Below are 57,671 nucleotides of genomic sequence, written 5' to 3'. Positions count from 1 at the left end.
AGAATTGATTCGCCAGGTAATTGCGCATAAAGATGAAAACCGTATTAAGAGCTACAATACTGTTTCTTTTAGGCAATATGAAAAAATGCTGTTCTCATTGAGTAATGTGTCAGATAAGTTTAAGCATAAAAAAATCTTCAGAAATTACCAGTTTCTGTTTCAGGAGCAGGATTCGACATTGATCGGTGGAAAAAATCTTCTTCCGATTTATATTCAGGAGCAACTGGCCGATAATTACCTGAGCAAAAATCCGGAAAAGAACAAAACCATCATAATAGGAGAAAAACAGGTTCAGTTTGATAGCCGTTATATCGATAATAAGGGAATGAAAACTTATTTCGATAGAATGTACCAGGATATCGATATTTACAAAAACAATATCTCCGTTGTCAGTAATGAATTTTTGAGTCCGATTGCAGATGGTGCCCCCGCTTTTTATAAGTTTTTTATTACCGATACCATCAAAACACAGAAGCCTGAAATTATAGAGCTGTCTTTTACTCCGCGTAATACAAACGATATGTTGTTTGAAGGGAAGATTTATGTCACTAATGATAGCCATTATGCTGTTACCGGAGCTTCTTTTGGGGTGAACAAAAATATCAACCTCAACTTTGTGCGCGCACTAAAAATCGATCTGAATTTTGAGCCGAATGATAAAGGCAAATACAGTTTGAGCAAAAGCAATTTACTGGCCGATTTTGGTATCGGTAAAACCAAAGGCATTGGCTTTACAGGTGAGCGTAGCGTTACTTTTAAAAATTACCAGTTTGATACGGTACTGCCCGATACTATTTTTCAAGGGAAAAGTACCGTTGTACTGGCCGATGCAGCAAAAAAGGATAACAAATTTTGGGAGAAAAATAGGTTAGATACCATTTCCAGCAACCAGCTGAAAATTTACGGTAATATCGATACCCTGCAAAATCTGCCATCTTTTAAGCGGACAATGAAAATTGTTACCCTTTTGTTTGCTGGATATCAAAACCTTGGCCCTTACGAAATTGGTCCGGTAAATACCTTTTACAGCTTTAATAATGTAGAGGGGTTAAGGCTACGGTTTGGCGGACGAACAACCCCAGAGCTTAGCAAACGCTACTATTTTGAAAATTATTTAGCCTACGGTATAAAAGACGAGAAATGGAAGTTTTTCCTTTCCGGAACTTATTCATTAAACAATAAATCGATCTATGAATTTCCTCAAAACTATATTAGGGCTAGTTTTCAGCGTGATACCAAAATACCTGGACAAGAACTGCAGTTTGTTCAGGAAGATAATTTTCTGCTCTCGTTTAAACGTGGGGTAAATGATATGTTGTTATACAACGATTTTTATCGTCTAGATTATGTAAAGGAGTTCGAAAATCACTTTTCATATAACCTGGGTTTTAAAAAGTGGAGTCAGACACCAGCCGGCGGATTAAGTTACCTGAATGAAAATAATCAACTGGTAAACCGCTTAACCACCAGCGAGGTATCACTGCAGCTTAGATACGCCCCAAATGAAAAGTTTTACCAGGGCAAAATTTATCGTGTTCCCATTGCCGATCGATATCCGGTATCTAATTTGCGTTATACCGCAGGTTTAAGAGGGGTGCTTGGAGGCGAATACAATTACCACAACCTATTGGGCAGTATTGATAAACGTTTTTATCTGTCACAGTTAGGTTATAGCGATGTCACAGTAGAAGGCAGTTATATTGCCGGAAAAGTGCCATTTCCTTTATTGGATATCCACCGCGCCAACCAAACTTATGCTTATCAGCTCAACTCCTACAACCTGATGAACTTCCTTGAGTTTGTTAGTGATCATTACGTGAGCATCAATATCGACCATAATTTTAACGGTTTCTTTTTTAACAAAGTGCCACTGCTTAAACGTTTGAAATTAAGGGAAGTGGTATCCTTTAAAGCCTTGTATGGCGGTTTAAGGAATGAAAATAATCCAAATTTACAAACGGGTTTATATCAGTTGCCGATTTACGAAAACGGGGCACAGCGTACTTATGCACTTGGCAACGATCCTTATATGGAAGGTAGTGTTGGCGTGGGTAATATCTTTAAACTGTTAAGGGTCGATCTAGTCAAGCGTTTTAACTATCTTAACAATCCGGAAGTTTCAGAATGGGGAATAAGGGCAAGGGTAAAATTTGATTTTTAAAAAATAAATCATGGAAAAAAAGCTAAGGGACAGCCTGCAACAGGGCATTTATAAGGTAATCAATCCTTTTGTGAAGGGCTTGATCAAAATCGGTTTAACACCTAATGCGGTAACCACTATTGGGCTGATCCTGAATATTGGCGTAGCCATCATTTTTGTGCTCGGTGCCGAAAAATCTAATCGCGGCGACATGTCTTACATCGGTTGGGGAGGAGCGTTGGTACTTTTTGCTGGTTTGTTCGATATGTTGGATGGTCAGGTGGCGCGATTGGGCAATATGAGTTCGAAGTTTGGCGCTTTATACGATTCGGTACTCGATCGCTATAGCGAAATGATTATGTTTTTAGGTATCTGTTATTACTTAGTGGCACATCACTATTTTTTGAGTTCGCTTTTTGCTTTCGTTGCGCTAATTGGTTCGATGATGGTGAGTTATACCCGTGCAAGGGCCGAGGGATTAGGAGTGGAGTGTAAAGGTGGTTTAATGCAGCGGCCGGAACGGGTGGTAACGATTGGTGTTTTTGCCATTGCTTGTGGTATTGCCGGTCATTTTATTGGTGGCAATTACAAGTTGTATGTGCCAGGAATTTCTTTTCATGTATTCGAAACCATGTCGATTTTTACCATGCCAATCACAATCATGGCCGTATTGACAAATATTACAGCAATTAAACGTTTGCAAGAGGCTAAAAAAGGTCTGGAAGCAAAAGAATTTAGCGAGCGAAAAGGAAACAATAAAGCGGCCTTAATTGCGGGTTTGGTATTTACGGGAAGTTTGATCGGAGTATTTTCTTTTAGTGCCAATGCGCAAGGATCAGACCCTTCTCCGATTACATTTCCAACGCCGAAAGACATTAGCAATCAATTGTTTTATTTACAGCGAGATCCGAATACCAACACCATTATTTGCCAGTTAAATGTAGATAAACATGGTGAAGTGAATAAAGACCAACCCGTAAATGTGTTTTGGATTCGTTACGGAGATAAGGGTGAAAAGAAAGAACTGAATTATATTCAGCGAAAATTTGCTTATGGCATAATCAGCAAAGATTTAGGGAACGGTCAGTTTGAATTGCGGTTTACCTCTCATAAAAAACTGCCGATGTATTTGAATAAATCTGGTACTGATAAGAAATACCATGTTTTCGCTACTATTAACAATAAAAAAATGCAGTTGGAAAGAATATTCCTGCGGATTGAGGGCGGGACGTTTTGGTTTCCGAACGTGAAATATGTAGAAATAAAAGGTTTTGATGCTTCGGAACCTTCGAAGGTTTTGGTGGAAAGGATTAAGGTGTAGCGGAGGGCGATTGGTGCCGGGCGTTTTGAGAGAGGCGTTCCCACCAAGCCTGTCATTGCGAGAAGGCTTTTTCAGCCGACAAAGCAATCTCTCTCGAATTGTCATTTCGAACGGGGTCGGTAAATCTAACGAGATAGATCTCTCCCCGCCTGTACGGGCAGGCTTCCGATGAAGAATCGGTGAGCTCCAGTCGAGATGAAGACCGGATTAATGTTAATTGTCATTCTGATTACAACGAAGAATCTTTAACAAAGAGCCTGTATTTAAAATAATAAGTTGTTAGGGAGATCCTGAAACACCCGTCCGACTGACGGGGCGGAAATTCAGGATGACGATTAAATGAGCGGAGCGAAGAACAGTTTAAATAAATTATCATGAAAAAGAATTTTGTTTCCAATTCAACCGCATCCATCAGGATGTTTAAAAACGACTTTATGGAAAGCCTCTCAAAAGTTCGTTTTTATGTGCCGTTGATTGTATATGTTCCAGTTATTGGCTTTCTTTTTTGGAAAGCGCTATGGGAAATTGAAATGCCGGTTTTAAGCTTTATTGGCTGGTTTTTGTTTGGTCTGGGTATCTGGACCATTACCGAATACATCTTACATCGTTATGTTTTTCATTTCGAACCCGAAGCCGAATGGGGCAAAAAAATACATTTTATCTTTCATGGGGTACATCACGATTACCCTAATGATGCCAAAAGGTTGGTAATGCCACCCTCTGCCAGCATTCCAATGGCTTTAGGCTTTTACTTTCTTTTCGATTGGTTATTGCCCGATAACGTTGTTTATCCGTTTTTTTCAGGATTTATGATCGGTTATTTATTTTACGATATGGTGCATTATGCACTTCACCATGCTAATTTTAAAAACGGTTTCTGGAAAAAGCTAAAGCAACATCATATGCTTCACCACTATTCCGACTCGACAAAAGGTTATGGGGTAAGCTGGACTTTTTGGGACCATATTTTTAGGTCTAATTTTGATAAGAAATAATATGCAGCAAGAAGCATTGCTTAAAAACGAATTTTACCATATCCGTAATATTTATCTAACAGTTGCTATATCTGTTGGATACCTATTGTTATCAGTACTATTGGTTGACTTTAAAACCGATCAGTTGGTGCTGATTTTTCTTTTTAACGCTTTGTTTTACCTATCCAGTGGAACCAGAAAGTTTATCCTCGGCTTTTCAATCTTTATTGTCTATTGGATACTTTTTGATTACATGAAGGCTTTTCCAAACTATCTTTTTAATACGGTGCATATCGAAGATTTGTACAACTTGGAAAAAAATACCTTTGGCATGAATTACCATGGCTTAATACTTACACCTAACGAATATTGGAAAATAAACAGTACTTCATTTTTAGACGTATTGACAGGTTTTTTCTACCTGATGTGGGTGCCTGTACCTTTAGCATTTGCCACTTATCTTTTCTTTAAAAATAAAAAACAGTTTGTTTGGTTCTCACTCACCTTTGTTTGGGTAAATTTATTGGGTTTTGTGGTTTATTACGCTTTTCCCGCTGCGCCACCATGGTATGTACAAGAACATGGCTTCGAGTTTATAGCCAAAACAGCTGGTAATACCGCTGGCTTGGCCCGTTTTGACCATTATTTTGGCATCACACTTTTTCACGGGATATATAGCAAAGGTTCTAATGTATTTGCGGCCATGCCATCTCTGCATTCATCCTATCCAGTTATTGTTGTTTATTATGGATTAAAAAACCGCTTAGGGAAAATTAATATTTTCTTTTTTACCGTAATGCTTGGCATATGGTTTTCGGCAGTTTATACCAGTCATCATTACACACTTGATGTATTGGCCGGGGTAATCTGCGCGCTTTTGGGCATTATTTCTTTTGATTATTTAATGCGCTACACCAAATTGAAACAACTTGTTGCTAAAATGATAGTCACCATTGATAGATAGCATCTTCAATTTATTAAGCAGAAACAGGAAATGAGGATTGACCTCGGTGTGCTTTTAAACCTATCTCATTGTGTTTTGCCCTAACCAACAGATAGAACTCTACGCTTGCAACAAGAATAAGGGTATAACCGAAAAGTTCAAGAGACTCCTCGGACACATTTTTTACGTCGCGGGTGTATTGCGTTTCCATAACGGCCATCCAGAAAACTTTTCTTCCATATAGGCGTGCAAAAATATAGGTGGTTACAATACCCGATAATAAAATCCCAAAAGAGAACTGGTGTACAAAATCATTTAAGTTAGAGAAAAACAGCGTTTTATTTTTGTAAATAAGCAAGGTGGCCAATATAAGAAGACCAAATGCTCCGGTTTGCCAGGCACCATCATATATATGCTCGTCCAAAAAAGCATCCTGTTCTCTGATAAAAGAAGCCATCATAAAAGCAAATAAGGCGAAAGAAAGTGGGAATATGGATTTATATTTAAAAGATATATAAAGAAAAATAGTTGAACTTAAAAGGAGCAAAAGGCTTTGAACATATTCTACCGCAGAATCTTCACTAAACTTATTGCTTACTTCTTCATGTTTTACATTCCATTTGAGAAATTCGGAAAGCAAGTAAATGAGTGCGCCGTAAATAAGAAGCCTTAGAAAGGCAGTCTTTAAACCTTTCGGGTTTGATGTGTTGGTATAATTAGCCACTTGAATGAATTTGGGATAGTAATCAGTTGAATCAAATTAGCTATGATTCCGCTTTTCTTAAATTTAGACTACAAATTTCGATTACTAGCCACCTTCAAAAAAGGTCTAAAACTCCTATAAATTGGTTTAAAAGTACGAATATGATTTGACGATGATTCCAGTGTAGCCAGTGGGGCTTGATCATTTGGGCAAATGTTACCCTGAAAGATACTTATTGCACAAAATCAATATGGTTCATAGATAAATTTTATTAAGCATCCGTTGAGAGATCGTCATTCCCAACTTGATCCGATTGCTATCGGATGGGAACCACGAAGTGCTGATGAATGCCGCTATATAAAAGCAAAGCCTTATGAATAATCTTAATGCTAGCGTCTTAAGATTAGCGTCTCTGAGCACTTCGTGGTTCCTGCGCGAGATCCGATTGCTATCGGATGACGATTGAGTTAGTGGATTCTGTTAGTTTTGCTCCCGAAGTTTCGAGGCAAGTACCATCATATAATGCTTTAAAGGCGTTTCGATATTCCGTTAAGCTTCGTGAAGGATTAAAAAATATGAGGTAAATATTCGTTTTCAACTGAACCATCATCGTACATTTTAAGTATTGCGTATCCGGGCGCCGTTTCCTGATAATAACCAGGCCCAGCCGATTCAGCATCACCTTTGCCCCACCAAAAACCACTCATGGCTCCATTACAGCAATATAGAACACCATTGTAAACAGTTTTATCTAAAAGATGATTATGTCCGCTTAAGCAAATTTTAACCTTATCGCGGTGTTTGTAGAAAAGGTCTTTCAGTTTTTTAAAATCCGAATGTCCGCCACCAACCAATGCCTGGGTGGTGCCCAGGATTGGATAGTGCGACATGACTAGGGTGGGCGTGCCGGCAGGTAGATTTTTTAATTCCTGTTCCAGCCAGTTATACTGTTCCTCATCAAGAGAAATTTTGCCATTGTTCCCATCAAGGATAATAAAATGCCAGTTTTTTTTAGCGAAACTATAATAACGGTTAGGGATTTTAAGCCGTTTGACCACATAGTTCTTCCCATACATTTCATCGTCTTTTGAAGGTGCTTTCCACCAGGTATCATGGTTGCCGATACAACTGTATATCTTGTATCTATCAATTGTTTTGATGCAATCATCCCAAATACTCCATTGTTCGATTACCTGCTCGCGAACAACATGATCATAAGAAGCATCGTTAATGGCATCTCCTCCGTTTAAGAAGAAATCAACTTTATGTTTGCTGATAATCTGGCTTAAACATGCTTTAAATCGATCAGGGGCATTTTCTCCTGAACGGATATGAACATCGGTAATATGAGGCACGGTAAGCACCAGTTTTCTGCCTTTTGGTTTATCCGGATGCGTTTCCGAAGCCAGACTGGGTAATGTGCCAAAAACTGCTGTTCCTGCGGATAGTCCTATTGCCTTGATTACAGACCTTCTCTTTATTTCTGCCATCATTACCAGCCAAAAATTTGTTTTAGTTTAGGGTTCAGGATTACTTGTTGTTGCGGAATAGGACGGTAATAGAATTTTGGTTCTTCGAAAGTTCTAACCATATTTTCTGTTACGATATTACCTCCATTGTTGCCGTTCTTCAAATAAACCGTTGCATCTGTTCCAATTAATCCTGCGCGGTAATAAATAAGTTTTACCCCAAGAGAATTTTTTTCTTTCTGGTCTTCACCAGGGATCGTTGCCGCTCTGTCAATCAGAACAATATCATCAATCCCATCACCGGTAAGGTCGTATTTGCCTAATCCGCCAAAGTACATGCCTTCCGGGCTTTTGGTAAGCAGTTTGCCTACCTTCCAACGCATTAAATCATCAAAACGCATGTTTTCAAAAGCGTATTCTACCCTTCGTTCCCTTCTTATTTCCAATATGACACCTGCATTAGCCGTAACATTTGGATATTGCAATTGTAATGCAGGATCGGGATTGGCGTTGGCAGTTGACAGATTCAGATCAGGCAAACCCGCTCTTTTTCGAAGAAGGTTTACTGATTGGTCAAGCTGGGCCTGTGTTAAGGTACCCAATTCTGCAAGTGCTTCGGCATAAGTTAACAACACTTCTGCATAACGGTACACCGGAAAATCTACACCGTTTAAAATTGCATTATCGGTGCTGTTTACATAGCCTTTCAACTGGTGGTAACCTGTAAAATTTTTATTTAAACGTTGGATATATGGTGTAGGATCGGGAACTCTTATCCATCCCGGATAAACCATCGTTTGCGAAAGGCGGGGATCACGGTTTTTAAATTCTGCAACAAAACCGAGCTTCGAATAATTTGCTACATCAGTAAACCTACTACCATCTCTCATTAGGTAGGTTTGCAACAGGTCTTTGGCTGGTGCCTGCTCATAATCGCCAAACACAGTAGAATTTACATTCTGGCTTTTACTTTTACTCAGGTCGAAAATATTAACCAAAATTACTTCATTATTGGCCGTTAAATCCTGACTGGAGAAAAGCGTTGCATAGTCCTGTTCTGGTTTTCCGGTATTATAAATGGTGAATTTTTTAGCAGCTATCATTTCTCCTGAAACCTTTGCAGCAGTTTCTAAAAAAGTATTTGCTGAAGCTGATAAATTTAATTCGTTATGGTATTTACGGTAAGTTCCTTCGTAAAGCGCTGCACGGGCATATAAAGTGGCTACCGCCCATTTACCAGGGGTACCTGCTGGAACGCTTTCTCTTACATTTTTATAGGCAAAATCCAGGTCGGCCATGATACTGTCTGCAACCAATGTCCGCGGATCACGAGGTCTGTAAAGTTCTTCATCACCTGGTTCCAATGTGCCTGAATACCAGGGTACATCAGAGAAACGTTTTACTTTGTCAAAATAGAATTCAGCGCGGTAATACCTGGCTAAACCCACATAATGATTTTTAACGGCAGCAGCAACCTGTGCTTTTCCGCAATTCTCAAGAAAATAGTTAATGTTTCTTAACCTGCCCCAGCTCCAGCCCGTGGTGATGTTCTGTGCATTAGCATTACCAGCCATGATGTTTTTAACCTCTACCGCTGCTGTGGTGGCTACATTATCTGTACTCTGATCATTAAGAAAGGTATTACGGTCTGGTTGAGAGAGCAGACCGTTAACATATAATGAAAGGTCACTTTCCGTATTAAAAAAGAGGTTAGGGGAAATGGCGGTTTGAGGGAAACGGTCCAGCCCATTTTTTTTGCAGGCCGCAAGTATGCACATGGCTGCAATAAATATGAAATATATATACTTTTTCATTTCAAATGATTTAAATGTAATAGATCCAAAGGTTAAAAATCGAGGTTAAGACCAAAGGCATATCGTCGTTGATAAGGATATGCCCAGGCACTTGGACCCTGGTTAACTGCTTCCGGATCGATAAATTTCTTTATTGAAGAAAACTCATAGAGGTTTTCGCCCGTAACAAATACACGAAGGCGGTTAACATGAAACTTTTTGGTCCATTGTACTGGTAGTGTATAACCAAGCGATACATTTTTGATTCTTAGGTAGGCGCCATTTAGTAGATATTTAGTTTGAGGTATATCCAAACCCGAACCATAATTGGCATCAGCAAGCCACGATTGTAATATTGGATATTGAGAATCGGTATTAACATCAGCAAGCCCGGCGGCAATATATGAAGCTGAGTGTTTGGCTCTCTGCTCAGGTGAATCGGCTGCTCCACGGTAAAAATCAAGGTTCCAGGGATAAACGTTGGCATAAGGCTGTTGATAAGGCCCCCAGAAAAGATAATGGTGGGGGTAAAAGTCTCTTTTAAGTACGCCTTGCAAAAACACAGAAAGATCAAAACCACTCCAATCCATATTCAGGTTGGCACCAATCGTATAACGGTCAGCGCTGTTACCGATAATTTTTAAATCTTTCGGATCGTTTGCACTTAAACCTCTTTCAATTTTTTTATTCCCATCAAGGTCAACATATTTAGGCCATCCTTCAACAATTGATAATGCACCCCATGGAATAATTGCAGATTCATCCAAAGCGGCAATCTCTGCTTTACTGCGAAAAACGCCATCATTCTGTAATCCCCATATCTCTCCCAGTGTTTGTCCTTCTCGATAGTTTGAAAATAGGTTCTGGTCATTTTTAAACCTGGTAATTTTGGCTTTAGAATCGGCTAAGAATATTTTAGCATCAAAGCCGAAAGGTTTTGAACCCAGTTCAAACCTGTCTCGGTAAGTTACTGAAAGTTCCCATCCTTTGGTACGAAGATCGGCCGAATTCTGGCGCGGTACAGCAGTTCCTAACACACCCGGTAGCTCTTGTCCTGCAGTAAGCATTCCTTTAGTATCGCGGATATAATAATCAAAAGTAAAAGAAAGTTTATCGCCCAATAATCCAATATCTGTACCCATATTTAAAGTTGATACCCTTTCCCATGTGTAAGTGCGTGGGTCTACGTTTAATCCTGGCGCACCAGTAATGATCTGGTTCTGACCATTTCCACCGATCAAATAACCAGAAGTGCCCGTAGCAAGCGATTGGATGTACCCGAAGTCTCCAACATTCTGATTGCCGAGATCACCATATGATGCACGGAATTTAAATGTAGATACTGTGGATGAAACTGCTTTAAAAAAATCTTCGCTACTTGCTATCCATGCGACAGATGCAGATGGAAAAAATCCCCAGCGTCTGTCTATCGGGAAACGCGATGAACCATCATATCGTCCGGTAGCTTCCAGGATATACCTATTTTTGTATGTGTAATTTAATCTCGAAAATGCACTGTTAGTAGCATATGCAGAATAACCCGCACTAGCAGTAGCCGTGCCACTGGTAAGCGATAAATAAGGTAGCGAAGAAGAAATGAGAATGTCTTTACTTGCATTTATGGTAGAATAGCTATAATCTTCACTATTAAAACCCACCATTGCACTGAAAAAATGATCGCCGAACGTTCTTTTGTAAGTGCTGTATATATTAAAGGCATTATTATACAGGTAACCATTATTTTCTGTTACCGAACCGGTTCCACCTTCTTCACGAATATCGCTTGGTCCGTAACCGATTTTATATTTTTTGCTGTCGTTATGTGTTTTCCAGAGTTCACGTTTAAAAGAGGCGTCGGCATTTACCTGAAGATTACCTTTTAGAAACAAAGCTGTGGCGCTGGTAATGTTCTGGAAACCGAACATGTTTTGCAGGTTATTCCCGCCATCAACAAGTTTTGCGGCCAGTCTGCCGGCAGCAGTATTTGCCCAGGTACCATCGGGGTTTGTAGCCACATCAGTAGGCATGAGGTAGTACAGGTCGGTAATGTTTCCATTGGGAAGTGCCCGTTTGGTTTGATAAATGTTCAGGTTGTTATCGATCTTGAGCCAGGAAATCGGCGAAAAACCCATTTTTGATCTTAAGCCATATCGGTCCCAATAATCGGCAGTGAGTTTGTTTAAGCCATTATCTCTGGTGTAATCCGCAGAAAGATAATAGGTTAAGGGTTTTTCGTTTACTGCAGCCCCTCCAGAAAAAGTTAAGGTATGGCTTTTGGATAGGCTAGAGTGATTAAAAAAGTAATTATACCAATCATTGCTACCCATATAGGCCCATTTGGTAGGGTCGGTCGGATTTAATCTCGTATCGGCTATGGAAGGGTTATCCGACCTTTCTTTCGCCCAGCGGTAATACTCATCAGAATAATTTACATAATCCCAGGGGGTATTATCAGTAGCAGTTTCTAAAACTCTCGAGAAAATGTATGGGTCTGTTACTGGCTTTGGCAATAACGTTGGCTTTGCCCATGATTGGAAGGTATTGTAACTGATGGTATTATTACCAGCAACACCTTGTTTAGTGGTAATCAAAATTACACCAAATGCGGCCCGTGCGCCGTAAATGGCTGCAGATGCTGCATCGCGCAATATGGTAAATGAAGTAATGTCAGTAGGCGTTAAGCGTAACATATCATCGTTGCTGGTAGCAGGAATACCATCAATAACGATTAATGGCGAACCACCATTAATTGAAGTATATCCCCTGATGTTGATATTGGGTACACTGCCCGGTGCGCCGCCTGCGTAAGTAATATTAAGTCCGGGGCTAATACCCTGCAAGCCCTGCAATACGTTGGTTACAGGTCTTGATTCGAGTTGCTTGCCCGAAATCTGATCAATTGCACCAGCAACATTGATTTTTTTCTTTGTTCCGAAGCCAACTACCATGACCTCGTCCAGGTTGGCAAAGTCAGGAGATAAGGAAACATCGATTTTCGTTCTGCCACCAACTGCAATTTCCTGTTGTTTATATCCGATATAAGAAAAAATCAGGGTTGCATCTGGTTTTACACCATTAATCATGTAAGCACCATTACTGTTTGTAGCGATGTGCAGATTTGTTCCCCTCACCGCAATATTTACCGCTGGCAGTGTCTCTCCCGTCCTTGCATCGTAGACGGTCCCTTTAATGGCGATCCCTTGAGCAAATGTGCTAACAGATAGGATCAACAGGGTGAACATCCATAGTAGCTTTTTTTTCATTTTACTTAGTATTTTTTGTTTGTTTTGGAATGATAGGTGCCTTTCAGCTGCGCTAAATTGAAGATATCATATTAAGGATAGGTTAAGATTTAATTAATATATTAATTGAACGTTCATTCAATATATTTGGTAAAATAAATTTGCAGAATCCAGCTGCTTTTAATTAGTTTGCCCAATTAAATTAGCTGCACAATGGGAAGAAAAAGTTTAAAGGAGACCAGACGACTGGAAATCATAAAAGTATTTTATCAGGTAGCCAAAAAAGAAGGTTATGAAAATACCTCTATTGCCAAGATTGCCAAAGTGATGGATATAAACCCAAGCCTTATTATCCATTATTTTGAAACCAAGGAAGGACTCACTTATGAACTGATCGACCACATACTTGACCGGTATTTATTGATTTATACCGTGAAGAATAAAGAAAAAGCAACCTTAAGCGATTTACAAAGCACGATCGAAATGCTGTTTTCTAAAAAATGGAACCTACTTTTTGATGACGGTTTATTTTATACTTTTTATGCTTTGGCATTTAGGGAGAAAAAAATCAAGCAAAAATACAAATTCATTCTAGATGCGTTACGCAATGGACTTGCGCTGCTTATCGAACAGTGTAATATGCAGTGTATTACAAATGTAGATGACCCAAAGGTTGCAGCCGATTTTATTTTTGTAATGGTTGATGGCGCTTATTTTTACCTTTCGATGGAAAATGATAAGAAAGCTTATTCGGAGCGATTAGCCTATTATAAGCAAAAAGCCTATGAGCTGATTGGCATACCTCCAACTAAGGCGCTTTCTGATCCCGTTTGCTAAAGTGACGGCCCAAAGCAAATAAGCCAATAGACATCCAGAGTACATTGGCAGCGGCATTAGGTAGATCGTGAGTATCTAACGCGGTTATGGCTAAACACAATCCACCCAATATGTTGAGGGCCTGAAAGGAGAACGAGTCTGAGCGGATTAATTTCATACTTAAAAAAAGGTATGCCAGTGTACAAAACACTACTCCAGACCATCCGATAATTGACATTGCTACGCTCATATTATTAACCGGGTTTATTTTCAATTTCTTTAGGAGCTACAATATAAAGTCCTTGTTTAGAAAGTATTCCAGGTACTGGTGGCCTGCACCTGGAATAGCCTTTTCATTTTATCGCACCAAATGCTGCAAAATAAGAGTTTTTGTGTAGAATTTCGGTAACACTGAAACCAACTTTCTGCAACAATGCCAGTTGATAATTTAACGAGCGTGGGGTATCTTCATATTCAATATAGTCAAATACTTTTTGCTTGTAATCCGCACTACCAAGTGTTTCCAGATAGGTACCGTATTGGTTTTTAAAGAGATGATCGATCAATGCTGAATCATGTGCAATCAGGTCTGAAATCCAGATACTGCCCCCGGGTTTTAGCGCCCGATAAACTTTGGTAAAAACAAGTTCCCAGTCGGCATCGGTACGCAAATGATGAAATGTAGCGGCGGCCAGAACAATATCGAAATGACTGTCAGGCAAATTTAAATTACGCATATCGTCCTGTATTAGCGTTGTTTTCCCGGTAGTTTGTGCTGATACCCGGTCTTTTGCACGTGTCAACATGGGTAAGCTTAAATCGTTTAGCGTACAGTTTAGGTTTGAAATTTTGCTGAGCATCTTTAACGTATAATTACCGGCACCACAGCCTATATCCAACAGTTCCGTGGCGTTCGGATTAATGTGTTTTGCGGCTTCTGTGCAAAGCTCCATAGTTAGTGGTGCATCAATAGTGGTTTGCTGACCGCTTTCCAAATTAGAGAAACGTTCTACATCGCTGTCAAATCTCGTTTTTATCTCTTCGTTTGTTGCCTTATGCGAATAATTTTTATCCATGCTTTTAATTTTTTGTAAAGTTATCTTTGTTGATCATATTTGTAAAATATCAATTTTGGCATAAGTTAATACCTGATAAGTATCGTTGTTATGGAACTAAGACATCTGACGTATTTTAAAACTGTTGCAGAAGAAACTGCATTTTACCAAGGCCGCAGCAAAACTCTTTATCTCGCAGCCGCCGTTAAGCAGGCAGATTAAAGAATTGGAAGAAGAACTTAGCGTGAAGTTGTTTGTTCGGAATAATAAACAGGTTGCCTTAACAAACGCCGGGAAATATTTCAAAACCGAAGTAGATAGCTTGTTTGCCAGGCTGGAAGAAAGTAAAGATGTAGTGCGTAAAATCCATGAAGGTGTTAGCGGCGAATTTAAGGTTGGTTATATCAGTTCGGTTTACCAATCGCAGCTGGCCGAAATTTTAAAGTTGATGCATGAGAAATTTCCCTACATGAAAACGAGTTTGTTTGAAGTGCCTACGCTCGCCCAGATTAAAGCGCTGGAACATGGTGATTTAGATGTTGGGATTTTAAGAGCCCCTGTTTTATCTGAAAAATTGAAAGTGGAATCGTTGTTTTTTGATCCTTTTGTAGTGGTTACCCCTTCAAGAACACATAAGATAGATGATCAGTATGAGCTCACCGATTTTTTAAGAAAGAGTCCGTTTATTTTCTTTAATAAAGATTATGCTCCACAGTATAACCAGAAATTGATAGAAATTTGCCAGAGAATGGGTTTTAGTCCAGATATTACCCACGAAGCTAACAATGTACACTCCATATTACAATTGGTAGAGGCGGGTTTGGGGGTATCTATTTTGCCGTTGTCGTTAAAAAAACAATATGCGCAGTTGAAAGTGTCTTTTATTGAGCTTAGTGACATCCCGATTAACACAGAGGTGGTGTTGGCTTATAAAGAATCGAATAAAAACGAGGTGTTGAATTGGTTTATTAAACATTATATGAGGCTGAAAATTGATGAGTTCAGGTCATAATTACGCGCGAACACGTAGATTGCCTGGTTTCATTTACTGCAAATATTTTTCGCGTATAGCCCTCAACCCTGATCAGAGAGGTATCGGATTTATTTCAGTGTCTATCCAGCAGGAAAAATACTTAACATCGGATCAGTGCGACAATCTCATTTTTACAGGCTTAAAATTATTTGGTTACGAATAAATAGTATAAGTAATCAATTAACAAAAATGCCTCTTGGCTCATCACCAGAGGCGTTGTGAGATGAGAAAGCTGTTGTACCTTACTGTGTTTGATCTACAGTATTTATGAATATTAAAGATCATTCAGGTTTTTTAAGACAAAATCTGCTCTCCTTAGTACTTCCGACCTCAAGTCGGGGTCCATTTTATCCCAGATCCGGTAAACCATCGAGAGCCTATGGTTTTTGCCTAGTTTAGTTCTGTTTCTATCATGAAAGTCCCAATACAGGCTATTAAATGGGCAGGAATCTTCTCCAGTTTTTTCAGTCCGCTCGTACTTACAGCTATCGCAATAATTACTCATCTTATGGATATAGTTTGCGGTAGCAGTATATGGTTTGGAGCCTATAATTCCGCCATCTGCATATTGACTCATTCCTCGTGTATTGGTAATTTCTACCCACTGTATCGCATCAATGTAGATACCCAGATACCAAAAATCTACCTCATCTGGATTGATGCCGGCAAGCAGCGCAAAATTTCCAGTGATCATTAAACGCTGAATATGATGTGCATACGCATATTCAAGAGACTGATTGATGGAATGCTTTAAGCAGTTCATATCCGTTTCTCCTGTCCAGTACCATTTAGGCAGTTTCCTGTCATGTTCAAAGAAATTCATTTTTTCAAATGTTGGCATTTTCATCCAGTAAATCCCCCTCATGTATTCACGCCAGCCCAAAATCTGCCTAATAAATCCCTCTATCTGATTCATGGCGATCGATTTCCTGTTTTCCTTCCAATACTTAACCGCTGCATTGACCACTTCAACTGGTGAAATAAGTTTAGTATTCAAGCTAAACGATAAACGAGAATGATAAAGAGACCATTCACTGGTATGCATTGCATCCTGGAAAGTGCCAAATAGCGGGAGGCAGTTTTCACAGAAATAACGAAGAAGTTTTAAAGATTGTTCCCTATTTATAGGCCATAGTAGATGTTTAGGGTCAATAGTGCCAATGGTTTTAATAGCTGCATCTCTTATTCTTTTATACAGCTTGCTTACATCATTATTAAATAACAAGGGAGGGTTTGGCTTGTGGTTTTTAGGAAGTTTTTTGCGGTTTGCCTCATCAAAATTCCATTTGCCGCCTAGTGGATTTTGGCCATCATCTAATAATATGTGGTGTTTTGAGCGCATCGCCCGATAGAAACTTTCCATTAACAATTCTTTTTTCCCTGCAAACAAATCTCCTAGTTCAGTCCTACTGGTATAAAAATGTTCGGTATCAAAAACGGAGTAAGCAATAGATAATCTCTTGCAGAAATTGCTGAGTTCCTGATCAAGCCGGTATTCATCGGGTAATTGATAATGAAATTCTCTTATGCCCAACTTATCTATTAAATCGTTCAGGTTATCCGAAAAATTTTGTTTGTTCTTCGGGTCATCAAGTCGAAGGTAGATGGTTTCAAATCCTTTATTGTTTAGCAATTCCGCAAAATTTTCCATTGCTGCAAAAAAAGCACATGCTTTCTGAATGTGGTGCCAAACATAATCGGTTTCCGTTTTTACTTCCATCAATACATGCAGCGTATCTGGTGCTGATTTCTTAAACCAAGAGTGCTGTATATTGAGCTGATCGCCCAAAACGAGCCGCAATACTTTATATTTTTTTCCCATGGTTAAGAATGTCAGCTCAGATTGTTCACCAGTAGAAAACTGGATTCCCATAATATTGTTTGAAAGAAATTGGGTAAAATCTAAACAATTTTACCAACAGGATATTTTAAAATTGATTTGGTGCAAGTGATAATATCCAGCGTGTTATTATTTTTCAAGTGTTGATCATGGTTTTAGGAATAGTTGAGCAGGGTTAGGTTTTAAGGGTTGTATTGTGGTATTTTTAAGTCCTGGGGAAACAGTTTTTAATTGCCTGAGCTTCCCCGTTTCAATATATAAAAGTGATCCTTCAGCTTATGATTGAGTATCTACATCTAGTTTTTCGATTGCCTTATGAAAAAGTAATAATAAAGATTCTAACTAAGAAAACATGTAGGTTGTATTTATGAATTTTATAGTCAAAATCGTATCTTCGATATGTTTTATATAGAACATTACTACATTTGTGTAGAATAAAATTGTCATTTAAATTATGAGTAAAATATGTCTGAATTAAATTATCCTGTACCATATAATGAACCCGAAAGGCTTTTAAAATTATCCGATTTCGATATAGACTACGGAAGTATGAATGAAAGCTTTAAAGATCTTACCCACCTTGCCGCTAAGGTAGCTGGTACAGAAATTTCATTAGTTAACCTCATCGATGCCTATACACAGTGGACAGTAGGTAGTCACGGGCTTGATTTACAGCAGATGACCAGGGAGGAATCTGTGTGCCAATACACCATTACACAAACCGACCAGTTTGAAGTACATGATCTTTCGGCAGATGACCGCTTTAATAAAAATTTTTATGTTGGTGCTCCATTGTCGCTTCGCTATTATTTTGGGGTGCCACTTAGGGATAATGATGGGTTAAACATTGGCGCTCTATGTGTATTGGATCGCGGATTGAAAATCTTGAGCCCCGAAAAGATTGAGTTGCTGAAGATCATCGCTTTAGAGATCATGAATAGGGTAAAAACCTATCAGACAATGGAGTTGTTACAAGATAAATTAAAAGATGCCAGTGAATCGAAAAAAAAAGTCGCTCATGACATTCGGGGACCAATTGCTGGGATAATAGGTTTATCTGAAATTATTACTGAGCAGGGAAAAAGTGCCAATTTTGATCAGGTGATTGAGTTTATCAAATTGATTCATAGCGGAAGCAAATCACTTTTGGATCTTGCCGATGAAATACTTTCTGATAATGAAGAAGTGAAAGCTCCAGGCATTAACGAGTTCGACCTGAGCAGCTTTCGCGCCAAACTTATGGAGCTTTACGAACCACAGGCAACTTACAAAAAGATCAATTTAAATATCAATATTAATCCGGACAAAAAAAATATAGTGTTTTCAAAAAACAAGCTGCTGCAGATTAACGGAAACCTGATTTCAAATGCGGTGAAATTTACTCCTCCAGGTGGTACAATAACTGTGGATCTTGACTTGGTATTTGGGCGAGATGCTAATATTTTAAAAATCGTTGTAGCCGACAGCGGCGTGGGAATAAGTGAAGAGGAAATTGGTCAAATTTTAACGGGAGGCATCGGCACAAAGCAAGGAACAGCGGGTGAAAAAGGTTACGGGTTTGGCTTATCGTTAGTAAAACACCTGATTGATAAACTGAATGGTGAAATGTTCATCACATCTGAAAAGGGACGGGGAACGGTCTTTCGAATTGAACTTCCTCAACGCCAGTCGTAATTTTTAGTTTGCTAAAATCTAGTTTTACTATTATGAAGTCCAAATTTTATTTATTGCTATTCTCAGGTTTACTATTCTCAAAATTCTTACAAGCGCAGGATGGCAGTGCAGACGAGCTGTTTACCCAAGCAAGGACCGCTGCATTCGAATCAAAAGACTACCCTAAAGCCATTGCACTCAGCAAGAAGGCACTGGCTAAAAGTCCGGATTATGCCGATGTCAGGATTTTTTTAGGTAGGCTTTACAGCTGGAGCAAGGAGCCAGATAGTGCGAGGCAAGCTTTCGCTCTGGTCTTAGCAAAACAGCCTGACAACAAAGATGCACAGCTGGCTAATGCTACTCTCGAATTTTGGGAAGACAATAATGAAAAAGCGTTGCTAAATGTAAATAAAGGTCTTACATTCTACCCGTCAGACGATGATTTTCTGTTATTGAAAGCTAAAATACTTAACAGTTTAAAAAAATGGAAAGAAGCAAACATTACTATTGAAGAGGTGTTAAAACGATCACCGAACCTAACTGAGGCACGCACACTAGCCGTAAGAGTACGGGAAAATTCTGCTAAAAACAGAATAGGGCTCAACTATGATTTTGTATACTTCGATAAACAATTCGATGATCCTTGGCACATTGTGAATATAGACTATAGCAGGCAAACCAAATTCGGTTCTATTACCGGAAGAGTAAACTATGCCAATCGTTTTAACCGCAACGGCCTTCAGTTCGAGGTAGACGCATATCCCCGCATATCAGATACCTTTCAGGCTTATATTAGTGGCGGTTATTCTAGCGACGTGGGTGTGTTCCCTCACTACCGTGCAGGCTTTTCATTGTATGCGAACCTACCCGAAAGCTTTGAAGCGGAAGCTGGATTTCGTTATTTAACCTTTGGCGAATCAACCTGGAGCTACACGGCATCAGTAGGGAAATACTACAAAAGCTTTTGGTTTAATTTTCGGACTTTTTTAACTCCTTCAAACGATCAGGTATCTCAATCGTTTGCTTTCACCACCCGGTACTATTTCGGTGGCGCTGACGATTATTTTAGCCTTCGCATGGGTACTGGTTTATCGCCAGACGATCCCCAAAATAATGTTTTAATTGGAAACACGACTTACAAGCTACGCTCTAACAATATTACGCTTGGTTATAGGAAAGCACTTAAATCGCTTAATGTCATCATCGTTAACCTGGGATTAGAGCACCAGGAATATAGGCCTAACACCAAAGGCAATCAATTTGATCTCGGGATTGGCTATATAAGACGTTTCTGATGACAAAAAGGACAAAGAAAATATGGATTACCCTGGCTATTATTGCCAGCATTCCATTAATGATGTGGTTCTGCTGGTATTTAAAGCCCAAAACCAAAATGGTTGCAGCTATAATCGATAAAACAGTTCTTACATCCGACGGGCAGGAACATATCTCTTTCTTATGGGTGCTAAATCATGAGAAATTAACAAAAACAGCAAGCAAGCTATATAAAATTGACCACGATTATTTTGGCTTCTTTCCATTGGCGCAAGAAAAATTTCGGCTTAAGGGACTGGAGCGTTTTAATAATGATCAATTACATCAATTAAGCGAAGACATTAACCTGGTTTATTTTACAGATACCTACGGCATTTATCGAAATGAATGGTATGCTCAAAAGAATAATAATGAGCGATCAGGAATGGTTTATGGAGGGATGAGCGGTCAGGATATTGAGTTGTTAAAGCAGATGAAGGAGAAAAGAAAACTCATTATCACAGAGTTTAATAGCATTGGAAGTCCAACAGGCAAAGAAACCAGAAAGCAATTCGAGAATATGTTTGCAATGCATTGGACCGGCTGGACAGGTCGCTTTTTTGAAAGCCTTGATACAGCAAGAAATAAAGAGCTGCCAAGGTGGCTTATTAACAATTATAAACTTGCAAATAATAACAACTGGCCTTTTAAAAAGTCAGGTATTGCTTTGGTCAGCGAGCAAGACAAGGTCATCATCCTAGAGGATGGCCGGGACCTAAAGAATCCAATGCCACATATTATAAGTGGTGAATACGGACAAAAAGTGCTGGGCTTGCCTGAAGAAATTAAATATCCATTCTGGTTTGACATCATCCAACCAGATAAGGCAATAAACACACAGGTTGCCAGCTTCCGAATGGATGTTAACCAAAGCGGGCGGTCGCTTTTGAATGCGAACGGCCTAAGTGCTATTTTTCCTGCAGTGTTGATGCATAAGCAAGCCGATTACCGTTTTTATTACTTTTCTGGAGATTTCTGTGACAATCCTGTAAGCCTGTCAACCTCTTATTTTAAAGGAATTAGTGCTTTCAAATGGCTGTTTTACAACACCAGTGATCCAATGGAACGATCCAGTTTCTTTTGGAATTTCTATCGCCCGATGATGACTACTATCCTCGAACAGGAACGCGAATTCAACAACAAATAGCTATTTCTTTATAGGACTGTATTTTTGAATTACGGATGATGGCAGCAATTTAGTCTTAGAATCCAAACTGGCATTCTTTCGCTTGAAGTTCTCAAAGGCATTTTTTATTCTATTGTAGTTCACTTCGTCTCTTGCTAACTCCTCTTGCATATTGTCACCTATTTGATAAAGGGATGTACCATTGAGGTGGTACTGACCTTGGATAAAATCAATCATCTCTGTTTTGGTCTGTACCAGGGGGTAACTGTGAACATTCCTAAATGAGCGGGCAGTATCAAGCCCAGATCCGAGCCAGCTTGCAGCGTCTGGTAAGTTTAAACCATAGCCTGACTGAAGATACGCAAGCAAGCTTGGGGTCACATCGAAATGTGTAGATATGGATGCGAACTGCGCGCTACGTTTTAACAGCGGAGAATAAATAATCAATGGCACATGATAGCGATCTATTTTGTTACTCATCGGAATCTCTGGCATACGGTGATCTCCTGTAATTATAAAAATGGTACTATTGTAATCTTCTCGTTTTTTATAATTATTAAAAAAGCGCTGTAGCGCATCGTCCGCATATAAAATAGTACCATACTGGTGTTTGTAGTTTCGATAACTATTTTTCTTAGTTTCATCAAATCCTAAATCAGCCATGCGCTGCTCGAATTTCAAATTGTATCTTTCCTGTTCATTAATCAGAAAAGGATTATGGGTAGTTACCGTTAAAATTACGTTCAACTCCGCTGGTTTAGTAGCTTTTGAAGACGTGTTTGCCAGATAATACTGATATAACTCCTGATCTCCATATCCCCAGGAAAAACCATTTTCTGCAGGCAGTTTAGAATAGCTCGCCGAAAAGGACTTAAGGTCTCTGATTTCATCAACGCTGTTCTTTTGAAGAAATAAGTTCATATTATCAAAAGTTGCGTCACCTCCATAATAGAATGAAGTCTTGTATCCATTAAATTTTAACAAGCTGTACAAAGAAAGATGATCTGGCATTTGCTGTCCAAGTTCAAGAAAACCATTTTTACCGAAAGGTAACGATCCCATTAAAGAGGGAAGGACTGCAAACGTGCGACCACCGGCACTTAGAAAATTTCTCCAGTAAAGACCCTTATTGGATAATGAATCAATAAAAGGAGTAAAATTTCCCAGATAGGCGCCTTCGTTGGTAAATGCACGCCCAAGCCCCTCGATGATAATTACTACAAGATTTGGTTTGTTTTTCGCTTTATTAAAAAATGGCGTTAGCACATCAGGATCATTCGCTTTCCTATAAAACGGGTATTCCGATCCACCCAGATAGGTGAAAGTATTGGATGCAGTACTATCATTGCCATAATCTCCAATATAGGAATCGGCATAAATATCCAAATCCTCGTCTGTGGGATAAAAATGAATATAAGAACTGATAAAAAAGTAATCGACCTTGTTTAGCGCAAGGTTATTGACAAAAAGGTTTTCAAAGTTTTTTTTGAAAAGATGTTCTTCGCCATTGATCATTAAGTAAAAAACAGATAGTATGGGCAAGGACCAGGCCAACCACAATGGAGCCTTGATGTGTTTTGGCAATCGATTAAGTGCAATCACTAATACCACAATTATGCCTACAAAACTTAGAATTATAGGAAGTTTTACTGTGCCGGAAGCACCAACAGTTTGTTTGATGTCGGCAAAAGAATAGCCGTAAAAATCGGCTCCCAATGGCACCATGGCAGTAGTGAAATACTGGCAAAGGGCCAATTGAATGAAGATGATAATAGCAACAAATACTTTAAAGCTGATTATTGCCAACCTGGGATGAACAAAAAATAGTGGTACAAATAAAATCAGTTCAAAGATTATCCATTTAACCCAAAAGCTTATATCTGCAAGCCATGACCATAACATAAAGCTCAATAGGTTAGCCGGAAATTGATGAATTAATCCATTAACCAGAACTTCCACCGCTCTGATCACAATTAAAGCAATAAGCCAAACTAAGGCAATTTGCAGGAAAACCTGACTTGCTGATTTAAAACGATTAATCATTGTTAAACTTTTTCTTTTGTAAATCCTTGCCGGGTCATTTCTCCCCAGGCATTCTTTTTCCGTAGTAAGTCAATATTGCCTTTTACAGCAGACCATACTACAAACGGATGAAAAATCAATGGTTCCAAAAAGGCTGTTAGAATTAAAAGTAGCAGGTTTTTGTTTGTTTTGTATTGATTGTAAGTGAACACCTCCATTAATATTGCAAAAACTGAATACAAAAACCCGAAGCTAAATATGAAAAGCAATAAGCCGAAAAAAAATGACCATTGGATCAATCCGAAGCAGGCAAAGATTATAAATGCGATAAATCCGAAAAATTCCACTAAGGGAGCTAAAAATTCGAAGAATAACCAATATGGATAGCTAAGCATGCCCAAAATGCCATATTTCGGATTTAAAAACATGATTTTATGCATCTGAAGGGTCTCTATTGTGCCACGGGTCCATCGATTTCGCTGTCGCCCTAGTATTTTAAAGGTAGATGGCGCCTCTGTCCAGCACAGTGGATCTGGGATAAAACTCACTTTGTGCGGAATCCTATTTTCCTGCATATATCGCCTCATTCTTACTACCAACTCCATATCTTCGCCTACTGTTTTATGATTATACCCTCCGCACTTAATCACAATGTCTTTATCAAATGCCCCAAAAGCTCCTGATATCAGCAGCAAACCGTTTAAACGACTCCAGGCCATCCTACCTAGTAAAAAGGCCCGAATATATTCCAGCGTCTGAACACGCGGTAGAAACTGTCTGGGAAGCTTAACTTTGAGCAAACGTCCGTTTTCAACAATGCAACTGTTGGCAATCCGAATCACCCCACCCGTTGCGATAACACGTTCTTTCGTGTTTTCTAAAAAGGGTTTGGCTAGCTTGAGAATTGCATCCTGCTCTAAAATACAATCGACATCGATGCAAACAATATAGTTGTTGCTTGAAACGTTTATACCAACATTTAAGGCATCTGCCTTTCCGCCATTTTGTTTGTCAACAACGATTAACTTTTTATAAACTATCTTTCTGCTTCTGTAAACGCCTTTTACTTCTTTCGTTTCAATCTGGCCGTCAACAAAAAAGTCAGCCTTATAAAGATGATAAGCTTCAATCAGCTTCGCCAATGAATCATCTTTACTCCCATCATTAATAATAATTACTTCAAGGTTGGTGTAATTTATGGATAGCAAAGACCGAACATTTTCAATAATGTTTGCCCCTTCATTATAGGCTGGTGCTAATATACTAATACTGGGAGCATGTATTGAGCCAGCTAGTACCCCATAATCTGTAAAACTATTTTTACGCAGATAATTACGAATTTCCCCAATCGAGAACCCCGCGAAAAGCAAGTAGCAAGATAAAAGCGATACTGAATAGGCTAATAACCCATAAGTAAAAAGATCTACTAAAAATGACTGCCAGCTCACTATCTAATCTCGGTTTTTAGTTGAGGAATCATGTCTATTAGCGGGTAAGTTTTCGATCTTGGATCATTCATAAGGCATTCCAGACCAGTTTTATTTCCATTGATAATGGCACGTGCAACCGCAAATTTCATTTGGGCCTTCTCAGTATCCAGATAACTAAGCAAAGTTGAAACATTTTGCACATCTCCAATAACTGCTATTGCATTCATGATGGCTATTTGATTTTGATAAGTTTCCCCTTCGAATCTGGCCAGCAGCACTTCAGATGTGTTTTCTACATATATATCTGTTAATGTTGCAATCGCCTGCTGACGGACATTGGGGTTGTTATGGTCAAGGCAACTCAAAATGTTTTCATAAAGCTCGTACCTGCGGTAATTTCGGGCCAGTTTAAGCGCAAAAATGGTAACACTTGCATTCTCGGAGCTTAGCCATTTGTCTATCCCCGTTAATTCAGTTTGTGGTACTGTTGATAATTCTTTTAAAAGCCTGATTTGTTGCCAATCTGTTATCTGATAAGAGATGATATCAAGAAAACGAAGCCCCTCGAACCCGATAAGATTCAGTACGGTAATTTGTGCCTCCATACGAATTAGGTTATTTTTGCGATTGGTATAACGGTATACCCGGGCAAGATGCTCTTTGAGACCCATCGTTCCGATCTGCTGAATGGCATAAGCCTGTAAGTGCCATTTACGGCTTCCCAATAATCGAAGTGCTTTTTTATCCAAACCAAGTTGAATGTATAATTGGCGAAGGTTATCTCCATATTGTCCCGATACACTACGCTTTGCTAGGATAATTTTTTTTACCAACCGATTAGAGAATCTTCTGTTGTTTAAATTGTCCTTCAATCGTCGAGTTATTGGAATTGAGGTCAGTTGGCCATTATTGCCCTCATGAAAAAATATAGCTTTACGAAGTAACATATCTATCATCCTGTCCCACTTCAGATATTCTCTTCTAAAGATTTTACGAATAAATAAATAAAAAGAAAGAAATGTGATCAAGAAGATCGCAAGCGCTAGGAAAACGGATAGGAGAACTTCAAAATAGATCATCTTTACTTAGCAACTCCAAACCGTTTTATCCGTACAGACAGTTCACTAGGACTGAACGGCTTTGTCAAATAGTCGTCCGCACCTAAACGAAAGGCTTCAAGTACCATATCCTCGTGCCCCATTCCAGAAAGAATTATTATAGGTGTCTCGTGTTTTTCTTTTACTGCTGCTACAATTTCCAGCCCCGAACGATAAGGCATCATTACGTCAGAAATAATCAGGTCAGGTTCATAATCTTCTACTTTTTGCAATGCATCATTTCCGTCACGAGCAAGAATAACCTCATGCCCATCTTTTTTTAAACGAAATTCAACGATCTTAAGCATCAACTCGTCGTCCTCAGCAATTAATACCCTCATGTCTTAATTATTATTAAATTACTATTGCTAAGTTAATACATTTAGCTGGATAATTAAATAGTGCTAATGCTTCCGCTAAGAAGAGTTGTTCTCGGTGGGCTATTTTTTCCATGCCCTTGCAGCATTATTTATCTTTCCGCAGTTCTTCTTCCGGACACAAAAAGATAGCAGTTTGACAGAACCGACCCTAATGCAAAAAAACAAAATTGTAACTAAGTAAACAACATGAAAACCATGCCTATTTCTTCACCATCATAATTTGTTTGCTGCCCGCCTGTAATGACGATGAGCAACCAGTAAATATCGTTCTTGACAAAAAATGACAAAGAATCGTTTTGCTATTATATAGAATATCCTAGTAATTATAGATTATCAAAATTACTTCAGCCTAAATGAAAAACGAGACAAACAGCGTAAAAACTGATTTGTCTCGTGAGGTGCTCCCGACGAGATTCGAACTCATATCGATGGTACCGGAATTTCGAGCTTAAATTGTCAATAATGTTGCTTAAATTTATAAAAAACAGCTTCAGAAATGGTTGAAATCATGTTTTTTTTTAAATTCATAAATTTCTGATTGGAAAGTAAAGTCGACTTGAACAGTACTTTTTGATGAATTTAACGGCTGTGTTTTACAAATAATTTACACATTTTTTTATGACAAAGTTATGGCAACATTAAATGCGGTAATACTGAGACACCAGATGAAAAAAGATGGCACTTTCAATGTCAAAATCCGTTTAACCCACAAACGTCAGACCCGTTACCTTGATACCAAACAGTTTGTCGTAAGGAAACAATTGGATAGGGACTTCAACATAAAAGATATTTTTGTGATGAAACCTATATACGACAGCATATTTAAATATCGAGAATCTATAGCTGCGCTAGGTGACAGGGTGGATTATTACAATTGTGAAAATTTACTCAAGTATATTCAATCAGAGGGGAAGAAGGTGGAGATCATCTCATTTGGAAGAGAGAGGGTTGAAGCATTGAAATCTCACGGGAGAGACGGTACTGCCAATAATTTCAGAAGTGCGATAAACCACCTGATTGATTATTTTGGTAAAGAAGAGATTTTCATAGATGAGATCACCTCGCAAATGCTGCGTTCTTATGAGGCTTTTTTAAGGAAGCCGAGAACACTACACCGCATCCATCGAAATGGCACTAAATTTCAAATAGAAAGTAAAGGTCTTACAGATGCTGGTATTGCTTGTGCTATGAGGGATCTAAGGGGTCTTTTCAATGTAGCCAGAGATACTTTTAACGATGAGGATCTCGGGTTGATTAGAATCAAGCACTACCCTTTCAAGAAGTACAAAATAAAACCCGCCCCCGAGACAAGAAAAAGAAACATCGATATTGACACCATAAAAAAGATCAGGGATTTCAAACCTCGCATTCCAGATGGTATAGAGGCAATCACAAGAGATCTCTTCATGCTTTCTTTTTATGCCTGTGGAACTAACGCTATTGATATTTTCCATTTGAAAAATCAAAATCTTTATAATGGAAGGATGGAATATAACAGGATGAAGACAAAAGATAAAAGAAGGGATCGAGCATTTATAAGTATTAAGATAATTGATGAAATGAAACCGATACTTGATAAATATGTGGGTACTCTTCATGAACGGTTCTCTACAGCGACAGGGATGAATACTGCATTAAGCCAGGGATTCGATAAAATATGTACGACCCTTGAAATTCCCAGGATATCTTTTTACTGGGCAAGACATAGTTTTGCAACCATTGCAAGGAATAAATGTAGGAAAAGCAAGGATGATGTAGCATTAGCACTGAATCATGTGGATGAGGCCCGTAAGACTACTGATATCTATATTGAAAAAGACTGGAGCATTTTGGATGAAGTGCAAAATGCAGTAGTAAGCTTATTAAGGCATGACCGAAGAACAGATAGTCGCAGGCAAATTAATCTATTATCTGACATTACTCTATCAGTATGCCGTTAATTTATTCTGTGTTTAAGTAAATTAAATGTGTGTGTCGTTTGTCTTTACAAATGCATTAGAGATAAATTAGGTTTATTGTTAATTATAGTGTGAAATTGTAATCCAAAGTTTTATATTTGCCACTCGATGTTCCCATAGTTCAATGGATAGAATTGTGGTTTCCGGTACCACCGATGGGGGTTCGAATCCCTCTGGGAACACTTGAAGGGAGGGTATTTAAACCCTCCCTTTTTTACCTATAGACTCAATTATGTTTCTTTCTTGGTATTGAATTAATGATTGGCCTCAGATGTAGCCAATGTTATGGCTCGACTTGGAATAACGTGTTTCCGGTACTATAAAGGCAGATCTGAATGTTACTCTAGTAGCTTTTACCATGGTTGGATTCTATCTTGTTTAATCTAGTTACCCTGATCTCTAACCTTCTCTACTACATCCTGGATGTTTTGTGGCAGGTTAGAAAGCAGGTTATATCCGGTTGCACCTTCAATATCTCTTACTGTTACAATATAATCTTTCCAGTTGGCACCAATGGTATTGACATTAGGGGTATTGATCGCAATTACCCTTGTAGATGCTGTTACGCGACTTAGATCGTTATCACCTGTTTTTAAGAGTACGGCCACTTTCCATACGTTTGATGGAACGGTTACTTTTCCATTATTGATGGTGGTGATTACAGACGTGCTTGCCGAGCCAATTCCACCCTTTCCGTAACTTCCCATGATCACATAAACTTCATAACCGTTTAATGCCTGTGCACGGAGGTAACTTTCGAAGGACTCCCAGGTTTTTTGATTATTGTTTGGTGCCTGGGGGATCATGTTGGTCATCAGAAATGTAGCTGAATTGGCGTTGCTTGAACTGGTTCGGTCGCCGCTGGGACAATTGTGGCCTCTGTCAAAACCGGAGCCCGAATAGCTATTGCTCTGTACCTGGTACCAGTTGGCAGGCAGGCCGGTAAAAGAAGCGAAATCATCTTTTCTGGTTACGGCCCCGTTAAAATTATTTGGATCTAAATGCCAGCTTACCCAATTGGGGGTGCCTCGTGTCATGCTGTAACTTTCCACATAGTATTTTTGATCAATCAGGTAATTTTCTGCTGATACAATATTTGCCTGCGCGCCCGAAGGATTACCAAATAATAAATTGGAATTGTCACCGCCCGCTGGTGGTGCATCTGCACCGGCTTCTGGTGTGCCCCTTCCTGGTGCAACAGTTCCGGTGTTGCCATTTCCTGTTGGATCAGTATCTGGTGCGCCCACCATTATTCCGGGATCACCTATACCTTTAAAGATAAAATCATCGATATTGATTCTCGTGGTACCTGCTTTTTTAATCTGGAACCTCACTTTACCTGTAGTACTTACTTTAAAAGAATCTGTTACCAGCGTGGTACTGGTTTCCATAATATCTGCACCGAGCTGGGTATAGGTTTTTCCACCATCTGTCGACGCCAACAGCTGCCAGGTAGAATTGGCATCCGTGCCATACTTAGCATGGGATATATAAATCATTTTGGTTCCCGCAATATCAAAATTCATGGATAGGTATCCAGTTCTCAACCTAACAGACTTTGCACCATTTTTTGCGTCCGCGGCAAGATTTCCTAACAAGGCATCGCTGAATGTCCATTTACCGGTTAATAGCTGAACACTATCTAATGCATAAGCGGCTTTGGTTCCAGATTCAAAGGTTTCGGTAATGGCGTAAGCAGTGGGCCCTTTTGGTGGGTCAACGGGTGTTTCTCCTTCAGCTGCAATTTTTTTCGAACAGGCAGACAGGGACAGGACCCCAATAAATCCTGAATAAATAAGGATGTTTTTAAATTTCATTGTTTTTTAAATGTCTAAAGAGTCGCGATAATCAGACTATCCTAAAATGCGAGGCGAAGGTATCAATAAAAGTAGTCGCGATGGTGAATTAATATCAACAAACCCTGAAAACGGAATATGAAAATTGGATGTATAGGAAGTCGTAGATAGACTAACGGTTAAGGAATAGTTCAGATATATTAATCATGATGTATCTTAAAGATTAAGATTTAAGGCCGTCGATTCTGCCATTTATGTTCTCACCCAAGCAGTCAATAGATCAGTTTGTATAGCGTGTCAGTTAATTGCCTGGATCCGCAGGATGCAAACGAATCTAAATCATAGGATGCGCTTATCTTTTTAACGTCGTTCAGGACTTAGTGTGAAGCGACTCCATTTCCTTTTTCCGGAAAAATGCATGGTTCTATACATTGTTATAACTTCATCCGCTTAAATTGATTTGTTAATTTTTCCCACCTTTAGCTTCCTCTATCTAATCCCTGGCCCAGGTAAACGGTTGCGCAAAAAAATATCAAATTGACTCTTGTAACTTTTGCTGACCATAAATTTATCTCCGTTGTGGAGCAGAATCTGGTAGCCATTTACCTGTTTAACGTAATTAAAGGATATGATTTCAGACCTATTGATCCTCAAAAATTCGGTACGGTCTCTGAGGGATTCTTCGACGTGTTTTAAGGTGTGATAGCTGATGTGTTGTCCATCTTTTAAAAATATCTGGATGTAGTTGGACAGCGATTTGATGTAAAGTACCTGGTCAAGCGGTATACTAACATATTTGTGCTTCGAGCCACCTTTTACCAATAAGAAGCGCTCTGGATTTCTATTGATAGGCTTTCTTGATCTTGCTTCCAGAATGCGCTGCACCTGGCGGATGAATTTCACTTCACTTACCGGTTTGAGTAGGTAACCGTCTGCACCGATCTCAAAACTTTGCACGCCGTAGTCAGTATGTGCGGTGATCAGAACTAAAAAATCACAGTATGGCCGCAATAGGTCGGCAGCTTCAATACCATGTATCTGCGGCATCTCAATATCCAGGAATACAATGTCAACATGTTTCTGAATATGCAGATAGGTCAGTGCATCAAAAGCATTATCGAAACTTTTCTCGTGGGTTATACCCGGTGTTAATGTTATCAGTTCCGCTATATGGATGAGTGTGTGGTTTTCGTCATCTATGATTATGCATTTTATTTCCATAACTATTTAGGCACAGCAAAGTATACGCTAATTTAGTAATTGTATTTTTAATTAGCAACGATTGACTACATTAGGAGTCTTCTACATCGTGGTATCGATTGTTCGTGTAAATAAAAGGCCATTTGCATAAAAATGTTGTGGGGACGTCAAATATTGATGAGTTTGATCGGGAAATCGTGAATCATTTACTAATTCGTCATTTCAACTTTTCTAATTTACCAAGCTGTCGGAAGGCCGGGTTATCTGAAGAAGGAGGTGTTTTTACCTCCTTCTTTATAACGATATAGAAATTGTATAGCGAAAAGGTTTTATTAATCAATTTTTCGCGTCATCATCGAAACAGCCTCGCCCAGCATAACTCCTGATAGGAGGATGCCACTGTAAATCCCTACCGGCTGGGCATTACACACTGCAATAAACGGATGGCTGAGCTGGTGTTGATCAATGCAGAACTTAATAAATCGCATGCTGATGTTATTTCCAGCAACGAGAGGTTTAAGGCCGCTTTTGAAGCAGCTGAGATGGGAAGCTGCAGTCTTGATATCTCGACGCTAAAAGCTGAAATGTCCAGGGAAGTTCATTAATGAATTTCAACCCATAAGATTACCATTTAATGAATGGAATCGGTAACTGTTAATGCAGACAGGGAAAGGCTAGAAATGGTGCTGCAAAACTTAATAAGCAATGCCAGCCGATGGGTACAGAGGTGGACGTTACTTTTGGATTTGTTGATGGAAATCTTCTGTTGAGAATCAAGGACAGGGGGATGGGGATGTCGGAGGATTAAATGGATAAACTGTTTAACCGGTATTCATAAGTCGAAATCAAAAAATCAATACAGTAGCGGGCTTTGGCACAGGACTCTTTATCTGTGCTGAGATTATCCGATTACACCAGGGAGAAATCATCGCTGAGCAGATTAGGTGAGAATAGAGCAAAATTTACTTTTTAAGATACCCATCTGCTGAGAAAAGGAAATTTAGGTAAGATGTATTTAAAGATGTAAGTTTGTGTGCGGTCCACATGGCCAATGCCATTGAGGTCTTGGGCTCCGTATAATTCAGATGAGTCGGATCAGATGATTTCGGACATCGTATTTAATGAACTTTTCATCCAAGCAGTAATGTGTGGTGGCATCAGATCATCCATTTCCTTTACAAGATGATCTTTTCTTTATCGCCAGATGCTTTTTCTTGATAACTGATATAAATAAGTTAGAGGTCTAATTCAACATACCATATTGTGTTAGGAAATTCATATTAATGTTGTATTTTTGCTAAAAATATTCGCAAAAGTAGTTATGAGTGCTGAACTTCCCAACGCAGATCAAACATTTAATATTTCTGACGAGCATCTGGATATTGCCCTGGCACAGGTGTCCATGGGTTTCTGGAGAGTGAACCTGGCGGATAGCAACTTTATGGCTTGCAGCCCGCAGTGTAAGAAAAATTTCGGATGGGATCCGTACGCAGCATTTAGTTACGCTGACATGTTAAGTTGTATACTCCCTGAGGATCTGCCGGAAATGCAGTCCAAGGTTCTAGATGCGATAAAAGAGCAACAGCTTTACCGGGCTGAGTACCGGGTAAAGCATCCGGATGGCGTCATTCACTGGATTGAGGCAAATGGGAGAGTTTTATACGAAAATGGCATACCATATGAGATGTTGGGAACCACACTGGACATTACCGGAAAGAAAGATCTGGAAATACTACGTGATGAGCTTTTGAATGTGGCCATGCATGAACTGAAAACACCACTTTCTGCGGTCAGGGCATCCTTACAATTATTGGAACGGCTGTTGCAGTCGCGAAATGATGAAAGAGCTTCCAGTATCGTGACCATGGCATTGGGATCAACCGAGAGGATCAACCGTCTTTTAGGGGAGATGGCCTTACCGGTCAATGCAAAACTAAAAGAAATTAATCTGGCAAAATCAACTTTCGATATTCGCAGGCTTGCCGATGAGATGGCGGACAATGCGAGGGTCATTCACGTCAATGCCAAGATCAATGTGGATGCTGATGCAGATGAAGTTTTGGTGGATGCTGACCGTTACAGGATTGCACAGGTCATTACCAATCTGATTAACAATGGCATCAAATATTCTGAAAATGAACCGAACCTGGAAATTACCATAGCCACAGGTCTTGATCAGATCAGGTTCATGGTCAGGGATTATGGGATAGGGATACCTGCAGGAGACCGTAAAAAAGTATTCCAGAAGTTCTACAGGGCCAATACAAATTTGAAAGTGGATGGCCTTGGAATAGGGCTGTATCTTTGCGCAGAGGTTATTGTTCGCCATGGGGGCAGCATCTGGGTGGAAGACCTCGAGCAGAAAGGTACAAGCATTATATTTACTTTACCACTAAGCAATCCTTCCGAGGACTTTGCAGCGGTATCCTGATTATGTTAATACGGTTGAACAATAGATATGACCTCCCTGATAACTGAGATCAAGGATCAGATTTTAGTCGGCGACATCAATAAAAATCTTAAACTCAATATCCTGGAAACTCCGGATATTGATGGCGATCCCGTCCTTCTTTTTCAGGTCTTCCTGAACATTAATGAAAATGCAGTGAAATATTCTCATAAAACTAGTTTTCCTATTGTTTCCATTGATGGGGCCATAGTTGAAAACAATGTTGTGTACCGCATTACAGACAACGGTGTTGGGATGAACTCGGAAGAGCAAACAAAAGTTTTTGGCCTTTTTACCAGGGTTGGTCAGCAGGATGAATTTGAAGGCAACGGTGTGGGATTAGCCACGGTGAAGAAAATTATCATCCGCCATGGGGCAACTATAAAAATCGAAAGTGAGGAAGGCAGCGGAAGTACTTTTGTGCTCTCATTTCCATTAGCTGGGTAGAATGCCTGGTCCTTTGCGGAATAAGAGTCAAAATTTATTGGTTATGTTGCGATTTAAATTTATTGTTCAAAAGACAGACCTTAAATCTTTACATAGCGTTGTCGTGAGCACGAACCGGAGAACAATTCAGGAATAAAAACCGATCTGGTCATATCCAGTTCACGCGGATTGCCATACAGGCGGTACAGGATTGCAATGGGAAGGCGCATTAAAAGTTATTATATCAGCTGTACTAAGGATTTGTTTCCGCTATAAGTTCTACAATAAATCGAATATGCTATATTATGGAAAAAGATAAGTGTTAAAGGAGTTGGTTTAGTTTAGTATTGCCGTAACTCTATTGATGAAGTCATCTATATTAAACGGCTTTGCGATAAAATCATCTGGTGTGCATTTTGACCCAAAATCATTTATCGATGCATTGGCTGACATCATCAGTATCGGAATTTGATCCGTGCGGTTATCGGCTCTCATTTCACTACAAAGCTCCAGACCATTGCCGTCCGGCAACATGACATCTGTTATCAATAAATCAGGGGACATTGATTTAATTTCATTTTTAAAAGACCCTACGTCTGGATAAAGCTTTACATCATAATCTTCTTCCGATAGTAGAATGGAGATAATATCTCTAATACCTTCATCATCTTCTACCACCATAATTGTCTTTCTCATAAGCGTCGATACTTACATTACAACCAATCAAAGTTCAAATAGTTTCTTAATATCAGCGTTTGTTATAAAATATAATCTTTGCATTTCTCCATTAATTAAGCATTGAACGGTACATAACAACTGAGCGATCACTCAATCCTCTCTTGGGCCATATAGCATTAAAAATAACTTCTGTTTCTAAGGTTTAAGCAGAGGAACAAATGCTGATCCCTCATCAGAAAGCGATAGAAAGGGTAAGGATAGGACTACATATTGTTAAACGGTCATACAAATAACAATGTTGATATCGGTTTACTTAATTTGTCACCAACCTTCCCACAACAAGAAGACTATTCTTTGGAATCCATTTGACTGGTGCCTGTTAGCCGCAGGATATTCAAAAGATTGGGGAAATTCATTTAATCATTGTACAAATTTAGGTTTGACGTGCGGCACGCAGAAAGAAATTCCGGCATAAACCCGCTAGCAGCCTTTGCGCGCGCTGCTATTTATTCCGTTGCTTCTTTTGCTTTGGCGGCCGGCAAACCTGGCGAAGCACCATAATTAAATCGAAATGTTATGGAAAACTCACTTTATCAGCTTGCGGAGATCGAAATCAGCTACCGCCCGAAGTTTAAGGCCATGGAGCGGCCACAGATTGATAGCTCCGATAAAGCGTATCATGCGCTCGTCAATAATTGGAGCCAGGATAGGATAAACCTGATCGAAGAATTTAAGATCATTCTCCTGAATAGAAGAAATAGGGGCTTAGGGATTGTCAATATCTCACAGGGTGGAATGTCTCAGACGATGGCAGATCCAAAGATTATCTTTGCTGTTGCATTGAAGGCCTGTGCGAGTGGAATTATTCTTTCCCATAACCATCCGTCAGGGGATCCAGCTCCTAGTGATGCGGATATCAAACTAACACGGAAGTTGTCGGAAGTTGGTGCGTTGCTTGATATAAAAGTGTTGGACCACATCATCTTGTGCTCGGATGGATATTTTAGCTTTTTGGATAAAATCATGTTGTAGTAAAACAGCTCCTGTGATTGCAGGAGCTGTTTTTTTGTTCATTTCTCCGATTCCCGACCTTTTCGACTTCCGCATTGTTTCTTTCTCTGTATCTATCTATATCAAAAAGGCTTTGAACAGCTATAGCGTATGACGGGGCTGTCGTAACGAATATGTTAGTATGGGGAGGTTTGACTCTTTAATTCCTGATAAAGAAAAAGGATGTCACCCCTGCGGTTCGCTTTGGCTTCTCCTTTTTCTATAGAATGATCATTTTAAAACTATCTGAAATATTGAGATAGGTCGGTTACTTTTCCGGAAAAGTAGGTACTTCTTGTATTTGCTAAAATATTTTTAGTATCGTTGATAACAAACAACCTCGACTTGCCGGCTTCAAAATTAATTTCCCCATAACGGCCCTGGTTGGGTTTAAAGGGATAGGCCGCTAATACAAAAGGCGCGCTGGTTGTGGTGTAGGGTAAATTATCTGTGTCTTTTTCAACAATATCAAAACTATATATATAATTGGCATCTGGTAGTGGTGGAAGTTCTATCTGGTTAAAAGTACCATCTTTAAGTAAAGTAAGCCTAAGTTCGGGCTGTACCTTTGTTCCGGCGGTAGCATACGCTGCAGTAGATTGTGGTTTAAGCCTGGTGTAGAAAACGAGGTCTACATCAACATTTTTAAATTGTGGTGCAAATAAAGTCTCGAACTTTGCACTTACCATCATATTTGCAGGATTTACAGGCGGGTTAAGGCTTACATTGTCAACAATTTTGGTTCCATCGTAAAAGAAATTTATGCTTTGGCTATTGCTGGTTGCATCGATCGTTTTAGCAAGCAGAATATCGGTTTCGCCTTTTTTGCGTACCATGATTTCTCTCTTTGTACCTTTATCAATCAAGATAGGGGAGGTGTTATTTATCGACCCGGTGCCGGATAAAAATACATTTCCATCTATCAAAAATTCGAGTTCACCCGCCAGTGCGTAGCCTTTGATGAGTAATGAAATGGAACTGTTGTATATTTTAGTGCCATCATAAAAAATACTGATGTACTGATCGAACGGTGCTGCCGTTATCGTTCTGGAGAGTAATATCTCCGTTGAACCTTTTTTTCTGATTTTCAAATCAGCGTGCTGATCTTTAACGGTAAGCAGGGTTTTTACGTTAATGCCCCCGGTAGGTGGTGCGGCAATTACGCTGTCTTTATACAGGTACTCCAGCTCAACACTACTTGCACCCGTAACATTTAACTGAATAATTTTAACCGGTTCGGGTTGGAGTAGTTCTGCCTTACGACAGGATAAACTTAATGTGGCGATGGCCGAAAGGAAAAAAAAGGCAAATATTTTAAGTTTCATATAAAGGTTAATTATCATTTAAAACAGTGTTATCCTGTTTTATTATAAGAGACTATGCCGAAAAGCATAGTCTCTTTCTATTAAGAAAAAATTAAAATACAAGTTTTGACCAACCTGAAGCCCAGCTCGGAAGTGTAACTGTAGCAGGAGAACCCGGAGTGTTATACCATGGTTGCGCAACACCGAAAGTACTGGCGTTGGTTGCATTCACTACCAAAGTATTGCCACCACCATCAGCATAAGCACCAACGGCAGCTGTGATTGAATTATTGAAACCATGAACAGAAGTAGAAGAGATATCTGAAAGACTTGCATTGGCATCACTGTCGAAAGCGATACCGATATTGTAACCAGAAACAATCACACTAATTAAGCTTACTTCAGAACCTCTGCGCTCGCGGATACCGTTACGGTAGCCTAAACCAGAAATACCGTTTTTATTTGCAGTTCCGAAAATGCTTACATTTTGTAAGGTTGGATGTGTTTTAGGGGTTAAGCTAAACGTACCATCTTCCGCAGGTGCATTGTTATCAGATTCGATACCGTTTGAATCGCTATTGCCTCCACTCGTACTGTGTGTAGAATTTTTATCGGCAATGGCCACACAGTCGCTTAATATACCGGTAAAACCGTTATCGAAATCAAACTGGTCGTCATCAGAAGCCAGCGCAATTAAATTACTTGGACTAACTGTACCACCAAAAAACTCAAATCCGTCATCCAGACCATAAGAAACCTGTACATGATCGATCGTTGTGCCACTGCCCACGCCACCTAAAGTTAAACCGTTTACTTCGATGTTTGGCGCCAGCTGGAAACCTGCATACTCAATACGCACATATTGGAAAGTACCTCGGTTATCTTCGTCATTTGTACCTCCGTAATGGAATTTAGGATTGTCAGCTAAACCTTCTATCAGTTTATCACCAACGTTGATTCTGGCATTACCTAAAATAATGGCTCCGCCAAAGTCGCCTGGTTTACCAGTTGTACTGGCATCACCATCTAAAAGGTAGCGGCTGGTGAATACAATTGGATTTTCTGCTGTACCTACTGCATTGATGTTACCATCTTTGGCAATAACCAATACACCATTTTGTACACCCGGAGTATTCACCGAAGCTTTGATATAAGTACCTGGTTGGATGGTTAAAGTTGCACCATTTCTAACCGTTACTACACCGCTTAATTCGTAAACGTTTCCTGCGGTCCAGGTAACAGAGCTGGTAATGTCTCCGTTAACAGCCACAACCGGCAAGGATGATTGTGAATAATCTGCTGCTGAAGTGCTGCGGTTACCGAATGCATCAGCACCACCTTCGTTTTTTTTACAAGCTGTAAATGAAACAGCAACAATTGATAAAAGACCGATTAAATTTTTAAAATTTTTCATTGTCATTTTTTGTTTTTCATAGGATCTTATTGTTACGATCCATGTTTTTTAGGTTGATTTTTTTCAAGGTTATTTAGGTTTACAGACAAGTTATTTGTCGGTTTTTAAGGAAACAAAAGCCTGATATACCTAAATATGATGTTTTTTTATATCTTAGCTGTTCATATAGATTTGACTAAGTAAAGCTGTTAGCTACCCTGGGTTTTTAACAGTAGATTTAAAAATAGTTCAGGTTTTTCCTGATTGGCCGTTCCACTCCAAATGATCGGTTTAAACGAAGGGTTCTGATACAACCTTTCGTTTTTTTATGGCCATGCAGGAAATAAATTTCCTCCTTTCCTGTTAAATGGTTTAACCTTATAAAAACTGTTTTTCATGGGCGTTCTAAAAATTATAGGTTATGGAAGTGCTGTAGGTGCGGCCAAATTTTTGCGAAAACATCACCTGGTCTCCATCATCCAGGTTGTTGGTAAAACCTGGTTTCAATCGCGACTTGTTGCTGTAGTCTGAACCCGGCTGGTAATCGGGGTTAGCTTCGTAACTCGCGGTATTTCTATAAATCAGCGAGGCCCTGTTGAGTAAATTCCCTGCATTGACTTTTACTTCGAACCTGTTTTTATAAAACTTATAACTAATCTGTGCATCAATCTGGTCGCGCGGGTTTTCATATTCAATGTTATTCAGTTCCGGACTAACCAAAGTTGTTTTGCGCCCAGATTTATTATAAGCCAGGTTGAAGCCAAAATGCTCGTCCAGATACTGTAAACCGGCATTGATCAGGTAAGGTGCCTGCCCATACATGTTTCTTTTGGCTTTGGCACCTACTATAACACTTTCGCCGTTGGTACCGGTAACTTTGTAGGTCCCAACTACATTGGCTGTTTGTAAGGTAAGGTTGCCATAAAGCGTTATTCGTGATAACAGGGTACTGCTGTTGATGAAACCCAGGTTTTTCCTCAACTCCAGTTCCAATCCATAAACTTTGGCTTGATCAGAATTTTTGATATAATAAAAACCGCCTCCGTTTGATATGCTGTAAACCACTTCTACGGGTTGATCGAATTTTTTATAAAAGGCACTTGCCGAGATGATTTCGCCCAGGCCTGGGAACCATTCAAATTTAAGATCGTAATTTTTAATTTGGGTACTGGCTAAACCCTCGTTCCCAAACTGGGCGTCAAACATAGGGTCGTATCTAAAGAACTGACTGTTATCCATTAGTTCGGGCCTTACTACAGCATTTGAAAAAGCGGCTCTGATGTTAATCTCTTTTGTAGGGCTATAGGTAAGATTAGCCGAAGGTAACCAACGCCATTTTTTCTCAGATGGAAGTGCGAAACCACTCACACCCCTAACATTGAGGTCATTGCGGAGTTCGGTATACTTGAAGTACTCTGCTCTTAGGCCCCATACCAAACGTAATTTTTCAGCAAGACGGTCATCAAACATCATATACGCCGCCTGGGTGGTACTTTTACCTTTATAGCCATTTAAAAAGTATGGGTTAATAAAATAATTGTAGCCATTATTGCCAATTTTGGCAGGATCAATCATTTGGGCAATAGAGATGAATTTCAGGCTATCGGGTATCGATGCATTACGGACAAGTGATGCGATTTCCCAGTTTAAGGAACCTTCCTTGTGTATACCAAAATACCCCGTTTTTACCGTATTATTTAGTGAGCCAATTTTGAAAGGCATACTTGCATCGCCACCCCAGGCAAGATGGTGTTCATTATTGCTGTAGTTATGTCTTGAGGTAGGTTTGATATAACCTTCCCTTTGGCCACTTGCCTGGTAAAAATATTCATAATCATTACCAAATTGCTGCAAGTTTTGGGTGCTAATACTCAAATCCTTCTCTTTACGGTCTATTGATGTACGCGATAAATTCCATTCCAGCTTTACTTTGCCTACCTGGTGCTGGCCATTGAGTTTATTCTGTAACAGGTCGGTGTACGTAGGGTCGTCAGCTTCAACAATGGCATTTGGTTTTTGGCCATTGGCAAAGAATTCAGATCCATTATCAGCATCATAACCAATGGTTCTAAACAGGTCGTTATTGTAAATGTGTGTATAGGTGTTGCGGAAACTAAATCTGTTTTTCTCAAGCTGTAAACCCACATTTAACATGGCTGCTAAAGTGGTGTTGAACATATATTTCGCACCGGTATTTGGCGTATTGATATTCCATTCACCTCTTGTTTGCTGCTCAATGGTATTGATATTCTGGTTGTTGCGGTAGCTTAATGATGTGGTAAAACCCAGTTTTTTATTATTTGTAGTATCAATGCCTATGGTCCTGCCTATGGTAAACTGATAATTTTGAGATGGTGCCGTTTTGTGCCTGTACATCGTGAAATTATCATTGACGAATTTCTGGCTTTGAGCAATCAGCTTTTGCTGGTACTGCTCGTCTGTAAGGGTATTGTTGGGTGCCGTTGTACGTTCAGTATGTTCTAAACCGACCGGAAAATTTCTTCTTCCATCATCAAACCCAAAATAATCGTATTTGCCTCGCTTATGACTTAAAAAATCTTTTTCTGTGCTTTGATCATTATATGAAGTACCTGCTGTAAAAGATATAAAGTTCTCGGTAGGGATATCTTTGGTATTGATCTGTATTAACCCACCCCCGAAACTGCTGTTCATATCAGGCGTAACGGTTTTACTCACCACAACGTTATCAACCAGGTTCGAGGGAATTAAATCGAAAGAGAAGTTACGGGTTTGTGCCTCTGTACTGGGTAGGGTAATCCCATCCAGCTGTGCAGTGTTATAACGTTCACCTATGCCGCGTACTAAAACCATTTTATTGTCTACCGAATTTACCCCGCTAATGCGTTTCAAACTTTCACCAATGTTTTTATCCGGTGTTCTGGAAATCTGTTCGGCACTAATTCCATTGCTCATTTCAGCAGCATTTTTCTGACGGGTCAGTAAGCCTTCAACGGAAGCTTTTTTATAGCTCGCGGTTATCACCACATCTTGCAAACCTTTTGCATCGGGTTTTAGTGCAATGTTAAGCGGTGTGCTTTTAGCTGCCCTGACTTCTACATCACTTATGCGTTGTGTAATGAAAGATATATAACTAATTTCTACTGTATATTTTCCGGGTTCGGCAATTAATATGTAACTACCATCGCTGGCCGTTTGTGTAGCTTTGCCCGTTTCGTTAATTTTAACGGATGCACCGGGCAGTGTTTCACCTTTTTCGTCAAAAATCTTTCCTGATATGTTTCCTGGTTTTACCAGATCCGGAAGTTTATATAGCAATATGGTATTGGCATCAGTAAATTTGTATGCTACTCTGGTGCCTGAAAGTATTTTTTTTAAAATCAGCTCAATGGCCATGTTTTGTACTTCGAGGCTTACTTTCCCGTTTTTGCTGAAAATCGATTTATTATAATTGATTGATAAACCTGCTTTCTCTTCAAGCAATGAAAGCGCATCAGGAATGCCCATTTCAACTATCTTAATGCTCACTGTGCCTTCTTTTGGCGTTTGTACAAAGCTGTTTGCCAATGCCTCGTTAAATAAAAAAGTAGATAGTATGATGAAGGTTACCAAAGGGCGGTAATCTAAATTGATAATATATTCTTTTATATATTCATAAATTCCTATTTTCATAGGTTCAAGATGTTTTTTAATTTTCACGGGTTAAAAACTTTTGTTTTAGGAGCTGGATTGTTCGAGCAATCCGGCCCCTTGTTGATGTAAAGAAGTTTAATCTGTTTTTTGTAGGTATAAATCTGGTTTGTTGCACCTTTTGCCGCGCTATAGCATTTTGCTAACTCATCATTGACAGCCCTCCCCCCATACGGTTATTATTTTGTTTGCATTGTCTATTTTATATCTCAATTTTCTGCCGCTCATGATTCGGATTTCCTCCATTATCTTGTTGATGCTTTTGCTGATAAATGTGGCATTGTACCTGCAATTGTTTAATTTATTGGTTTTCAGTTCGAAACGGATATTGTAATATCTTTCCAGTGACTGGAACATATTAGCCAGGCTTACATCTTTAAAGGCAAAGCTGTTCTTAATCCACGCATTAATTTCGCTGATAGGCTCGTTACGGATATCATAGTGATGTGCTTTCAAATGATATGATAATTTCATTCCGGGAGTAAGTAGTGAAAGTTGTCTTAATTTTCCGGTACTGTTCTCCGAAACGCCTACTTTACCGGTACGAACAGCGACGCTGAAAGTTCCATCTTTGGGATAGGCGTAAATGTTGAAAGAAGTGCCCAAAACCCTGGTTTGCATCTCTCCACTCTGTACGATAAACGGGCTGGCAGCATCATGTTTTACTTCGAAAAAAGCTTCACCTTCCAACCGGATATTTCTTAAATCACCTTTTATGAATCGGGATGGCCAGGTTAGCCTGCTTTCGGCACCCAGGTATACGATGGAACTATCAGGCAAAACCAACTTTAATCTTTCGCCCTTTTGAGTGGTTTTACTTAAAAAGGTGATGGCTGTTTGTGTAGGTTGTTGTAAATTCTGGTATAGATACCAGCCAATCGATGCAGAAATAATGACAGCAAACACTGCAGCATATTTTAATAGTGGGGGGAATAATCTTCTTTTGGGCTGGCGTTTTTCTATTTTTTTCCATATTTCTGCCAGTCCGTTAGCAGCAGTTGAAGAATAATCGGCTTTTGTTGTTTGTTCTGTCCAGAGTCTTTCCATTTGCCCATAAAATTCGCTATCGCCGTTCGCTGTATCGGCAAGGTATTTCATTAGGACTTTCTCTTGCTCTGGAGTGGTTTTACCGGCCAAGTAATATTCAAACAGTATTTTAATATTTTCTTTCACTTTACTATTTATAAGCTTTAATGCTGCGCTCTAACATATATATGCACGAGCTTGAGGAAATAGCTATATGAAAATGAAATTTATTTTAAAAAGTTTAAAACGGAATTAATGAGGTATGATCAGACTTCGATTTACAAAGAGCAATCAGCGAAGTGTCCTAAAAGTTAATGTTAGTCAATTGCCATCCAAAATGCGATGATTGGGCCCTTAAGTTCTAAGATATGATATGAAAGAAGTCAATGACAATTATCAAGCGCGTTATGAGCCAGCATTATGCAATTTGTCATCCTTTGACGAAATGAAATATTTTTCCAAAGTGGAGAGTAGTTGTGAATTAAGCCTTAGCAAAGCATTATCAATAACAGGGATAGAATCGTTTCCGGAGAATAGGTGCTGAAGTATTTACGCAAAATCCCAAGCGATTTTTTCAGGTGGTTGTTTACCGTGTTTTTAGAGATGCCCATTAGTTGCGAAATTTCTTCATGGGTATGGTGGCCGTTACGGCTCAATAAATATATTTTTTTTACCTGTGGGGAAAGACTTTCTATCGCTTTATGCACAATTTGTTTTGTTTCTTTGGCATTGAGTTCTTCTTCTATGGTATTAAAAGATTGCTCATATTTAAGGTTTTCTTCACTATAAACCTTTTCTCTTGCTTTTTTGCGAAGTGTAGACAGAAAATTATTGCGGATCAGCGTATATATAAACGCTTCAAAGTTCTTTTTTGGATCTATCTTTGATCTGTTTTCCCAAAGCCTTACAAAAACATCCTGGGTAAGTTCTTCCGCTTCTTCTCCGTCTCGGCTGAAATGATAGGCATAACCATAGATTTTTTTGCGATACTGATGGTAAATTTCATTGAAAGCGGCGGAGTCGCCAGCTTTTAGTGCATTAAGGAGTTCTGCATTTTTAAAATCTTCCAACTGTTCCATAAGTAGCGTTTATGGCAGGCAAGTTAGTAGTCGCGTTTAAAGTTAATGTTAACGCAATAAAAACCTTTTTTTATCATCTTAACTTATGGGTGATTACTATGCTTTGCTGAGCTGACAATGCTCTCGAATCCATTAGTATACGATTAGGCTGAAAGCTTTTAGTCAATACGTTATCCATCGCATTCGCGGTTTTAATAGCCCTACCTGTTATAGCAGCGATTGCTGCTTTCACCATTGGGTCTCGGGTATCACCAAGTTGAAGCAAAGGCAGATTATCCATTTCATTAATCATGATATCGGGGGAAATTCCCGCACTATATCCACCAATACCCTGGGCGTTAAAAAGTTTATAAACAATCGGATGTAGCTCCCAATTTACTTGTTTGGGGCTTCGGGCATCAAATATCTTAAATGACGCTTCGTCTTTTCCTCTTGTTTTCTCGCCGATCAATATCACCTGAATAAAAGGTTTTAGGTTATTGATCATAAGTTCTGAGGCAGATGCTGTGGCCGCTGTTGATAAAATATATACCCGGCCTAAGCCAAGATTTTGCTGTAAGACGGCATTAAAATTGACGGTACCATCGAATGTAGCTGCAGTTCCTATTGATTCGCTTCTGATCCCCCCGTTTTTATTGCCCTTGTAGGTAATAAAAGGGTTATTGAACGATACGTTTTTGGCAATCATGGCGCATAAGCCAGCCGCCTCCGCTACCTGACCGCCCGCGTTATAACGGAGATCGAGAATGAGTTCAGATATACCCTCCGATTTGAAATTGCGGAAAGCATTAGTAAGCGAGCTAGCCAAACCAACATTAAAATCCAAGAAATACAGGTAACCAATTTTTTTTCCATTGCTTTCTATCACTTTGCTAATCTCACGCTGATCGAGTATTATACTTTTATTTAGTTCAACAGTACGGGTTTCTGTCCAGATATCATTTTTCAGTTCAGCTAAACCCAAAGAAAAGTGATCGCTATTTAAAATTTCAGTTTGCAAAACCTGGGCGTTAGCAGCGGTTATTATCTTACCGTTAATTTTGCTGATATAGTCTCCACGCTTTAAACCAGCCCTTGAAGCCGGAGAGTCGTTTAATACAATTTTAACAATTCCGATAACTTTTGCCTTATTTTGGTCGCTTACTACGGTATAATCAAAACCAAAATTTCTGTTGCCTGGTATTGCAGTGGTAGGGTCATTAGGGATAGAGATGTATGAAAAGCGATCCGACGAATTGCGGATGGAATTAAAAAAATCTTTTGGCGGTAAACCAAGATTCGGATTGGTCGGCAGCTGTTCATTCCAATAATAGTAGCGTTTAAGGCTGTCAAGTATCCAAGCGTTGGTATGCTCATTACTCCCAATTGGATACTCAGATTTTTCACTGCCTTTTTTGCAGGACAAGAGAATAGCTAAAATAGAATGACAAAATAAAAGCCGTTACAATTAGTTTTATTCAAGTTTGTTATAGATTCCGTCATCGTGTTTCTCGATTTTAAAACAAACTTAAAACTACTATTGTTAAGCAAGCATTAATTTTCAAGTTAGATTAATCTTTCGCATATAAGCCTGAAAAGGAAGGTTCATGACGTTAAGTTATTATTATGGACCTAATTAATGGAACATAACAATAATTAAACCTAAACTTTCTATTAGATTAACTTTTGCGCCGCGAATTTCCACTTTATATCTATACGGACTATTAGTGCGTTTATCTGAAGTTGAGTACGAAAGGTGATTACGTATCTGAAGCTGCTACCGGTTGAGTTCAGGGCGTCCTTCAATTAGTTTTAATTCATTTCGCACCCTGTATTCTGTTTTTAGCAAGGTTGAAATCAATTGGAAGTGCTTATCGGTTTTGCTGCAATGTCTGTTAAGTGATAGTGTGGGGCTAGACGTATCCTATTTAATCATACCGAGCATCAAAAAGTTGGTTTTTGTGATACATGATAATTTCACTGAAATTTAATTGACGGGTTATGTTCCTCTTAATAAACGTTTCTTTGTCCAAAGCATATAAGCTAAGGAAAGTGTCAAAAGTCCGATGGTTCCATTTAATTGTATAGATAATCTTTCACTATTTTTTTGCTATCAAGTGCTCGTAAGCTATCATAGTAGCGTTACTTGTCTGTTTTTGGTAGCTCAAGAGTCCATTCACCGAGTCCTGTACTCCAAATAAAGCTGATATCGGTTTCTCCTGTATAAAAGCTTCGGGGTATTTCCCCCATTGGGTCTGCAATATTAATGGTGTGCGTGGCCCCATTAGGTAAATTTGTTCCATCAGGGATCATCTCCATAACTTCTGATAATTTTGCGATTGTAATTCTCATGGCTTATAAAGTTTAGGTATAGAATCAGGCATACTATAGTTTGTGCTTAAAGTTATGAAAATCAACGGTAAACATCAAGTGAATGATCTCCATTTCCCCATTAAATAGCAGATTGGTTGTGTGTTGGAAAGCATTAAGTGTTGCCTCTGGTTCTAGATTAGGGATTATCAGCGGTAATTGCAGAAAGCGGTTAACTCCGTTGTGTAGGATTCCTGATTTCATGGTCAATGAGCTTTTTAATCTTGTCTCCGATCAAAACAAAAGGGAGAATTCCCATGAGCAACAATGCCCAGAACCAGAACGGATGAATAGTACTGATCCATAGCCATATGATGATCAGGATCAAGCTGAAAGCTACAATACGCTGTTGTCTGTTTTCACCGCCGCATAATTCTGTGATGATACCTCCTGCGATACAGCTGGTATAAACACAAGCCAACTTGATAATAAGCTGAAGAGTATCACTGTCAGTTAAGGTAGCCTGTTTAAACAGTTGCAAAGACGCAGGAAACAAAAATCCCTGTAGTTTAGCTAATGCCGAACTTAAAAGACCGATGGTTCCAAATCCGATAACGATGGAAAGTGTTTTTTTGAAGTTCATTATTTATTGGCTTTAAACTTTAACTGGTCTTCAGTAAGTACAATTGGATCTGTCATTGTCTTCTTAAGTTCATCATCAGATGCTGCCCTGAAAAATTTTACAAACTGATCCAGCTTATTTTCATCAGCGGGGATAAAAGAAGAGGCGTTATTTCTGGCATTGGTTTGAAATTTACGGATAATAGGTTGCATCAATGTGTTATAATTATCGCAGGCAGATCTCAGATCATCTGGACTTTTGCTGACGAAATGAGACAATGCTTTTGCTCCATAGATTGAAAGCGAAGCTCCCATTCCAGAAAGAGCAGTTGGGCAATATCCAGCATCTCCCAGCAGAACCATATTTCCGTTTACGAGTGTAGATGCATTTACCATTCCCATTTTATCGACGAACATTAAACCTTCTTCAGCAAAACGATTAAGCAAATCCCTTACCTCCGCGCTATAAGCACTAAAAGATTCCTGCAGCGTTTCGGTTGATCGTTGCTTTATCGTGGCAAGATCATCAGTATCGCGGATGTAGTATTGGATAGCAATTTCATCGTTTGCAATGGGATAGATAGATAGCATTTTATTCACATCAATATAGATTTTAAAAGCACCGACTGGCTCGGAATGTTTTGTCTTCAATCTTCCGCCCATGTACAATGTGTTGAAATCTTCCATTTGTGAACCTGTAAAGTATTTTTCGCGTGTGGGAGAACGCAGACCTTCACAGATGATGATAAGATCTGCTTCCATGCCTTGTCCGTTGGAGAATGTTACCTTCGTTTTGTTACCTGCAGAATTAATTCCGGAAATGGTTGTGCTAAATAGTACATTTAGCTGATTTTTTAAATGGTCATATAAAACATTGTGAAGTCCTCCCCGGGAGATCAGCACTGAACGTTCAATATTTTTGTTCATCTTTTCATAGCTGAGGTGTTGAATAACCTGCCCGTCTTTTTCTACGAAGCTTACAAATTCAGATGGAGAAGAAGCTGCCTGCAGTTCCTGCAATAAGCCGAGTTCTTCCATGATCTGTACCCCAAAGCTTTTCAGGGAAATTAAAAAACCTGCTTTCGTAAAGGATGGTGCTCTGTCAATCACCGTCACCTCATGCCCTTGCGCTGTCAGAAATTTTGCTGCTGTCAATCCTGCAATTCCGCCCCCTGATATTAAAATTTTCTTTTTCATTTTTAATTCTTTAAATGCTTATTGCAAAATTAGAATTACATTTAGGGATAAAATAGTCCTAAATGAACTTAAAATAGTCCATAAAATGAAGCTGAATGATCATAAGGAGCAAATGCTTGGCCTGGCAGAAAAATTGGGGATCCCGGCATCTGAATTTAGCGATAAGCTGGATTTTTTGAACCTTGATGAAATTCGTATCATTGACATGCTGCCGGAAATGTTGTTGATGGTCAGGTCTGTCACTGCCGAGAATGCAGTTAGCTATCTTAGAAAACCTATTGATGCGATAAAAAAGGGGCTGCTTTTTTCCTTCCAGAATATTTTCAATACGCATTTACAGGATCACAGGACAAGTGAAAAACACACATTGCCCCAAACGCTACCTCACGTCCGCATAACGCCGCTTCACCTGACAAGTGAAGTCATCTTTCCCAAAGGATCCAAGATCACCCAGGTCACGATCCTGATCGGGCTTGATTTCTTAAAAAATTTTATCGGCAAAGATCAGCAGAAATTTTACTACCTTTTTAACGAAGAAATAACCTTGTTGGTTGAGGAATTTATGTCGCCGGAGATGGCTGATCTTGTTAATAACATTGCAGAAACACCTCCATTAGATGTACTTTCCGAAACCTATTACAAATTGAAGGGCTTGGAGTTATTGTATCTGCTTTTTAAAAACCTTTCAAAACGACAGCATATTAAACATCAGAGCCTCCGTGGCGATGAGATTGCGGCCCTATACCGGGTAAGGGATGCTATTTCAACTGCGCTGGAAAAGCCTTTAACACCCAACGAACTTATTGAAATCAGCGGCATGAATATGCTCAAACTTAGAAAGCTTTTTACACAGATTTTTGGGAAGGGGCTTTACGAGTATAGTCAGTTTCTAAGAATGAAAGAGGCAGCCAGATTGATGCAGGAGCAACATCTTTCGGTTTCCGAAACCGGATATCAGTTAGGATTTACGAATTTGAGTTACTTTGGGAGGTTGTTTGAACAACATTTTGGAATGAAACCCAAGAAGTGGAAAAATATAACGCTTTGAGAAGGTTTAAGATTTCAGTTTTCCATATTGAATTTCAAAGACTCCCTTAAAAGACAAACTGACCGTACATAGCAAATACATCATTGCGTTCACAGTGGGAGCAATCATTTTGTGTGGGCTATGGCATTATCAGATATGCTATTCAAGGTTTTTGAGCTCGTTTTCAATCTCTTCAATAGTCGGCAGGTTGCTTTTTATCTCCTCCGGTAATACTTCGGTAAACTGAAATTCGCTGACGCCGATAGGCTTATTTATATCGCGCAGGGCGTACTCGACACCAATATTATTTTTGTCACGGCATAAAAGGATCCCGATGGTTGGCTTGTCGCTTTCTCCTTTTAAAAGGTCATCTGCTGCAGAAAGATAGAAGTTCAGCTTGCCGGCATATTCAGGAACAAATTTTGTATTCTTCAGTTCAACTATGACATAACATTTCAATGGTATGTTATAAAACAACAGGTCCAGATAATAATCTTCTTCAGCAATTTCAAGATGGTATTGCTGGCCTACGAATGCGAAGCCTTTTCCAAGTTCAAGAAGGAATTTGGTCATATGCGTAACCAGTTGCTTTTCAATGTCCCGCTCTTTTGCTTCGCTTGTCAGTGTTACAAAGTCGAAAACGTAAGGGTCTTTCAAGGTCTGTTCTGCCAGTTCTGAATACATCTCTGGCAGGGTCTGCTTAAAATTGTTTACGGATTTTCCGCTTCGCCCATGTAAATTACTTTTGATCTGGATGGCCAGGGTATCCCGGCTCCAACCGTTCCTTATTGATTCCCTTATATAAAATTCCGCTTCATTTAAATTTTTAGATTTGCTGATAATAAGTATGTTATGTCCCCATGGGATAAGGCCAAGCTGTGTTCTTAAATCTGCAACAACCTGTTGCCGATTTGCATTGTAGAATTGGTAAAACTGTTTGATATACCGTAGGTTCCTAACGGAATAGCCTGTGGAATCAGGAAATTCATTCTTTAGATCATTACTTAGGCTCTGCAGGATATTATCTCCCCATTGGGCCTGAGCCTGTTTTTCTGTAATCATTTTACCAAGATCCCAGTACAGGTCAATTAATGCCGAGTTTATGGCAATAACAGTTTTTTGCTGCGTAGATTTCAGTTTGGTCTTGATTTCGATAAACCAGCTTTTGTAATCATCTAAAAAAAGATCTTTCATATTATCAATGTCCTTAAGTGGGGCAGACAAGTTCTAGGTCATTTACGGTAAAAGACCTACTCCATCACCGGGTAAATATAAGACAATATTCTCTGAAGCTTCTCATGCGCATCAGGCAAGGCTTCAAAGGTATTAAAGTCAAGCCAATGGCGTAATGATCTTACACCAGGGCCGGGAACCATCTGTTCCAATCGTAAAAATTTGGAAAATCACTGTTACCTGGATACAACAGTGATTTTTTAGTAAGTGATCAAGTTTTATTGTCCCACCGCTCTGCTGATGTGCGAAATCTTACCATCCAGGCCATTGTGATAGTGGAAATATTCAACAACCCGGTTGCCATTACCGCCATCCCAGAAAACGCCTGGTGCTGCACCGATATCGAAACTCGGAATGACAACCCTGATTCCCGGAGGTAATGTCCCTTCAACTTTGACAATAGCATAATCGTCATCGGTTTGTCCATCAGGATTATCAAATACTACAATCTGGGTATTTGTCAGGGGGCCTTGGAGTACCATTGATTTAATCCGGTCATTTGCACCGCTTGGAATCGTTTTTTTAAGATTCAATGCCTTTGCAGAATGATTCCCATAAGTCAGTACCAGGTTACCGGTAGCATTCCATTCCTGGTAGAAACCAAATAAGCCTTCCTGGGGAAGAGGACTAAGTGGTTGAACGTCATTCGGGGCAACAGGTTGCCATTGACCGGTCACGACTTGTGCCGAACTTACCTTGAAGGCGAATAAAAGCCCGGCAAGGAACAATGTTTTGTAGATTTTCATAGTAGTTATTGTATTTTTATTAATTGAATAGAACAAGGTATGACAAATACAAAAGAAAATCAATAGTTACGACAAATAACTTTATGACGGCCTAATCTAATTCTGCTTGTGGTTTCGGTTTAAGAAGACCTGCTGCTTATTGATACGCCTTAGTTGTTATCCAGACATTCGCGCCATGGATGACAGGAACCAGCTGCCGGGGGATCTTTTTGAAGGCATTTCAGCCAAATCCAATACCATTGTCAACTGTGGTGTTTTCTGATAGGCTTAAAGAGCCCAGTCGGGATTTATTACCTTACTGTTTTTGTAATTGGAAGGATTGCTCAGATAGGAGGAAACGTCTTATAAAAAGAACGGGGAACGATGCCCAGCTCCCCGTTATCTAAATTAACGCTCTCGAAGGCAAAAATAGAATATTGTATATTAAAATCAAAACCCCGTAGGTTCTTTGCCTTTTTTTTGCGTTAATACCTGGTTTAACTGATTCCTGAACATTTACGTGCAAGCAGGCATGGTACAGAAATAGCATAAAGATGTTAATCCGGATTCAAAACCAATCCATGAAAAAAAATGTTATCTAGCTAAACTTAAAAATTTAAGATTATGGCAAGAGGAACAAAAGTGGAGCGCAATTCGGTTTCCAACCAGGAGCACGAGATTAAATACGAAGCGAATAAACTGGATGTAAAACCAGGCAAAATAAAAGATGCCAAAGAAAGTGCAGGTAACCAGCGAAAAGCAATTGAAAAAAAGGTGAAATAAACCTGAAAGCCCCGTAAGGGGCTTTTTTTAGCGCTAATGAAAATCGCATCCTACAACATCAATGGCATAAACGGCTGGCTTGGAAACCTTTTACGCTGGTTAAAAGAGGCGGCCCCGGATGTGGTGTGCCTGCAGGAGCTCAAATGTGAGGATAAAAGTTTTCCGGTCAAGGAGATCAACAAGGCAGGCTACCATGCAATATGGCAGGGAGAAAAAAGCTGGAATGGAGTAGCCGTACTGTCAAAAGATGAAATCAGGGAACTGCGCAGGGATCTTCCCGGTACGGATGATGAATTTACCCATAGCCGTTACCTGGAAGTTTTTACTTACGGTATGGTCTTCGGATGCATCTATCTTCCCAATGGTAATCCCTATCCGGGCCCGAAGTTTGAATATAAAAAGCGGTGGTTTTCAAGGCTCATTGAACACGCAAAAACCTTGCTGGCTACCGGGCTTCCGGTCATCCTTGCTGGCGACTATAACGTGATGCCAATGGAAATGGACACCTATAAGCCCGAAAAATACAGGGACAATGCCCTTTTCCAAAAGGAAATCAGAGCAGATTTTGCTGCGCTTTTAGAACAGGGCTGGACGGATGCCATCCGCATGCTTTATCCGGAGAAACGCATTTATACTTTTTGGGATTACCTTAGAAAAGCGTATGACCGTGATGCAGGCCTGCGCCTTGATCATTTTTTATTGACCGCAGACCTGGCGGAAAGACTTTCTGGCGCCCAGGTGGACAAAGCGGTAAGGGGATGGAAAGGTTCAAGCGATCATGCCCCGGTCTGGATCGAACTTTCGGAAAAACCGTTACAAAATAAAACAGCCCAAACAAAAAAGCGTGCGGTTAAAAAAAAGCCAGTATTAACCGGTGAGATCCGCGGGTTATTGAAGCAGGCCGATAAAACCAAAATGCCCACAGGCATCAAACCCATGAAGGCAACCCTGGTAGACGAGCCCTTTGATCAGCCTGGCTGGATCTATGAGGTTAAATGGGACGGTTACCGCGCTATCGCCTATGGGGAGCGATCCGGCACCAGGCTTTTTTCCCGTAACAACCTTGAATTTTCCCAGTTTACCTCGATTACGGCTGCGCTCGAAGCGCTAGACTTGAATGCCGTTTTGGACGGCGAAATTGTCGCGCTGAAAGATGATGGGAGCGCAGATTTTGGTGCCCTGCAGAACTGGAAGAATACCCAGCGTGCTGAACTGATCTACTATGTTTTTGACATCCTCTGGTTTGAAGGCTATTCGCTGTTATCGCTGGCCCTGAACGACAGGAGGAAAATTCTCGAAGCGGTCATGCCCAAAGAACATCTGAATATCAAGATCAGCGAGGCCTATCAGACCAGTGGCCTGGATTTTTTTGAGGCAGCAAAGAAAATGAAGCTTGAAGGCATTATTGCCAAGCGTGCCGACAGCTTTTATTCCTCCGATAGCCGTTCAAGGGAATGGCTGAAAATAAAGGCCAAACGCAGACAGGAAGTGGTTATCGGTGGGTATACCAGAAACGATGGCACCGAAAAATATTTCAGTGCACTGACCCTTGGTGTTTACGATCCCAGAGGCACACTGCATTATATAGGGAAGGTAGGCACTGGCTTCAACCAGCAATCTCAAAAGGAGCTGATGGCGGTATTCGAAAAGCTCACTACCATTATCTGCCCATTTGAAACAGAGCCTGATGTGGATGAGCCCTCTCAATTCAGGCCCAGGCGTATGGGTGCGAAACCGACCTGGTTAAAGCCAGATCTGGTATGCGAAATAGAATTTGCGGAACTCACTTCCGATGGCAAACTGCGCCAGGCTTCCTTTAAAGGACTACGCTCGGACAAGAGCCCCAAAGAAGTGATCTTGGAACATGAAAAAGATACGGGATCCATTACCCGGGAGGTGGCACTGGAACACCAGCTTGCAGAGCAGTCTGGTAAACCGTCTTCTGCGTCTACACCCTTCCAAAAAGGAAAGATGTTAAAGGACAAAGGACTGCTGCTTACCGGCAGTTCAGAAACCCAGGAAAAGATAGTGGACGGACATACGCTCAAGTTTACTCATCTTTCCAAACTCTACTGGCCGGAGGATAAGGTATCCAAGCGCGACATGTTCAATTATTATGACCAGGTCGCCCCACTTATGCTGCCCTACCTTTTGGACAGGCCCATGTCACTGAACCGCTTTCCGGGTGGCATAAACTCCGAAAGCTTTTATCAGAAAAATGTAAAGGAAACCGCACCTCCCTGGGCGCATACCATACCCCATACCAATGAAAAGGGTGAAGAAAAAAGCTATCTCCTGGGTAAAGACAGGGCTACGCTTTTATGGATGGCAAGCCTGGGCTGCATTGAAATGAACCCCTGGTTCAGCCGTGCCTCCTCACCAGATTGCCCCGATTATTGCGTGATTGACCTGGATCCCGATAAGAATACCTTTGAACAGGTAATTAAAGCAGCGCAGGTGACAAGATCCATTTTGGACGGCATCGGTGTTCCCAGCTTTCCAAAAACATCAGGTTCCACAGGTATGCACATCTATATACCGCTTGGGGCTAAATATACCTACGAGCAGTCCCAGCTTTTCGCCAATATCATCGTACGCCAGGTAAACCGTGAGCTCCCCGGATTTACCACACTTGAACGTACGATATCCAGGCGTGGGGGAAAAATGTACCTTGATTTTCTGCAAAACAGGCCCGGTGCAACGATAGCCGGAGTTTATTCCCTGCGTCCAAAGCCGGGCGCTACGGTTTCCATGCCGCTGTTGTGGGAGGAGGTGAAGCCTGGTCTAAAGATGAGGGACTTTACCATCTTTAATGCGGTTGACAGGTTAAAGGAAACCGGTGACCTTTTTTCTGGTGTACTGGGAAAGGGGATTGATATGGTACAGGTGCTCGCTAACGCGCAGCACCTTTTTAGCTGATCCGTGTCCGGCCAGGCCTGGCAGTCAAAACTTAATTCAATAAACAATGTTAATGAAGAAAAAACGCATGGGGACTTTTATGGAAAAACAGATGGGGACCGGCACAAAAATGCTGGTTCTTGGTGCAATTACAGGATTTGCACTCGCCACGTTCTATTTTCTGCGCAAACGAAACGGTGCAAAGGGCCCGGAAGATAGACCACAGCATCCCGGTATAAAAAATTTAAACATGGAAAGATATGTATTCGACCTGGCTACCGGTGAAGGCAGCGTAACGGCGGTAGTGGAACAGGCAGGAGATTGCTACAGCGTCCAACTCGATGATAAATATGTTGGAACCATGTGGCAAGACGAGCAAAAGGGCATGCAATGGCAGACCGGAGACCAGGAGCTTGAACCTTACCTGTGGGAAATTGCCATGCATTTATCTGAAGCATTTTCGAGAAAAGGTTTCCCCAGTTTACTTATGGGCACTTATCCGGAAATTATATCCACCGTTTGGAAAACTTCAGAAACACTCGAAGTGAATGTCAAAACAGATACCGATATGGAAGTATTTACCACTTTTTTAAAGGACGAGATATCCAACCTGGTCACCTTTGAAGAACATCTTGATCTGATGGTCAAAAAAGAAAACGATCCTTACTTTGTTATCGTTGGCATAAATTAAAGTGCATCAAGTTCAACCTTAGTGAATGTAGTAAAATAGCATCATGTTAGTTGCCGATGGGATTAGGGATTATGCAAAAATAAATCTAAAGAGGTTTCTTTTTGTATATGTAATGTATTAAATAAATTAAAGGATCAATATCAAACCAAATGAGAAATATAGTATATATTATTTTACTGATCGCACCTCTGTTCAGTTCTGCTGATCAGGGAAATCCTGGTAAAGTGAGGACTGGATCTCATGCATTTACCATTCAATGGATTGCTTTTGATGAGGATAATAAGCCTGGAAAAGTAATCATAAAATCGATAGGGGAGAATGAGTATAGTATTGAAGGCGAACAGCGGGATAAAACTAAAAATGAATATGTGACCATCAAAGGAACTTTTATAGTAGTGGGGCGGGTGCTTAAATTTAATGGTAAAATCGTGTCAAGGATAGCGGATATCAATAGTGGGAAACCTTGTGAAAGCAATGGTCCTGCAGTATTTAAAGCTTCCGGAAAGCGAAAATACTGGCGCTTACAACAAATGCTGAATTGTGATGGCATGACAACGGATTACATAGATATCTTTTTCTAAAGGTCGGCAACGTAAACATCTCGCGGGATTTGCCAGATTGCAATTGCGCTATTATTTTTAAAAAAAGGCCATCACAAAATGATCCTTTTTTTTGCGTTTTCAGGTAATGGTTGAACAGGATATAGTGGAACGATCTGTAGTTTAAATTAATGCGCATCCAATGATAAATACGATGTAAAATTAAAGCCCTTTTTCCTCCTATAGTGTTACTGGAATCGAAATACGAAAAAACGATTTAGGAAGCTTTCCCTTGTGGATATTGATATTTTTGACCTGGTGCCGCCTTTAATCCTAACATGAAACTGTTCAGTGGAAATTAGGAGCCGTTTTCATTAGCATATACCATTTATTATCTCAATCTTTGAATCTTACCTACAGCAGATTACTTCTTCAAGGAATGAAAAAAATAAAACCGACCAACAACTCTGGCAAATTAACTGTACTGATATCAGCCCTCTTGCTTTCTGTATTTTTTCAAATTCCGAAGGCTTCCGGCCAATATATTCAGCCTAAATCCGGACTAACTGCGAACCCTTATCAGGAACTCCGGATCGGTGCTATCAAACCTAAAGGCTGGCTGTTGGAAATGCTTGTCAGACAGAAGAATGGGAGTACGGGAAGCATGGATAAGCAATATCCTCTTGTAATGGGTAGTCGAAATGGTTGGTTAGGCGGAGACGGAGATCAGTGGGAGCGCGGTCCCTATTGGATTGATGGCTTATTGCCGCTAGCCTATATCCTAAATGACAAAGAGTTAATCGCCAAGGTCAATCCCTGGATCGAGTGGACTATCAAAAGCCAAACGGCAGACGGCTACTTTGGGCCTTCAAAGGATTACCCGGCAAAGGCAGGTGTACAACGCGACAATGCACGTGACTGGTGGCCAAAAATGGTGATGCTCAAGGTGCTGAAACAATATTACATGGCGACGAACGACCAGCGTGTGATTCATTTAATGACCAATTATTTCAGATATCAATTGAAGGAACTGCCAAAAATGCCGCTCGATCACTGGACTTACTGGGCAAAATACCGGGCTGGGGACAATCTTGCTATGGTTTACTGGTTATACAATAAAACCGGGGATGGATTTTTACTGGAATTGGGGGAGCTTTTGCACAAACAGTCCTTCAATTTTACAACGGGCTTTTTAAATACGGATTTCTTAAGTAAAATGGGGAGTATCCATACTGTAAACTTGTCCCAAGGTTTAAAGGAACCGATCATCTACTATCAGCATCACCCTG

The 57,671-nt window shown here is 39.8% G+C and carries 45 protein-coding genes and 1 tRNA gene (2 of these 46 cut by a window edge); 21 read left to right on the top strand and 25 right to left on the bottom strand.

Features of this window, described 5'->3' with window-relative positions:
• The 4 genes from PGN18_RS14470 to PGN18_RS14455 all read left to right on the top strand — a co-directional run.
• Window positions 1-2,161: the 3' portion of a DUF5686 and carboxypeptidase-like regulatory domain-containing protein gene (locus PGN18_RS14470; RefSeq protein ID WP_335320257.1), read on the top strand. The gene continues 383 nt to the left of window position 1, outside the view; the window shows 2,161 of its 2,544 coding nt (coding positions 384-2,544); its start codon lies off the left edge, out of view; it ends in the stop codon at window positions 2,159-2,161.
• 10 nt (window positions 2,162-2,171) lie between these two features.
• Window positions 2,172-3,461, top strand: a complete 1,290-nt coding sequence (locus PGN18_RS14465; RefSeq protein ID WP_335320256.1) for a DUF4833 domain-containing protein — start codon at window positions 2,172-2,174, stop codon at window positions 3,459-3,461.
• Window positions 3,462-3,835: 374 nt separating this feature from the next.
• On the top strand, window positions 3,836-4,456 hold the full coding sequence (locus PGN18_RS14460) for a sterol desaturase family protein (RefSeq protein WP_335320255.1): 621 nt from the start codon (window positions 3,836-3,838) through the stop codon (window positions 4,454-4,456).
• A 1-nt stretch (window position 4,457) separates the two neighbouring features.
• Window positions 4,458-5,399 (top strand): phosphatase PAP2 family protein, encoded by a 942-nt coding sequence (locus tag PGN18_RS14455; protein WP_335320254.1) that lies wholly within the window; start codon window positions 4,458-4,460, stop codon window positions 5,397-5,399.
• 13 nt (window positions 5,400-5,412) lie between these two features.
• Here the strand turns inward: PGN18_RS14455 and PGN18_RS14450 are convergent, their stop codons facing one another.
• The 4 genes from PGN18_RS14450 to PGN18_RS14435 all read right to left on the bottom strand — a co-directional run bounded on the left by PGN18_RS14450 (window position 5,413) and on the right by PGN18_RS14435 (window position 12,606).
• On the bottom strand, window positions 5,413-6,102 hold the full coding sequence (locus PGN18_RS14450) for a hypothetical protein (RefSeq protein WP_335320253.1): 690 nt from the start codon (window positions 6,100-6,102) through the stop codon (window positions 5,413-5,415).
• 545 nt (window positions 6,103-6,647) lie between these two features.
• Window positions 6,648-7,574 carry a metallophosphoesterase family protein gene (locus PGN18_RS14445; protein ID WP_335320252.1) on the bottom strand — a complete coding sequence of 309 codons (927 nt, stop codon included), beginning with the start codon at window positions 7,572-7,574 and terminating at the stop codon, window positions 6,648-6,650.
• Window positions 7,574-9,364: a RagB/SusD family nutrient uptake outer membrane protein gene (locus PGN18_RS14440; protein ID WP_335320251.1), complete on the bottom strand. Its 1,791-nt coding sequence runs from the start codon at window positions 9,362-9,364 to the stop codon at window positions 7,574-7,576. The genes PGN18_RS14445 and PGN18_RS14440 overlap by 1 nt, the downstream gene beginning before the upstream one ends.
• Before the next feature lie 32 nt (window positions 9,365-9,396).
• A complete protein-coding gene (locus PGN18_RS14435) occupies window positions 9,397-12,606 on the bottom strand; it encodes a SusC/RagA family TonB-linked outer membrane protein (protein WP_335320250.1) in 3,210 nt (1,069 codons plus the stop codon).
• Window positions 12,607-12,798: 192 nt separating this feature from the next.
• Here PGN18_RS14435 and PGN18_RS14430 point away from each other — a divergent pair, with 192 nt between their 5' ends.
• Window positions 12,799-13,422, top strand: a complete 624-nt coding sequence (locus PGN18_RS14430) for a TetR family transcriptional regulator (RefSeq protein ID WP_335320249.1) — start codon at window positions 12,799-12,801, stop codon at window positions 13,420-13,422.
• Here PGN18_RS14430 and PGN18_RS14425 read toward each other — a convergent pair.
• On the bottom strand, window positions 13,394-13,651 hold the full coding sequence (locus PGN18_RS14425; RefSeq protein WP_335320248.1) for a CBU_0592 family membrane protein: 258 nt from the start codon (window positions 13,649-13,651) through the stop codon (window positions 13,394-13,396). The genes PGN18_RS14430 and PGN18_RS14425 overlap by 29 nt on opposite strands.
• Before the next feature lie 103 nt (window positions 13,652-13,754).
• Window positions 13,755-14,477, bottom strand: coding sequence for a class I SAM-dependent methyltransferase (locus PGN18_RS14420; protein ID WP_335320247.1), 723 nt, complete (start codon window positions 14,475-14,477; stop codon window positions 13,755-13,757).
• Window positions 14,478-14,601: 124 nt separating this feature from the next.
• Here PGN18_RS14420 and PGN18_RS14415 point away from each other — a divergent pair, with 124 nt between their 5' ends.
• Window positions 14,602-15,468, top strand: coding sequence for a LysR family transcriptional regulator (locus PGN18_RS14415; RefSeq protein WP_335320246.1), 867 nt, complete (start codon window positions 14,602-14,604; stop codon window positions 15,466-15,468).
• 295 nt (window positions 15,469-15,763) lie between these two features.
• Here PGN18_RS14415 and PGN18_RS14410 read toward each other — a convergent pair whose 3' ends face one another.
• On the bottom strand, window positions 15,764-17,362 hold the full coding sequence (locus tag PGN18_RS14410; protein WP_335320244.1) for a cryptochrome/photolyase family protein: 1,599 nt from the start codon (window positions 17,360-17,362) through the stop codon (window positions 15,764-15,766).
• Between the two features lie 516 nt (window positions 17,363-17,878).
• Here PGN18_RS14410 and PGN18_RS14405 point away from each other — a divergent pair.
• From PGN18_RS14405 to PGN18_RS14395, 3 genes are read left to right on the top strand one after another with little or no spacing between them, the layout of a single operon-like run.
• Window positions 17,879-19,003 carry a GAF domain-containing sensor histidine kinase gene (locus PGN18_RS14405; protein WP_335320242.1) on the top strand — a complete coding sequence of 375 codons (1,125 nt, stop codon included), beginning with the start codon at window positions 17,879-17,881 and terminating at the stop codon, window positions 19,001-19,003.
• Between the two features lie 32 nt (window positions 19,004-19,035).
• The gene (locus PGN18_RS14400) at window positions 19,036-20,277 is read left to right on the top strand and encodes a YaiO family outer membrane beta-barrel protein (protein WP_335320240.1); all 1,242 of its coding nucleotides are present in this window, start codon (window positions 19,036-19,038) and stop codon (window positions 20,275-20,277) included.
• Window positions 20,277-21,443 carry a hypothetical protein gene (locus PGN18_RS14395; protein WP_335320238.1) on the top strand — a complete coding sequence of 389 codons (1,167 nt, stop codon included), beginning with the start codon at window positions 20,277-20,279 and terminating at the stop codon, window positions 21,441-21,443. The genes PGN18_RS14400 and PGN18_RS14395 overlap by 1 nt, the downstream gene beginning before the upstream one ends.
• Here PGN18_RS14395 and PGN18_RS14390 read toward each other — a convergent pair whose 3' ends face one another.
• Genes PGN18_RS14390 through PGN18_RS14375 form a run of 4 tightly spaced genes read right to left on the bottom strand, consistent with a single transcriptional unit; the run spans window position 21,444 to window position 26,312 of the window.
• The gene (locus PGN18_RS14390) at window positions 21,444-23,465 is read right to left on the bottom strand and encodes an LTA synthase family protein (protein ID WP_335320237.1); all 2,022 of its coding nucleotides are present in this window, start codon (window positions 23,463-23,465) and stop codon (window positions 21,444-21,446) included. It abuts the gene before it with no gap.
• Between the two features lie 2 nt (window positions 23,466-23,467).
• On the bottom strand, window positions 23,468-24,892 hold the full coding sequence (locus PGN18_RS14385; RefSeq protein WP_335320235.1) for a glycosyltransferase family 2 protein: 1,425 nt from the start codon (window positions 24,890-24,892) through the stop codon (window positions 23,468-23,470).
• Complete coding sequence (locus tag PGN18_RS14380; protein ID WP_335320234.1) at window positions 24,892-25,953, bottom strand: HEAT repeat domain-containing protein; 1,062 nt, start codon at window positions 25,951-25,953, stop codon at window positions 24,892-24,894. Before PGN18_RS14380 ends, PGN18_RS14385 begins: the two co-directional genes overlap by 1 nt.
• A gap of 2 nt (window positions 25,954-25,955) precedes the next feature.
• Window positions 25,956-26,312, bottom strand: a complete 357-nt coding sequence (locus PGN18_RS14375) for a response regulator transcription factor (protein WP_335320233.1) — start codon at window positions 26,310-26,312, stop codon at window positions 25,956-25,958.
• A 668-nt stretch (window positions 26,313-26,980) separates the two neighbouring features.
• Here PGN18_RS14375 and PGN18_RS14370 point away from each other — a divergent pair.
• Together PGN18_RS14370 and PGN18_RS14365 are read left to right on the top strand one after the other, a co-directional pair.
• The gene (locus tag PGN18_RS14370) at window positions 26,981-28,291 is read left to right on the top strand and encodes a tyrosine-type recombinase/integrase (protein ID WP_335320232.1); all 1,311 of its coding nucleotides are present in this window, start codon (window positions 26,981-26,983) and stop codon (window positions 28,289-28,291) included.
• A 128-nt stretch (window positions 28,292-28,419) separates the two neighbouring features.
• Window positions 28,420-28,491 (top strand) — tRNA-Arg (locus PGN18_RS14365).
• Window positions 28,492-28,692: 201 nt separating this feature from the next.
• On the opposite strand, the gene PGN18_RS14360 is transcribed toward PGN18_RS14365, so the two are convergent.
• Entirely contained in the window at window positions 28,693-30,126 is a 1,434-nt protein-coding gene (locus PGN18_RS14360; RefSeq protein ID WP_335320231.1) for a DNA/RNA non-specific endonuclease, read from the bottom strand.
• A 468-nt stretch (window positions 30,127-30,594) separates the two neighbouring features.
• The gene (locus PGN18_RS14355; protein WP_335320230.1) at window positions 30,595-31,326 is read right to left on the bottom strand and encodes a LytR/AlgR family response regulator transcription factor; all 732 of its coding nucleotides are present in this window, start codon (window positions 31,324-31,326) and stop codon (window positions 30,595-30,597) included.
• Between the two features lie 422 nt (window positions 31,327-31,748).
• Here PGN18_RS14355 and PGN18_RS14350 point away from each other — a divergent pair, with 422 nt between their 5' ends.
• The 3 genes from PGN18_RS14350 to PGN18_RS14340 all read left to right on the top strand — a co-directional run bounded on the left by PGN18_RS14350 (window position 31,749) and on the right by PGN18_RS14340 (window position 34,201).
• On the top strand, window positions 31,749-31,910 hold the full coding sequence (locus PGN18_RS14350; RefSeq protein ID WP_335320229.1) for a hypothetical protein: 162 nt from the start codon (window positions 31,749-31,751) through the stop codon (window positions 31,908-31,910).
• A gap of 716 nt (window positions 31,911-32,626) precedes the next feature.
• Window positions 32,627-33,736: a PAS domain-containing sensor histidine kinase gene (locus PGN18_RS14345; protein WP_335320228.1), complete on the top strand. Its 1,110-nt coding sequence runs from the start codon at window positions 32,627-32,629 to the stop codon at window positions 33,734-33,736.
• A gap of 27 nt (window positions 33,737-33,763) precedes the next feature.
• Complete coding sequence (locus PGN18_RS14340) at window positions 33,764-34,201, top strand: sensor histidine kinase (protein WP_335320227.1); 438 nt, start codon at window positions 33,764-33,766, stop codon at window positions 34,199-34,201.
• A 315-nt stretch (window positions 34,202-34,516) separates the two neighbouring features.
• Here the strand turns inward: PGN18_RS14340 and PGN18_RS14335 are convergent, their stop codons facing one another.
• Window positions 34,517-34,876: a response regulator transcription factor gene (locus tag PGN18_RS14335; RefSeq protein ID WP_335320226.1), complete on the bottom strand. Its 360-nt coding sequence runs from the start codon at window positions 34,874-34,876 to the stop codon at window positions 34,517-34,519.
• Window positions 34,877-35,434: 558 nt separating this feature from the next.
• On the opposite strand from PGN18_RS14335, the gene PGN18_RS14330 reads away from it, so the two are divergent.
• Window positions 35,435-35,890: a JAB domain-containing protein gene (locus PGN18_RS14330; RefSeq protein WP_335320225.1), complete on the top strand. Its 456-nt coding sequence runs from the start codon at window positions 35,435-35,437 to the stop codon at window positions 35,888-35,890.
• 260 nt (window positions 35,891-36,150) lie between these two features.
• On the opposite strand, the gene PGN18_RS14325 is transcribed toward PGN18_RS14330, so the two are convergent.
• From PGN18_RS14325 to PGN18_RS14285, 9 genes are all read right to left on the bottom strand, one after another.
• The gene (locus tag PGN18_RS14325; protein WP_335320224.1) at window positions 36,151-37,233 is read right to left on the bottom strand and encodes a hypothetical protein; all 1,083 of its coding nucleotides are present in this window, start codon (window positions 37,231-37,233) and stop codon (window positions 36,151-36,153) included.
• Window positions 37,234-37,324: 91 nt separating this feature from the next.
• Entirely contained in the window at window positions 37,325-38,626 is a 1,302-nt protein-coding gene (locus tag PGN18_RS14320; protein ID WP_335320223.1) for a hypothetical protein, read from the bottom strand.
• 384 nt (window positions 38,627-39,010) lie between these two features.
• A complete protein-coding gene (locus PGN18_RS14315) occupies window positions 39,011-42,256 on the bottom strand; it encodes a TonB-dependent receptor (RefSeq protein ID WP_335320222.1) in 3,246 nt (1,081 codons plus the stop codon).
• Between the two features lie 168 nt (window positions 42,257-42,424).
• A complete protein-coding gene (locus PGN18_RS14310) occupies window positions 42,425-43,447 on the bottom strand; it encodes a FecR family protein (protein ID WP_335320221.1) in 1,023 nt (340 codons plus the stop codon).
• Between the two features lie 341 nt (window positions 43,448-43,788).
• Complete coding sequence (locus PGN18_RS14305; RefSeq protein WP_335320220.1) at window positions 43,789-44,379, bottom strand: RNA polymerase sigma factor; 591 nt, start codon at window positions 44,377-44,379, stop codon at window positions 43,789-43,791.
• 73 nt (window positions 44,380-44,452) lie between these two features.
• Window positions 44,453-45,784, bottom strand: a complete 1,332-nt coding sequence (locus PGN18_RS14300) for a S41 family peptidase (protein ID WP_335320219.1) — start codon at window positions 45,782-45,784, stop codon at window positions 44,453-44,455.
• Between the two features lie 716 nt (window positions 45,785-46,500).
• The gene (locus PGN18_RS14295) at window positions 46,501-46,710 is read right to left on the bottom strand and encodes a hypothetical protein (RefSeq protein ID WP_335320218.1); all 210 of its coding nucleotides are present in this window, start codon (window positions 46,708-46,710) and stop codon (window positions 46,501-46,503) included.
• 190 nt (window positions 46,711-46,900) lie between these two features.
• Window positions 46,901-47,311: a hypothetical protein gene (locus tag PGN18_RS14290; protein WP_335320217.1), complete on the bottom strand. Its 411-nt coding sequence runs from the start codon at window positions 47,309-47,311 to the stop codon at window positions 46,901-46,903.
• Complete coding sequence (locus tag PGN18_RS14285; protein WP_335320216.1) at window positions 47,311-48,486, bottom strand: FAD-dependent monooxygenase; 1,176 nt, start codon at window positions 48,484-48,486, stop codon at window positions 47,311-47,313. The genes PGN18_RS14290 and PGN18_RS14285 overlap by 1 nt, the downstream gene beginning before the upstream one ends.
• 85 nt (window positions 48,487-48,571) lie before the next feature.
• On the opposite strand from PGN18_RS14285, the gene PGN18_RS14280 reads away from it, so the two are divergent.
• Window positions 48,572-49,534, top strand: coding sequence for a helix-turn-helix transcriptional regulator (locus PGN18_RS14280; RefSeq protein WP_335320215.1), 963 nt, complete (start codon window positions 48,572-48,574; stop codon window positions 49,532-49,534).
• Between the two features lie 138 nt (window positions 49,535-49,672).
• On the opposite strand, the gene PGN18_RS14275 is transcribed toward PGN18_RS14280, so the two are convergent.
• The gene (locus tag PGN18_RS14275) at window positions 49,673-50,707 is read right to left on the bottom strand and encodes a PDDEXK nuclease domain-containing protein (protein WP_335320214.1); all 1,035 of its coding nucleotides are present in this window, start codon (window positions 50,705-50,707) and stop codon (window positions 49,673-49,675) included.
• 257 nt (window positions 50,708-50,964) lie between these two features.
• A complete protein-coding gene (locus PGN18_RS14270; RefSeq protein WP_335320213.1) occupies window positions 50,965-51,492 on the bottom strand; it encodes a hypothetical protein in 528 nt (175 codons plus the stop codon).
• A 603-nt stretch (window positions 51,493-52,095) separates the two neighbouring features.
• Between PGN18_RS14270 and PGN18_RS14265 the strand changes: the two genes are divergently transcribed.
• The 5 genes from PGN18_RS14265 to PGN18_RS14245 form a co-directional block, all read left to right on the top strand.
• The gene (locus PGN18_RS14265; protein WP_335320212.1) at window positions 52,096-52,254 is read left to right on the top strand and encodes a DUF3606 domain-containing protein; all 159 of its coding nucleotides are present in this window, start codon (window positions 52,096-52,098) and stop codon (window positions 52,252-52,254) included.
• A 36-nt stretch (window positions 52,255-52,290) separates the two neighbouring features.
• Complete coding sequence (gene ligD / locus PGN18_RS14260; protein ID WP_335320211.1) at window positions 52,291-55,173, top strand: DNA ligase D; 2,883 nt, start codon at window positions 52,291-52,293, stop codon at window positions 55,171-55,173.
• 52 nt (window positions 55,174-55,225) lie between these two features.
• A complete protein-coding gene (locus PGN18_RS14255; protein ID WP_335320210.1) occupies window positions 55,226-55,843 on the top strand; it encodes a hypothetical protein in 618 nt (205 codons plus the stop codon).
• Window positions 55,844-55,992: 149 nt separating this feature from the next.
• Window positions 55,993-56,424 (top strand): hypothetical protein, encoded by a 432-nt coding sequence (locus tag PGN18_RS14250; protein ID WP_335320209.1) that lies wholly within the window; start codon window positions 55,993-55,995, stop codon window positions 56,422-56,424.
• A 397-nt stretch (window positions 56,425-56,821) separates the two neighbouring features.
• Window positions 56,822-57,671 carry the 5' end (the start) of a beta-L-arabinofuranosidase domain-containing protein gene (locus PGN18_RS14245; protein ID WP_335320208.1) on the top strand. 1,187 nt of this gene lie beyond the right edge of the window, so the window shows 850 of its 2,037 coding nt (coding positions 1-850); it begins with the start codon at window positions 56,822-56,824; the stop codon falls past the right edge of the window.

The organism is Pedobacter terrae, assembly GCF_036946585.1.
Lineage (GTDB): Bacteria > Bacteroidota > Bacteroidia > Sphingobacteriales > Sphingobacteriaceae > Pedobacter > Pedobacter terrae_C.
This window is presented reverse-complemented; position numbering and strand designations above follow the sequence as displayed.

What these genes read in the sequence shown, in the direction of transcription:
- PGN18_RS14465 (WP_335320256.1), top strand. Translation starts at nt 2,172, where the DNA reads ATGGAAAAAAAGCTAAGGGACAGCCTGCAACAGGGCATTTATAAGGTA.
- PGN18_RS14460 (WP_335320255.1), top strand. Translation starts at nt 3,836, where the DNA reads ATGAAAAAGAATTTTGTTTCCAATTCAACCGCATCCATCAGGATGTTT.
- PGN18_RS14455 (WP_335320254.1), top strand. Translation starts at nt 4,458, where the DNA reads ATGCAGCAAGAAGCATTGCTTAAAAACGAATTTTACCATATCCGTAAT.
- PGN18_RS14445 (WP_335320252.1), bottom strand. Translation starts at nt 7,574, where the DNA reads ATGATGGCAGAAATAAAGAGAAGGTCTGTAATCAAGGCAATAGGACTA.
- PGN18_RS14440 (WP_335320251.1), bottom strand. Translation starts at nt 9,364, where the DNA reads ATGAAAAAGTATATATATTTCATATTTATTGCAGCCATGTGCATACTT.
- PGN18_RS14435 (WP_335320250.1), bottom strand. Translation starts at nt 12,606, where the DNA reads ATGAAAAAAAAGCTACTATGGATGTTCACCCTGTTGATCCTATCTGTT.
- PGN18_RS14430 (WP_335320249.1), top strand. Translation starts at nt 12,799, where the DNA reads ATGGGAAGAAAAAGTTTAAAGGAGACCAGACGACTGGAAATCATAAAA.
- PGN18_RS14425 (WP_335320248.1), bottom strand. Translation starts at nt 13,651, where the DNA reads ATGAGCGTAGCAATGTCAATTATCGGATGGTCTGGAGTAGTGTTTTGT.
- PGN18_RS14420 (WP_335320247.1), bottom strand. Translation starts at nt 14,477, where the DNA reads ATGGATAAAAATTATTCGCATAAGGCAACAAACGAAGAGATAAAAACG.
- PGN18_RS14410 (WP_335320244.1), bottom strand. Translation starts at nt 17,362, where the DNA reads ATGGGAATCCAGTTTTCTACTGGTGAACAATCTGAGCTGACATTCTTA.
- PGN18_RS14405 (WP_335320242.1), top strand. Translation starts at nt 17,879, where the DNA reads ATGAATGAAAGCTTTAAAGATCTTACCCACCTTGCCGCTAAGGTAGCT.
- PGN18_RS14400 (WP_335320240.1), top strand. Translation starts at nt 19,036, where the DNA reads ATGAAGTCCAAATTTTATTTATTGCTATTCTCAGGTTTACTATTCTCA.
- PGN18_RS14395 (WP_335320238.1), top strand. Translation starts at nt 20,277, where the DNA reads ATGACAAAAAGGACAAAGAAAATATGGATTACCCTGGCTATTATTGCC.
- PGN18_RS14390 (WP_335320237.1), bottom strand. Translation starts at nt 23,465, where the DNA reads ATGATTAATCGTTTTAAATCAGCAAGTCAGGTTTTCCTGCAAATTGCC.
- PGN18_RS14380 (WP_335320234.1), bottom strand. Translation starts at nt 25,953, where the DNA reads ATGATCTATTTTGAAGTTCTCCTATCCGTTTTCCTAGCGCTTGCGATC.
- PGN18_RS14375 (WP_335320233.1), bottom strand. Translation starts at nt 26,312, where the DNA reads ATGAGGGTATTAATTGCTGAGGACGACGAGTTGATGCTTAAGATCGTT.
- PGN18_RS14370 (WP_335320232.1), top strand. Translation starts at nt 26,981, where the DNA reads ATGGCAACATTAAATGCGGTAATACTGAGACACCAGATGAAAAAAGAT.
- PGN18_RS14360 (WP_335320231.1), bottom strand. Translation starts at nt 30,126, where the DNA reads ATGAAATTTAAAAACATCCTTATTTATTCAGGATTTATTGGGGTCCTG.
- PGN18_RS14355 (WP_335320230.1), bottom strand. Translation starts at nt 31,326, where the DNA reads ATGGAAATAAAATGCATAATCATAGATGACGAAAACCACACACTCATC.
- PGN18_RS14350 (WP_335320229.1), top strand. Translation starts at nt 31,749, where the DNA reads ATGGCTGAGCTGGTGTTGATCAATGCAGAACTTAATAAATCGCATGCT.
- PGN18_RS14345 (WP_335320228.1), top strand. Translation starts at nt 32,627, where the DNA reads ATGAGTGCTGAACTTCCCAACGCAGATCAAACATTTAATATTTCTGAC.
- PGN18_RS14340 (WP_335320227.1), top strand. Translation starts at nt 33,764, where the DNA reads ATGACCTCCCTGATAACTGAGATCAAGGATCAGATTTTAGTCGGCGAC.
- PGN18_RS14335 (WP_335320226.1), bottom strand. Translation starts at nt 34,876, where the DNA reads ATGAGAAAGACAATTATGGTGGTAGAAGATGATGAAGGTATTAGAGAT.
- PGN18_RS14330 (WP_335320225.1), top strand. Translation starts at nt 35,435, where the DNA reads ATGGAAAACTCACTTTATCAGCTTGCGGAGATCGAAATCAGCTACCGC.
- PGN18_RS14325 (WP_335320224.1), bottom strand. Translation starts at nt 37,233, where the DNA reads ATGAAACTTAAAATATTTGCCTTTTTTTTCCTTTCGGCCATCGCCACA.
- PGN18_RS14320 (WP_335320223.1), bottom strand. Translation starts at nt 38,626, where the DNA reads ATGAAAAATTTTAAAAATTTAATCGGTCTTTTATCAATTGTTGCTGTT.
- PGN18_RS14315 (WP_335320222.1), bottom strand. Translation starts at nt 42,256, where the DNA reads ATGAAAATAGGAATTTATGAATATATAAAAGAATATATTATCAATTTA.
- PGN18_RS14305 (WP_335320220.1), bottom strand. Translation starts at nt 44,379, where the DNA reads ATGGAACAGTTGGAAGATTTTAAAAATGCAGAACTCCTTAATGCACTA.
- PGN18_RS14295 (WP_335320218.1), bottom strand. Translation starts at nt 46,710, where the DNA reads ATGAGAATTACAATCGCAAAATTATCAGAAGTTATGGAGATGATCCCT.
- PGN18_RS14290 (WP_335320217.1), bottom strand. Translation starts at nt 47,311, where the DNA reads ATGAACTTCAAAAAAACACTTTCCATCGTTATCGGATTTGGAACCATC.
- PGN18_RS14285 (WP_335320216.1), bottom strand. Translation starts at nt 48,486, where the DNA reads ATGAAAAAGAAAATTTTAATATCAGGGGGCGGAATTGCAGGATTGACA.
- PGN18_RS14280 (WP_335320215.1), top strand. Translation starts at nt 48,572, where the DNA reads ATGAAGCTGAATGATCATAAGGAGCAAATGCTTGGCCTGGCAGAAAAA.
- PGN18_RS14275 (WP_335320214.1), bottom strand. Translation starts at nt 50,707, where the DNA reads ATGAAAGATCTTTTTTTAGATGATTACAAAAGCTGGTTTATCGAAATC.
- PGN18_RS14270 (WP_335320213.1), bottom strand. Translation starts at nt 51,492, where the DNA reads ATGAAAATCTACAAAACATTGTTCCTTGCCGGGCTTTTATTCGCCTTC.
- PGN18_RS14265 (WP_335320212.1), top strand. Translation starts at nt 52,096, where the DNA reads ATGGCAAGAGGAACAAAAGTGGAGCGCAATTCGGTTTCCAACCAGGAG.
- ligD (WP_335320211.1), top strand. Translation starts at nt 52,291, where the DNA reads ATGAAAATCGCATCCTACAACATCAATGGCATAAACGGCTGGCTTGGA.
- PGN18_RS14255 (WP_335320210.1), top strand. Translation starts at nt 55,226, where the DNA reads ATGAAGAAAAAACGCATGGGGACTTTTATGGAAAAACAGATGGGGACC.
- PGN18_RS14250 (WP_335320209.1), top strand. Translation starts at nt 55,993, where the DNA reads ATGAGAAATATAGTATATATTATTTTACTGATCGCACCTCTGTTCAGT.